This is a genomic window from Nonomuraea ceibae (genome assembly GCF_019396325.1).
In the GTDB taxonomy this organism is placed as follows: domain Bacteria; phylum Actinomycetota; class Actinomycetes; order Streptosporangiales; family Streptosporangiaceae; genus Nonomuraea; species Nonomuraea ceibae.
The window spans coordinates 1-57,671 of sequence record NZ_JAHKRO010000035.1 but is presented as its reverse complement, the minus strand read 5'-3'; the positions used below and the strand labels follow the sequence as shown (position 1 = coordinate 57,671).

At 72.9% G+C, this 57,671-nt stretch carries 48 protein-coding genes (1 of these 48 running past the window's edge); 26 read left to right on the top strand and 22 right to left on the bottom strand.

The window, feature by feature from the left end:
• The 3 genes from KME80_RS22410 to KME80_RS22400 form a co-directional block, all read left to right on the top strand.
• Window positions 1-429, top strand: partial view of an ABC transporter permease gene (locus KME80_RS22410; RefSeq protein WP_219508026.1) — the 3' portion only. Its footprint begins 339 nt before the window's first position; only the last 429 of its 768 coding nucleotides appear in the window; its start codon lies beyond the left edge, outside the window; its stop codon occupies window positions 427-429.
• Between the two features lie 47 nt (window positions 430-476).
• Window positions 477-1,445 carry a glycine betaine ABC transporter substrate-binding protein gene (locus KME80_RS22405; RefSeq protein ID WP_219508024.1) on the top strand — a complete coding sequence of 323 codons (969 nt, stop codon included), beginning with the start codon at window positions 477-479 and terminating at the stop codon, window positions 1,443-1,445.
• Window positions 1,446-1,632: 187 nt separating this feature from the next.
• Window positions 1,633-5,034, top strand: a complete 3,402-nt coding sequence (locus KME80_RS22400; protein WP_219508023.1) for a M28 family peptidase — start codon at window positions 1,633-1,635, stop codon at window positions 5,032-5,034.
• A gap of 61 nt (window positions 5,035-5,095) precedes the next feature.
• On the opposite strand, the gene KME80_RS22395 is transcribed toward KME80_RS22400, so the two are convergent.
• The 5 genes from KME80_RS22395 to KME80_RS22375 all read right to left on the bottom strand — a co-directional run bounded on the left by KME80_RS22395 (window position 5,096) and on the right by KME80_RS22375 (window position 11,674).
• On the bottom strand, window positions 5,096-7,927 hold the full coding sequence (locus tag KME80_RS22395) for an ATP-binding protein (protein WP_219508021.1): 2,832 nt from the start codon (window positions 7,925-7,927) through the stop codon (window positions 5,096-5,098).
• A gap of 120 nt (window positions 7,928-8,047) precedes the next feature.
• Complete coding sequence (locus KME80_RS22390; RefSeq protein ID WP_219508019.1) at window positions 8,048-8,476, bottom strand: hypothetical protein; 429 nt, start codon at window positions 8,474-8,476, stop codon at window positions 8,048-8,050.
• A gap of 17 nt (window positions 8,477-8,493) precedes the next feature.
• On the bottom strand, window positions 8,494-9,297 hold the full coding sequence (locus KME80_RS22385; RefSeq protein ID WP_219508017.1) for a glycerophosphodiester phosphodiesterase: 804 nt from the start codon (window positions 9,295-9,297) through the stop codon (window positions 8,494-8,496).
• A gap of 88 nt (window positions 9,298-9,385) precedes the next feature.
• On the bottom strand, window positions 9,386-10,525 hold the full coding sequence (locus KME80_RS22380) for a phospholipase D-like domain-containing protein (protein ID WP_219508015.1): 1,140 nt from the start codon (window positions 10,523-10,525) through the stop codon (window positions 9,386-9,388).
• Between the two features lie 132 nt (window positions 10,526-10,657).
• On the bottom strand, window positions 10,658-11,674 hold the full coding sequence (locus KME80_RS22375; RefSeq protein WP_308125882.1) for a hydroxyacid dehydrogenase: 1,017 nt from the start codon (window positions 11,672-11,674) through the stop codon (window positions 10,658-10,660).
• Window positions 11,675-11,798: 124 nt separating this feature from the next.
• On the opposite strand from KME80_RS22375, the gene KME80_RS22370 reads away from it, so the two are divergent.
• Genes KME80_RS22370 through KME80_RS22360 form a run of 3 tightly spaced genes read left to right on the top strand, consistent with a single transcriptional unit; the run spans window position 11,799 to window position 13,761 of the window.
• On the top strand, window positions 11,799-12,512 hold the full coding sequence (locus KME80_RS22370) for a polysaccharide deacetylase family protein (RefSeq protein ID WP_219508013.1): 714 nt from the start codon (window positions 11,799-11,801) through the stop codon (window positions 12,510-12,512).
• 36 nt (window positions 12,513-12,548) lie between these two features.
• Window positions 12,549-13,379 carry an NAD-dependent protein deacetylase gene (locus KME80_RS22365; RefSeq protein ID WP_219508011.1) on the top strand — a complete coding sequence of 277 codons (831 nt, stop codon included), beginning with the start codon at window positions 12,549-12,551 and terminating at the stop codon, window positions 13,377-13,379.
• Window positions 13,380-13,383: 4 nt separating this feature from the next.
• Window positions 13,384-13,761, top strand: coding sequence for a YchJ family protein (locus KME80_RS22360; RefSeq protein ID WP_219508009.1), 378 nt, complete (start codon window positions 13,384-13,386; stop codon window positions 13,759-13,761).
• A 4-nt stretch (window positions 13,762-13,765) separates the two neighbouring features.
• On the opposite strand, the gene KME80_RS22355 is transcribed toward KME80_RS22360, so the two are convergent.
• Window positions 13,766-14,098 carry a hypothetical protein gene (locus KME80_RS22355; protein WP_219508007.1) on the bottom strand — a complete coding sequence of 111 codons (333 nt, stop codon included), beginning with the start codon at window positions 14,096-14,098 and terminating at the stop codon, window positions 13,766-13,768.
• A 9-nt stretch (window positions 14,099-14,107) separates the two neighbouring features.
• Window positions 14,108-15,829: an AbeC-like domain-containing protein gene (locus KME80_RS22350; protein WP_219508005.1), complete on the bottom strand. Its 1,722-nt coding sequence runs from the start codon at window positions 15,827-15,829 to the stop codon at window positions 14,108-14,110.
• Between the two features lie 316 nt (window positions 15,830-16,145).
• Here KME80_RS22350 and KME80_RS22345 point away from each other — a divergent pair, with 316 nt between their 5' ends.
• On the top strand, window positions 16,146-17,615 hold the full coding sequence (locus KME80_RS22345; RefSeq protein WP_219508003.1) for a pectate lyase family protein: 1,470 nt from the start codon (window positions 16,146-16,148) through the stop codon (window positions 17,613-17,615).
• 61 nt (window positions 17,616-17,676) lie between these two features.
• On the opposite strand, the gene KME80_RS22340 is transcribed toward KME80_RS22345, so the two are convergent.
• The 3 genes from KME80_RS22340 to KME80_RS22330 form a co-directional block, all read right to left on the bottom strand.
• Window positions 17,677-18,180 carry a hypothetical protein gene (locus tag KME80_RS22340; RefSeq protein ID WP_219508002.1) on the bottom strand — a complete coding sequence of 168 codons (504 nt, stop codon included), beginning with the start codon at window positions 18,178-18,180 and terminating at the stop codon, window positions 17,677-17,679.
• A 253-nt stretch (window positions 18,181-18,433) separates the two neighbouring features.
• Entirely contained in the window at window positions 18,434-19,513 is a 1,080-nt protein-coding gene (locus tag KME80_RS22335) for a cellulose binding domain-containing protein (protein ID WP_219508001.1), read from the bottom strand.
• A gap of 607 nt (window positions 19,514-20,120) precedes the next feature.
• Window positions 20,121-21,017, bottom strand: a complete 897-nt coding sequence (locus KME80_RS22330) for a helix-turn-helix domain-containing protein (protein WP_219508000.1) — start codon at window positions 21,015-21,017, stop codon at window positions 20,121-20,123.
• A gap of 159 nt (window positions 21,018-21,176) precedes the next feature.
• On the opposite strand from KME80_RS22330, the gene KME80_RS22325 reads away from it, so the two are divergent.
• On the top strand, window positions 21,177-21,401 hold the full coding sequence (locus KME80_RS22325) for an antitoxin (RefSeq protein ID WP_219507999.1): 225 nt from the start codon (window positions 21,177-21,179) through the stop codon (window positions 21,399-21,401).
• Here the strand turns inward: KME80_RS22325 and KME80_RS22320 are convergent.
• Complete coding sequence (locus KME80_RS22320) at window positions 21,398-22,300, bottom strand: LLM class F420-dependent oxidoreductase (RefSeq protein ID WP_219507998.1); 903 nt, start codon at window positions 22,298-22,300, stop codon at window positions 21,398-21,400. The two genes, KME80_RS22325 and KME80_RS22320, sit on opposite strands and share 4 nt — an antisense overlap.
• A gap of 24 nt (window positions 22,301-22,324) precedes the next feature.
• Here KME80_RS22320 and KME80_RS22315 point away from each other — a divergent pair, with 24 nt between their 5' ends.
• On the top strand, window positions 22,325-22,552 hold the full coding sequence (locus KME80_RS22315; protein ID WP_219507997.1) for a hypothetical protein: 228 nt from the start codon (window positions 22,325-22,327) through the stop codon (window positions 22,550-22,552).
• A gap of 9 nt (window positions 22,553-22,561) precedes the next feature.
• Here KME80_RS22315 and KME80_RS50570 read toward each other — a convergent pair whose 3' ends face one another.
• The 10 genes from KME80_RS50570 to KME80_RS22270 all read right to left on the bottom strand — a co-directional run bounded on the left by KME80_RS50570 (window position 22,562) and on the right by KME80_RS22270 (window position 32,491).
• A complete protein-coding gene (locus KME80_RS50570) occupies window positions 22,562-23,365 on the bottom strand; it encodes a pentapeptide repeat-containing protein (RefSeq protein ID WP_246645433.1) in 804 nt (267 codons plus the stop codon).
• Between the two features lie 17 nt (window positions 23,366-23,382).
• Window positions 23,383-23,514, bottom strand: coding sequence for a hypothetical protein (locus KME80_RS51955; protein ID WP_281427117.1), 132 nt, complete (start codon window positions 23,512-23,514; stop codon window positions 23,383-23,385).
• A 24-nt stretch (window positions 23,515-23,538) separates the two neighbouring features.
• A complete protein-coding gene (locus KME80_RS22305) occupies window positions 23,539-24,429 on the bottom strand; it encodes a hypothetical protein (RefSeq protein ID WP_219507996.1) in 891 nt (296 codons plus the stop codon).
• A gap of 9 nt (window positions 24,430-24,438) precedes the next feature.
• Complete coding sequence (locus tag KME80_RS22300; RefSeq protein ID WP_219507995.1) at window positions 24,439-24,897, bottom strand: hypothetical protein; 459 nt, start codon at window positions 24,895-24,897, stop codon at window positions 24,439-24,441.
• A 66-nt stretch (window positions 24,898-24,963) separates the two neighbouring features.
• Window positions 24,964-25,104 (bottom strand): hypothetical protein, encoded by a 141-nt coding sequence (locus tag KME80_RS22295; RefSeq protein WP_219507994.1) that lies wholly within the window; start codon window positions 25,102-25,104, stop codon window positions 24,964-24,966.
• Window positions 25,105-25,182: 78 nt separating this feature from the next.
• Window positions 25,183-26,643, bottom strand: a complete 1,461-nt coding sequence (locus KME80_RS22290) for a serine/threonine-protein kinase (RefSeq protein WP_308125881.1) — start codon at window positions 26,641-26,643, stop codon at window positions 25,183-25,185.
• 166 nt (window positions 26,644-26,809) lie between these two features.
• Window positions 26,810-28,255 carry an argininosuccinate synthase gene (gene argG, locus KME80_RS22285; RefSeq protein ID WP_219507992.1) on the bottom strand — a complete coding sequence of 482 codons (1,446 nt, stop codon included), beginning with the start codon at window positions 28,253-28,255 and terminating at the stop codon, window positions 26,810-26,812.
• 48 nt (window positions 28,256-28,303) lie between these two features.
• The gene (locus KME80_RS22280; RefSeq protein WP_219507990.1) at window positions 28,304-28,822 is read right to left on the bottom strand and encodes a carboxymuconolactone decarboxylase family protein; all 519 of its coding nucleotides are present in this window, start codon (window positions 28,820-28,822) and stop codon (window positions 28,304-28,306) included.
• A gap of 90 nt (window positions 28,823-28,912) precedes the next feature.
• Window positions 28,913-32,005 carry an AfsR/SARP family transcriptional regulator gene (locus KME80_RS22275; RefSeq protein ID WP_219507988.1) on the bottom strand — a complete coding sequence of 1,031 codons (3,093 nt, stop codon included), beginning with the start codon at window positions 32,003-32,005 and terminating at the stop codon, window positions 28,913-28,915.
• Window positions 32,006-32,305: 300 nt separating this feature from the next.
• Window positions 32,306-32,491, bottom strand: coding sequence for a hypothetical protein (locus tag KME80_RS22270; protein WP_219507985.1), 186 nt, complete (start codon window positions 32,489-32,491; stop codon window positions 32,306-32,308).
• A gap of 431 nt (window positions 32,492-32,922) precedes the next feature.
• On the opposite strand from KME80_RS22270, the gene KME80_RS22265 reads away from it, so the two are divergent.
• The 12 genes from KME80_RS22265 to KME80_RS22210 all read left to right on the top strand — a co-directional run bounded on the left by KME80_RS22265 (window position 32,923) and on the right by KME80_RS22210 (window position 51,487).
• Window positions 32,923-33,261, top strand: coding sequence for a hydroxyisourate hydrolase (locus KME80_RS22265; RefSeq protein ID WP_219507983.1), 339 nt, complete (start codon window positions 32,923-32,925; stop codon window positions 33,259-33,261).
• Window positions 33,262-33,273: 12 nt separating this feature from the next.
• On the top strand, window positions 33,274-35,019 hold the full coding sequence (locus KME80_RS22260) for a 2-isopropylmalate synthase (protein ID WP_219507981.1): 1,746 nt from the start codon (window positions 33,274-33,276) through the stop codon (window positions 35,017-35,019).
• A 190-nt stretch (window positions 35,020-35,209) separates the two neighbouring features.
• Complete coding sequence (locus KME80_RS22255) at window positions 35,210-37,984, top strand: helix-turn-helix transcriptional regulator (protein ID WP_219507979.1); 2,775 nt, start codon at window positions 35,210-35,212, stop codon at window positions 37,982-37,984.
• Between the two features lie 53 nt (window positions 37,985-38,037).
• Entirely contained in the window at window positions 38,038-38,235 is a 198-nt protein-coding gene (locus tag KME80_RS22250) for an acyl-CoA carboxylase epsilon subunit (protein ID WP_219507978.1), read from the top strand.
• A gap of 145 nt (window positions 38,236-38,380) precedes the next feature.
• Complete coding sequence (locus KME80_RS22245; RefSeq protein ID WP_219507976.1) at window positions 38,381-39,370, top strand: DUF1702 family protein; 990 nt, start codon at window positions 38,381-38,383, stop codon at window positions 39,368-39,370.
• 101 nt (window positions 39,371-39,471) lie between these two features.
• On the top strand, window positions 39,472-40,449 hold the full coding sequence (locus KME80_RS22240; RefSeq protein WP_219507973.1) for a DUF1702 family protein: 978 nt from the start codon (window positions 39,472-39,474) through the stop codon (window positions 40,447-40,449).
• Complete coding sequence (locus tag KME80_RS22235) at window positions 40,446-42,380, top strand: CRTAC1 family protein (RefSeq protein ID WP_219507971.1); 1,935 nt, start codon at window positions 40,446-40,448, stop codon at window positions 42,378-42,380. The genes KME80_RS22240 and KME80_RS22235 overlap by 4 nt, the downstream gene beginning before the upstream one ends.
• 4 nt (window positions 42,381-42,384) lie before the next feature.
• On the top strand, window positions 42,385-43,389 hold the full coding sequence (locus KME80_RS22230) for an enediyne biosynthesis protein (protein ID WP_219507969.1): 1,005 nt from the start codon (window positions 42,385-42,387) through the stop codon (window positions 43,387-43,389).
• Window positions 43,386-49,127 (top strand): type I polyketide synthase, encoded by a 5,742-nt coding sequence (locus tag KME80_RS22225; protein ID WP_219507967.1) that lies wholly within the window; start codon window positions 43,386-43,388, stop codon window positions 49,125-49,127. Before KME80_RS22230 ends, KME80_RS22225 begins: the two co-directional genes overlap by 4 nt.
• Window positions 49,124-49,552, top strand: a complete 429-nt coding sequence (locus tag KME80_RS22220; protein ID WP_049565857.1) for an acyl-CoA thioesterase — start codon at window positions 49,124-49,126, stop codon at window positions 49,550-49,552. Before KME80_RS22225 ends, KME80_RS22220 begins: the two co-directional genes overlap by 4 nt.
• A 22-nt stretch (window positions 49,553-49,574) precedes the next feature.
• The gene (locus KME80_RS22215; RefSeq protein ID WP_219507965.1) at window positions 49,575-50,108 is read left to right on the top strand and encodes a flavin reductase family protein; all 534 of its coding nucleotides are present in this window, start codon (window positions 49,575-49,577) and stop codon (window positions 50,106-50,108) included.
• Window positions 50,105-51,487, top strand: a complete 1,383-nt coding sequence (locus KME80_RS22210; RefSeq protein ID WP_219507963.1) for a cytochrome P450 — start codon at window positions 50,105-50,107, stop codon at window positions 51,485-51,487. The genes KME80_RS22215 and KME80_RS22210 overlap by 4 nt, the downstream gene beginning before the upstream one ends.
• A 75-nt stretch (window positions 51,488-51,562) precedes the next feature.
• Here the strand turns inward: KME80_RS22210 and KME80_RS22205 are convergent, their stop codons facing one another.
• Window positions 51,563-52,327: a helix-turn-helix domain-containing protein gene (locus KME80_RS22205; protein WP_219507961.1), complete on the bottom strand. Its 765-nt coding sequence runs from the start codon at window positions 52,325-52,327 to the stop codon at window positions 51,563-51,565.
• A gap of 560 nt (window positions 52,328-52,887) precedes the next feature.
• Between KME80_RS22205 and KME80_RS22200 the strand changes: the two genes are divergently transcribed.
• The 5 genes from KME80_RS22200 to KME80_RS22180 are packed head-to-tail and all read left to right on the top strand — an operon-like array spanning window position 52,888 to window position 57,502.
• Entirely contained in the window at window positions 52,888-53,409 is a 522-nt protein-coding gene (locus KME80_RS22200) for a SigE family RNA polymerase sigma factor (protein ID WP_219507959.1), read from the top strand.
• A gap of 13 nt (window positions 53,410-53,422) precedes the next feature.
• A complete protein-coding gene (locus KME80_RS22195) occupies window positions 53,423-53,992 on the top strand; it encodes a DUF5987 family protein (protein ID WP_219507957.1) in 570 nt (189 codons plus the stop codon).
• A complete protein-coding gene (locus KME80_RS22190) occupies window positions 53,989-55,635 on the top strand; it encodes a GMC family oxidoreductase N-terminal domain-containing protein (RefSeq protein WP_219507956.1) in 1,647 nt (548 codons plus the stop codon). The genes KME80_RS22195 and KME80_RS22190 overlap by 4 nt, the downstream gene beginning before the upstream one ends.
• Window positions 55,636-55,637: 2 nt before the next feature.
• Window positions 55,638-56,702, top strand: a complete 1,065-nt coding sequence (locus KME80_RS22185) for a carboxymuconolactone decarboxylase family protein (RefSeq protein WP_308125880.1) — start codon at window positions 55,638-55,640, stop codon at window positions 56,700-56,702.
• Window positions 56,699-57,502: a TIGR03084 family metal-binding protein gene (locus KME80_RS22180; RefSeq protein ID WP_219507955.1), complete on the top strand. Its 804-nt coding sequence runs from the start codon at window positions 56,699-56,701 to the stop codon at window positions 57,500-57,502. Before KME80_RS22185 ends, KME80_RS22180 begins: the two co-directional genes overlap by 4 nt.
• Window positions 57,503-57,671 lie beyond the last annotated feature (169 nt).

Sequence of the window (57,671 nt, the reverse complement as noted above, 5' to 3'; positions counted from 1 at the left end):
CTGCTGGTGCTGGCCACGTTCGTGCTGGGCGTCGGCTTCCAGACCGCGCTGGTCGGGCTCGTCGTCTACGCGGTGCTGCCGGTGCTGCGCAACACCATGGTCGGGGTGCAGCAGATCGACCCGGCCCTCATCGAGGCGGCCCGCGGCATGGGCATGACCAAGGGGCAGATCCTGCGCCGGGTCGAGCTCAAGCTGGCCGTCCCCGCCATCCTCGCCGGGCTGCGCACCGCCCTGGTGCTCACGGTCGGCGTCGCCACGCTGGGCGCGTTCGTGGCCGCCGGCGGCCTGGGCGAGCTGATCATCAACGGGCTCAAGCTGAACCGCATGCCCGTGACCATCGTCGGCGCCGTGCTCACCGCGTGCATCGCGTTCTTCATCGACTGGCTCGGCGGGCTCGCCGAGAACCTGCTCAAGCCACGCGGCATCTGACCTGTCCGCCGATTTCGCCTGATTCACCAAGCAAGAGGTGTCTTTGCATGCTTTCCCGTCCCCTTCGCCAGACGTTCGCCCTGCTCGCCGCCGCAGCCCTGACCGTGACCGCCGCGGGCTGCGGCTCCACTGACGCCGTCGAGGCGTCCAGCGCGGGCGACGAACTGGAGGGCGCGACGTTCGTCGTCGGGTCCAAGGACTTCACCGAGAACATCATGCTCGGCAACATCGCCGTGCAACTGCTGAAGGCGCACGGCGCCGAGGTCGTCGACAAGGTCAACCTGGGCGGCACCGTCACCAACCGCAAGGCCCTCATGGCCGGCGAGATCGACCTGTACTGGGAGTACTCCGGCACCGGCTGGATCGAGCACCTGAAGAACACCACCCCGATCCAGGACCCGGCCGAGCAGTTCAAGGCCACCGCCGGTGCCGACCTGGAGAAGAATGGCGTCCGCTGGATCGGCCCCACCCCGCTGAACAACACCTACGCCCTGGCCATCCGCACCGAGAAGGCCCAGGAGCTCGGCGTCAAGACCGTCTCGGACGTGGCCGAGCTGGCCAGGACCAAGCCGGAGGAGGTCACGATCTGCATCGAGACCGAGTTCTCCACCCGCGACGACGGCCTGCCCGGCCTGTCCAAGGCGTACGACATGAAGATCCCCAAGGACCGGATCGCGCTGCTCGACACCGGCGTCGTCTACACCGAGACGGACAAGGGCGACACCTGCAACTTCGGCGAGGTCTTCACCACCGACGGGCGCATCGCCGCGCTCGGCCTGACGGTGCTGGAGGACGACAAGAAGTTCTTCCCCGTCTACAACGCCGCCGTCACGATCAAGGACGACCTCTACAAGAAGCACCCGGCGCTGGAGAAGGTGCTGCAGCCGGTGATCGCCAAGCTGGACGACGCCACGATGCAGAAGCTCAACGCCCGCGTGGACGTCGACGGCGAGCAGCCGAAGAAGGTCTCGGCCGACTGGCTGGAGCAGAACGGCTTCCTCGGCGCGGCCTCCTGACCAGCGCTGATCGAAACATCGGTATACGTACGGAGGCACATACGTATTTCCCCGCCTCCGGGTAACGCCTAGCGTCACACGACAAGGCGACACGCTCGCTTTCACCCCCCACTTCCCGGCAGGGCGACCGCATGTGCCCACAAGGCGCGGCTCTGCCATGGGAAGAATCCGAAAGGAGCCTCCCATCGTGAGACGCAAAGCTTTAGTGGCGGCGGCCGTGGGCATCACCACGGCCGCCTCGCTGACTTTGTCGGCATTGCCGGTCGAGGCCAAGCCGCCCGGCGCCCAGAAGGGCCTGGCGGCGGCGGCCGTGGCCGACCCCGAGTCCCGGGCCGCGGCCGTCGCGGACCAGGCCGTGCAGAGCGGGCTGGACAACCTGGTCAAGGGCCCCGACGAGGCCTACCGCCGGGTGGGCGTCACCGCCGGCGCCAACGAGATGTTCTACGTCGCCTACGAGCGCACGTACAAGGGCCTGCCGATGGTCGGCGGCGACGCCGTCGTCGTCACCGACGGGGCGGGCCGCGTCCGCGACACGGTCGCGGCGTCCGGTCCCACCGGCGCCGACGTGCCGACCAAGGCGACCGTCAGCGCGGCCGAGGCGCTCAAGACCGCCAGGACCAAGCTCTCCCGCGTCGACGACACCCGGGCCCCGCGCCTGGTCGTCCTCGCCTGGGGCGACAAGCCCAGGCTGACCTGGGAAGCCGTCGTCTCCGGCATCGCCGGCGGCAAGCCGAGCATCCAGCACGTGTTCGTCGACGCCGTCACCGGCGAGGTCGCCGACTCCTACGACGTGGTCCGCGCCGGCACGGGCAACGGCTACTACTACGGCCAGGTCACGATCGCCACCAGCGGCTCCGGCAGCTCGTACTCGATGACCGACACGAGCAGGCCCGGCATCCGGTGCGGCGGCCAGAACGGCTCCGCCTACACCGGCACCGACGACAGCTGGGGCAACGGCTCCGGCACCAACCTGGAGACCGCCTGCGTCGACGCCCTGTACGGGGTGCAGCGCCAGTGGGACATGCTGCGCGACTGGCTCGGCCGCAACGGCATCAACGGCAACGGCGGCGGCTTCCCCGCCCGCGTCGGGCTCAACGACGTCAACGCCTACTGGAACGGCAGCTACACCAACTTCGGCCACAACCAGGCCAACACCCGGCAGGCCACGCCGATCGACGTGGTGGCGCACGAGTTCGGCCACGCCATCTTCCAGACCACGCCCGGCGGCGCCGGGTCCGGCAACGAGAACGGCGGCCTGAACGAGGCGACGGGCGACATCTTCGGCGCACTCACCGAGCACTACGCCAACAACCCGAACGACCCGCCGGACTACCTGGTCGGCGAGGAGGTCGACCTGGTCGGCCAGGGCCCGATCCGCAACATGTACAACCCGGGCCTGCTCAACGACCCGAACTGCTACAGCAACCAGATCCCGAACACCGAGGTGCACGCGGCGGCCGGCCCGCTGAACCACTGGTTCTACCTGCTGGCCGAGGGCAGCAACCCGGGCGGCGGCAAGCCGTCCAGCCCGATCTGCTCCGGCGGCCCCTCGTCGGTGACCGGCATCGGCATCCAGGACGCCGGCAAGATCTTCATGAGCGCGCTGGGCCGCAAGACCTCCTCCTGGCGGTACGTGAACGTCCGCTCGGCGTCGGTCGCGGCGGCCGTCGAGCTGTTCGGCGCCAACAGCGCCGCCTGCAACACCACCAAGGCGGCGTGGAACGCGGTGAGCGTGCCGGCGCAGTCCGGCGAGCCCGCCTGCGGCACCCCGGGCAACGACTTCTCGATCGCGCTCAACCCCGCCGGCGGCAGCGCCGAGCCCGGTCAGCAGGCCACGACCGTGGTCAGCACGCAGACCACCTCGGGCAGCTCCCAGACGGTCAACCTGTCGGCCACCGGCCTGCCCAGCGGCACCACGGCCAGCTTCAACCCGGCGTCGGTGACCTCGGGCAACTCCTCCACCCTGACCCTGTCGGTCGGCTCCTCGACGGCGGAGGGCACGTACCCGATCACCGTGACCGGGAGCGGGTCGGCGACGCACACGGCGACGTTCACGCTGACGGTCGGCCCGGGCGGTCCCGTCGAGGTGCCGGACGTGAGCCTGGCCAACGTCAAGGCGCACATCACGCAGTTCCAGTCGATCGCGACCTCCAACGGCGGGAACCGCAGGTCGACCGGGCCCGGCTACACGGCGTCGGTGTCCTACGTCGAGGGCAAGCTGCGCGAGGCCGGCTACACCGTGGTCCGGCAGGCGTGCACCTCCGGCTGCACCAGCGGCTCCGGCCCCAACCTGATCGCCGACTGGCCGGGCGGTGACGACAACCAGGTCATCATGTCCGGCGCGCACCTCGACGGCGTGAGCGCGGGACCCGGCATCAACGACAACGCCTCGGGCTCCAGCGCCCTGCTGGAGGTCGCGCTGACGCTGGCCAGGGAGAACCCGCAGCTGGCCAAGCACGTCAGGTTCGGCTGGTGGACCGACGAGGAGCAGGGCCTGAACGGCTCGGAGTTCTACGTCTCGCGGCTCAGCGCGGCCGACCGGGCCAAGATCCAGGTCTACTACAACTACGACATGGTCGGCTCGCCCAACGGCGGCTACTTCATCAACAACATCACCACCGCCGGCGCGGCCCCGCTCAAGGAGTTCTACGACGGCCTGAACCTGCGGCCGGAGGAGAACGTCGAGGGCGCCAACCGCTCCGACGACGCCTCCTTCCGCAACGCCGGCATCGCCAGCTCCGGGGTCGCGGCGGGCGCCAGCGCCACCAAGACGGCGACGCAGGCCTCGAAGTGGGGCGGCCAGTCGGGACGCGCGTACGACTCCTGCTACCACGCCGCCTGCGACACCAGCGCCAACATCAACGACACGATCCTCGACCGGGCCTCCGACGCCGCCATGTACGCCGTCTGGAAGCAGGCGGTCGGCGGCGAGACCCCTGACCGGGACTTCTCGGTCTCGGCCAGCCCCGCCTCCGGCACCGTCCAGGCGGGCTCGGCGGCCACCACCACCATCGGCACGACGACCACGGCCGGCACCCCGCAGACCGTGAACCTGTCCGCCTCCGGCCTGCCGCAGGGCGCCACGGCCGGCTTCAACCCGGCCTCGGTGACCTCCGGCGGCTCCTCCACCCTGACGATCACCACCTCGGCCACCACGCCGGCCGGCGACTACAGCATCACCGTCACCGGCACCGGCGAGACGGCCACCCGGACGGTCCGCTACGCGCTGACCGTCGAGGGCGGCTCGGGCGGCCGGACCTTCACCAACGGCACCGACTACCGCATCTACGACTACAGCTACGTGCAGAGTCCCGTCTCGTCCACGGCGAGCGGCACCGCCGCCTCGCCGGTCAGGCTCTCCATCACGATCGACCACACGTGTGCCGAGGACCTGGACATCTACCTGCGCGGGCCCAACGGCACCTGGTACGCGGTCGACAGGTACGGCGGCACCTCCTGCACGCCGTACGGCACCCGGACGTTCTCCGTCCCGGTGAGTCAGCAGGCCGCGGGCACCTGGGTGCTCTGGGTCGAGGACGTCTACGCCGGTGACACCGGCTTCCTCGACTCCTGGAGCATCACCGTCTAGCGGTTCCGCCTTCGGGCCCCGGCCGGCACCCCCTCCCCGGCCGGGGCCTTCCCCTGTGCCCTCACGGGGGCGGGTCCACCTCGTTGCGGGTGCGCACGCCGAGTTTGTGCAGCACGCTGGCCACGTGCGTGTCGACGGTCCGGCGCGACAGGAACAGCACTTCGGCGATCTCCCGGTTGGTGCGGCCCGACGCGACCAGCCTGGCCACCTCCGCCTCCCGGGGCGACAGCACGCCGCCGCGCCCCCTGCGGCCCCGGCGCGGCGCGCTCGCGCCGATCTCCCGCAGCGCGTGCCGGCAGCGCGCCGCGTCGTGGGAGGCGCCGAGCACCGCGTAGCGCTCGGCCGCGTCGGCGATGATCTGCGCCGCCGCCTCCCGCGCCCCCAGCGCCAGCCGCGCCTCCGCCTCGGCCTCCGCCGCCCGCGCCGCCGCGTACGGGCGCGGCATCGTCTCGTACGCGGCCCGCGCCCCGGCGTGCAGCCTGGCCGCCTCCTCGAACAGGCCGCGCTCACCGGCCAGCCGGGCCCGCGCCGAGCCGAGAGCCGCCTGCGCCGACGGCGCGTCACGGCCCGCCACCCCGTCGGCGAACTCGGCCACCAGCGCCTCGGCGTCCGTCCGGCGGCCCGACCTGAGCAGCGCGGCCACCGCCGCCGGGACGAGCTGGTCGCCCCACACCCACACCCCCTTGCGGCGCAGCCGGGCCACCGCCCGGTCCGCCTCGCGCACTGCCCCCTCCAGCGCGTCACGGGCCAGGTGCAGCTCCACCAGCCCGCCCGAGGCCGCCGCCGCCACCGGCAGGAACGCCGAGTCCACGTCCTGCAGCCCGGCCGCGCCCAGGTGGCAGGCGGCCTCCTCCCACTCGCCGGTCGCCATCGCCAGCATGCCGAGGGCCAGCCGGGCGTCGGCCGCCAGCATCGGCACCTCCGACGTCATCTCCACCACGGCCGCCGCCCGCTCGCGCAGCCCCTCCCAGCGGCCGGTCAGCCAGTCGAGCCGGATCGACGACACGTCCACCAGCCACACCGGGTAGAGGGCGCCGCTCTCCTCGGCGACCCGCCTGCTCTCGCGGGCGAACCTGGCCGCCTCGCCGTAGTGGCCGAGCGCCACCGCGGCGTCGCACAGGTTCGCGTAGCCGCGCGCCACCTGCCGCCGCGCCGCCGCCGACCGGGCGCCCTCCGGCAGCGTCTCCGCCAGCTCGAACGCGTCCGGCGCGCCGACCAGCATCGCCATCGACACCTTGTTGGCGTGCACCGCCGTGCGCAGCTCCGGGTCGTCGGCCGAGCACAGCAGGCTCTCGGCCTGCGCCATCCACTTCTCGTGGCAGGCCAGCGGCTCACCGCCCCACGACGGCATCGCCAGCAGCGCCAGCCCGCGCGCCGCCACGCCCGGCCGGTCCTCCAGGTCGGCGAGCGCCGCCAGCACCTCCCTGCGGCCCTCCGCCACCGCGCCCGCCTGGTTCGACAGCAGCACGCCCAGGTTCAGCCTGGCCTCGCCGCGTACGTGCCGGGGCAGGAAGTCGTCCGACAGCAGGTGCCGCAGCAGCCGCACCGACCTGCGGTACGACAGGCCGATCGCGGCCACGCGGCTGAGCTGCAACGCCAGCGGGCCCCGGGCGTCGGGCGGCAGCGCCGGGTCGGCCAGCATGCCCTCCAGCACCTCGATGGCCAGCGGCACGTCGCCGACCGCCGCCGCGTGCTCCGAGGCGGCCCCGCCGTGCCGCCGCCAGGCCGCCAGCTCGCCCGCCCGCCGCGCGTGGTAGGCGAGCTGCACCAGCGGCGGCGGGTCCAGCCCGGCCAGCTCGGCCATCGCCCGGCCGTGGATCAGCCGCCGGTCCGGGCCCGGGATCGCGTCGTAGACCGCCTGCTGGGCCAGCGCGTGGCGGAACCCGTACAGCGCGTCGGGCCGCTCCAGCAGCACCCCGGCCCGCAGCGCCTCGCGCAGCCCGTGGGCGGCGGCGCCGGAGCCCGACACGGCGGCGATCAGCGACTCGTCGGCGGGCAGCCGCAGCACGGCGGCGGCCTGCACCGCGTGCAGGGCGGCGGGGGACAGGCCGGCCAGCCGCTCGGCCATCGCCTCCCGCAGCAGCACCGGCACCGCGATCCGGTCCAGCGCCTCCTCGTCGCCGGGCTCCTGGAGCGACCGCACGACCTCTTCGATCACGAACGGCACCCCGGCCGTCCGCTCGTGCAGCCGCGCCGCGAACCCGGCCGTCACGGGGGCGCCGCCCAGCAGCTCGCCGGCGAGCGCCCGTACGCCCGCCACGTCGAGCGACGTCAGCGAGATCACCTCGCTCGTCACGTCGGGCGGGTGCCGGTAGGCGTGCCCGAACGGCAGCCCCGGCACCGGCAGATCCTCCCGCCGGAACGTCACCACCAGCGCCAGCCCCTCGGGCGGCCGGCCGATGAGAAAGCGCAGCAGGTCACGGGTGCCGTCGTCGGCCCAGTGCAGGTCCTCCACGACCAGCACCACGGGCGCGGCCACGGCCAGCAGCGCGTGCACCCCGCGGAACAGCCGGTGCCGCTCGGCGCGCGGGTCGTCCAGCGGCGGCGGCGTCGGAGCCGGCGGCAGGTGCCCGGCCAGCTCGGGAAGGTAGCCGCCCACGGCCCCCGTCACCGGGTTGAGCCGGTCCCGGCCAGGCAGCGCGCCGCCGATCTGCCGCAGCGCGTCGAAGACCGGCCCGTACGGGAACGGCTCGCGGATCTGGTGACAGTGCCCGAGCAGCACGGTGTGGCGGTCCGGATCCAGCCGGTCGACGGCCGTCCGGACCAGCCGGGTCTTCCCGATGCCCGCCTCGCCCTGGACGAGGGCCACGGCGGGCGGACGGGTGATCGCGCCGATGAGCGCTCGCAGGTGCGCGTCGCGGCCCACCAGCGCGGGAGATGCCTCGCTCGTCATCGGCGTCTCCGAGCCAGTGCGGTTTTACTGCCTCTGCCGACACCTGTTATCCACCACTTGTTACCGAGTGGTCAACACTTGGTTGGGTTTCGGGGGTTATCGGTTACCTGCGGGAAGCCTTTACGGTGCCGCCTCGTGACCCGGCAGACCCGGCGTGCGCCTGCGCTGCTTCATCTCCGCCTCGTGGACGTGGCGGCGGCCCCCGGCCAGCCGATCGCGCACGTGCGCCTCCATCTCCTGGAAGGCCGCGTAGTACAGCGCGTCGTACTCCTCGACCACCTGGAACGTCCACCGGCCGTCGATCACGTTCAGCCCGATGAGCTCCCGCTCGACGCGGTCGGCCAGCTCCTGGTGCCCGGTCCGGCGTAGCAGCTCGACGGCCCGGTCGAGGCGGGCGTCGGCGCTGCCGGTGAGCTGGTGCCACGCGTACAGGTGGCCCCGCGCCCGGTGCGTCGTCTCCAGCGCCTCGCTCAGCGCGCCCAGTGCCTCGACCGTCTCGTCCGACATGCCCTCCGGGCGGAGGTGATCGGGATCCTGCTCTGTCGCCATGCCGTCCCGGCTACCCGTCAAAGGGCGTCGAGAACGTCGGGCCGGTTGGTGATGATGCCGTCCACGCCGTAGCCGACCAGCCGGCGCATGGCGGCCGCGTCGTCCACCGTCCAGGCGAACACCCGCATCCCGTGCCGCTGCACGAGCCGCACGTAGTCGCGGGTCAGGCCGCCGTACGGCGGGTTGACCTGGTCGGCGAACTCCGACAGCCCGTCCAGCTCGGCGGCAGGCGGGGTGCCGAGCAGCCCGATCGCGGCCTCCGGCATGACGTCGTGGAAGCGGCGCATCGAGCCGTGGTCGAACGACTGCACCACCAGCGGGCCCCGCCACGAGCGGCGCAGCTCCCCGGCCACCCGCGCCTCGATCCCCCGGTACAGGCGGGGCTCCTTGACCTCCACCAGCACGCCGAGCCCGCTGCCGCTCATCTCGCGCAGCGCCTCCCGCAGCGTGGGCACCGGCTCCCCGGCGAAGCGGCGCCCGGACCACGACCCGGCGTCCAGCTCGCGGATCTCGTCCAGGGTGAAGTCGCCCACCCGCCACGGCGCCCGGCCGGGGAAGACCCGCTCGGCGTCGGTGGTGCGGGCCAGCGTGGCGTCGTGCATGAGGACGGGCCGGCCGTCGCGGGTCAGCCGCACGTCCAGCTCGAACGCGTCGGCGCCCAGCTCGGCGGCCAGCCGGAAGGCCGCCAGCGTGTTCTCCGGCGCGTAGGCGGACGCGCCGCGATGGGCGACGTTGGCCACCGGGGCCGCCGAGGCCGCCGTCGCGGGGGTGAGGAACAGGGCCAGTACGGTCATGACGATCAAGCCGGCGAGTCGGAACATGGATCTCCTCGTACTCGGGAGCGGCCGATGAGCCGAATCTGACTGACCGTCATGACCAACTGTTGAGAGCCACGTGACTCCCAGGTGGCTAGGACGCGGCGGCGGCGCGCATCCTGTCGAAGTTCGCCACGAACTGGGCGTGAATCGCCTTGTTGTTGAGCCGCAGCAGGGTGTCGTCGTTGCGGCGCAGCGACGTCTGGTTGTAGTTGTGGCTGCCCGTGTAGACCCAGCCGTCGACCAGCAGGTACTTGGAGTGGATGCGGCCGGGCAGCGCGCTGCCGGAGCTCAGCGTGCGCAGCTCGATCCTCGGCTCGGCGCGCAGCGCCGCCTCCACCTCCGCGTCCAGCACGCCCGCGACGACCTGCACCGTGCACCCCTCGCGGGCCAGCTCGGCCAGCCGTTCGGCGATCGCGACCCGGTAGCCGTCCCACTCCGACATGCCGACGCGGATCGGGGCGCCGTCGCGGCAGGAGACCCCGTCCAGCGCCTCCACGATCGGGTCGCCCTCGGCGCTGGGGAAGAAGTGCGCCCGCACCGAGCCGCCCGCCGCCCCCGTCCGCACGACCCGGTCGTAGTCGAGGCTCTTCCGCTCGGCGGCCAGGTCGGCGAAGTAGGAGGCGTACGCCTCGTGCAGCCGCCGGTTGCCCGCCAGCACGACGGCGTTGTTCCAGTACGTGGTCGAGTTCAGGTTCGTCAGGTTGGCCGACGACTGCACGACCACGTCGGACGCGCCTCCCGTACGGGAGAACAGGTAGAACTTGTTGTGCTGCCCCTTGTCCCCGACGCAGGCGGCGGTGCCGCCCGACATCGGCCCGGAGCACACGTGCGCGAACGAGGCGGCCGAGGTGTCCGTGCCCAGGACGGCGGCGAGCCGCTCGGCCACCGCCTTGCCGCGCGCGTCGCCGTCCAGCACCACCTGCACCCGCACGCCCCGCTCGTGCGCCTTGAGCAGCTCGGCGGCGAACTCGCTGCCGGCCGTGCCCGACATGACGAAGTGCGCGATCCTGATGCCGGCCCCGGCGGGGGTCTGGCGGACCAGGTCGCAGAGCCTGCTCACGATGGCGACCGGGTCGCCGCCCACCGGCTCGCTGAACACCGCCCCGGAGGTCACCGGCGTGCGCGGCGCGCCGGCGCACGACGACGACGTGCCGGCTGCGGCGGGGGCGGCGACGGCCCCGGAGCCCAGCAGGGCCCCGATCGCCAGGGTGGACAGGATCGCGCTACGCATGGTGCCACTACTTCCTTCGACGAACTGCTGCGCGGCGATCCTGGCCGGTCGCGGCGACGGCAGCCTGAAGGCGAGGTCAACGCCCGGCGAACGTCAAGGGGGCGACGGCGCCGCGCGAGCCGGTCCCGGGGGTCAGGCGCTCACCGCGATGTCGTCGGCGGTGACGGCCGCGCGCGGCGGCCGCCCGGACAGGTAGCGTTCGAGCTCGTCGAGCGCGCTCTCGCTCATCCGCCGGGTCTCGGACCCGAGGGACCCGGCGACGTGCGGGGTGATCATGACGTTGGGCAGGTCGTACAGCGGCGAATCGGCCGGCAGCGGCTCCGGCTCCGTGACGTCGAGGATCGCGTGGAGCCGCCCGGAGCCGCACTCGCGCTCCAGGGCGGCGGTGTCGAGGACGGAGCCGCGTGCGGTGTTGATGACCGTCGCGCCGTCCCGGAGCAGGGCCAGCTCCGCCGCGCCGATCAGGTGGCGGGTGGCCGGCAGCGCGGGGACGTGCAGGGTGAGCACGTCGCTGCCGCGCAGCAGCTCGGGCAGCGGGACCAGCCGGCCGCCCGCGGCCGCCACCTCGCCGGCGTCCGCGTACGGGTCGGCCACCAGCACGTCGACCTCCAGGGCGCGCAGCCGCTCGGCGACCCGGCGGCCGGTGCGCGAGAAGCCGACGATGCCGACCGTGCGCTCGCGGTTGGACAGCTCGCCGCGCCGCTCCAGGTAGGACCAGTCGTCGCGGTGCCTGCGCGCGTCCTGGGCGAGGAACGGGGCCTTCTTGCCCGCGAAGATGACCGCCGCGAACGTGAACTCGGCGACCGCGATCGCGTTCACGTCGGCGGCGTTGGTGACGAGGATGCCGCGCCGCCACACCTCGTCGGTGACGAACGGGCGCACCGTGCCCGCGCAGTGGAAGACCGCGCGCAGCTCGGGGGCGTCGGCCAGCACCTCGGCGGTCAGCGGCGGGCAGCCCCACGAGGTGATCAGCACCTCGGTCCGGCGCAGCAGGCCGCGCACCCGCTCGTCGCCGAAACCGGTGACCGGGAGCGGCTCGGCGACCTCGGCGAGGGCGCGCAACCGGCGTAGCTGCGGCTCCTGGAACTGCACGCGGAAGTGCGCGGGGTCCATGACCAGCAGGGCCCGTGGCCGTCGTCCTTCTGTCACTCGAGTCCCTTCGGCGTCCGTGGGCAAGCGCTTACCGGGGTGGTGTCCGATCATGTCCATCGGGAAGCCCACTCTTCCACATAACCGATCAAAGCGGTCAGCCCCTGATTACACTGCTGCACTCATGAACGCATCCCGGACCCGCAGGGCGCTTGCGGTCGCCGTCGCGCTGCTGGTGCTCGTCGCCGTGAGCGGCTACCTGGTCATGAACGCGCGGACGTTCCAGCTGGCCGGACGCCTCGTGGACCGGGTCGAGACGGGCGAGAAGGTCGTGGCGCTGACGTTCGACGACGGGCCCGACGAGCACACCCAGGAGATCATCGACGTGCTCGCCGCCGAGAAGGCGTGCGCCACCTTCTTCGTCGTCGGGTCGCAGCTGCGCGCGTGGCCGCAGCACGGGAAGGCGCTCGTCACGGCCGGGCACCAGCTCGGCAACCACACGTTCACGCACCGGCGGATGGTGTTCGTGCCGCCCTCGACGGTCGAGGCGGAGATCGAGCCGACCGACGCGCTCATCCGGCAGGCGGGGGAGCGGGGCGACATCCCGTTCCGGCCGCCGACCGGCAAGAAGCTGCTCACGCTGCCGCTCTACCTGGCCGGGCACGACCGCGTCACCGTCATGTGGGACGTGGAGCCCGACTCCGGCGCCACCCCTGCCGCCGCCGAGATCGTCACCCTGGTCCGCGAGCAGGTCAGGCCGGGCTCGATCATCCTGCTCCACCCCTGGTACGGGAGCGGGCGCGAGACCCGCGCGGCCATCGCCGGCGTGGTGAGAGGGCTGCGCGCCGACGGCTACCGGTTCGTCACGGTCGCCGAACTGCTCGCCGATCCCCGGTGACGCGGCCGGTTTGACGCTTTCGGGCACCATGGAAGGGTGAGCGAGAGCGCGAGAAGGTCGCTGGCGGAGCTGGTCGGCGGCGGCGGGGTGGTGGTGCTCAGCGGGGCGGGCCTGTCCACCGAGTCGGGCATCCCCGACTACCGGGGCCCGACGGGCCGCGCCCGCAAGGCCGACCCGATGACCTACCAGCAGTTCGTCGGCAGCGAGGCGGCCCGCCGCCGCTACTGGGCGCGCAGCCACGTCGGCTGGCGGCAGATCGAGGGCGCCCGCCCCAACGACGGCCACCGGGCGGTCGCCGAGCTCGAACGGCGCGGCCTGGTCGCGGGCGTCGTCACCCAGAACGTCGACGGCCTGCACCAGGCCGCCGGCGCCCGCCGGGTGATCGAGCTGCACGGCGGCCTGGACCGGGTGGTCTGCCTCTCGTGCCGCGAACGCACCCCGCGCCTCGACCTCGACGCCCGCCTGCGCGCCGCCAACCCCGGCTGGGACGCCGAGGGCCGCATCAACCCCGACGGCGACGCCGAGCTGACCGCCGAGCAGGAGCAGAGCTTCCGCCTGGTGCCCTGCCTGGCCTGCGGCGGCGTCCTCAAGCCCGACGTGATCTTCTTCGGCGAGAACGTGCCCCGGGTCCGCGTGGACGAGTGCTCGGCCCTCGTGGCCGCCGCCCGCGCCCTGCTCGTGCTCGGCTCGTCCCTGAAGGTGCGCTCGGGCCTGCGCTTCGTCACCAAGGCCGCGGAGCTCGGCATCCCCATCGCCATCGTCAACCAGGGCCCGACCGGCGGCGACGCCGACGCCCTGCTCACCCTCGACGCCCCGCTCGGCCCCACGCTCACCGACCTGACCGGCAGGCTCGTCCCGGCACAATAGGGGGATGGGATGTCACTGCGGGCTGGCCGCCCCCTACCGCGACTGCTGCGGACGCCTCCACCGGGGGGAGGGCGCGGCGCCCACCGCGGAGTCGCTGATGCGGTCGCGGTTCAGCGCGTTCGCCGTGGGCGACGAGGGCTACCTGCTGCGCACCTGGCATCCGGCGACCCGGCCGGCCGGCGTGGGGCTCGACCGGCGGGTGCGGTGGACCGGGCTGGAGATCCTGGAGACCACCGGCGGGAGCGTCGTGCACACCGAGGGCACCGTGCGGTTCCGGGCCCACTACCGGGAGCGGGGCCGGGCGGGCACGATGGAGGAGCACAGCAGGTTCGTCCGGGTGGACGGCCGGTGGGTGTACGAGGGCGCGCTCGACAGCCGGTGACCGATCAGGCGAACAGCGCCTGGATCTGCGCCACGACCTCGACGATGGCCGTCACCTCGGCGGCCCGCACCGAGAGCCGCCGCAGCGCGTCGAGGACGCGGCCCCGGTCCGGCTCGGCCTCCGCCAGCTCCTGCCGGACGTCGGCGGCGTCGCGGCGGGCCCTGGCGGGCTCGGCCAGCTCCGCCTCGTGCTCGGCCAGCAGCCGGTCGAGCCGGTCCAGCAGCAGGCTCGCCTCGCCCGAGCCGCCGTGGTTGACGGTGGCGCGGGCGTTCGGGCCCATCGCGATCGGGCCGTTGACCGTGCCGCCGTCGATGCGGATGCCGTACTGGTCTGCCATGACCGCCTCTCAGCCCCGGGTGTGGTGGTGGGACGACGCCGACGCCTGCATGCCCATCGCGATGGGGCCGTTGACGACGCTGTCGCGCACCGACATGTTCATCATGACGTTGGCCGCCTGCATCCGGTACGTGCCGGTCTCGATCTCCTTGTCCTCCAGGTAGTCGAGCACGGCCTCGGTCAGCCGGTGCTCGATCAGCTTGACGTACTTGGCGGTGTCGAGCAGCTGGAGGTAGGTCTGCATCCCGTGGCTCGCGCCGAGCTCGCGCACGCTCAGCCGGGCCCCGTACGGGTAGACGACGTGGCGGGACGGATCGAGCGTGACGAACTGCTGGCGGACGGCCCGTACGGCGGTGCGCGTCAGCCGCACGGGCGCGGCCAGGACGTCGCGCAGCAGGAGCAGCTTCAGCGCCCGCACCGACTCCCACGCGATCCGCCAGCCCGGCATGTCCGGCAGCCGGTCGACCACGTGGTACGCCTCTTTGGCCGGCGGCAGCGCGGTCACCACGAACTGGGTGTAGAGCATGCGCCCCTCGACCGCCAGGTAGATGAACGCCGAGGTGACGGCCTCCTGGTCCTCCGCCGGGGCGACCAGGCGGCCCGCCGTGTCGCGGATCTCCTGGCCCTCGTGCGCGATCGTGACGCGCTGGTAGTAGCGGACGCCGCCCTGCGGGTGGCGGCTGATGGCGGCGATCTCCTCGGGCGTGGCGTGGTGGCGGGGCCGCCCGTCCTGGCCGATCAGCGGGTGGGCGCCCGGCCAGTCGGTGACCCTGTAGATGCCGCGGGCCACCACGTGGTCGCCGATGTCGAGCCGCCGGATGCCCTCGTTGGGGCGCAGCACCTGGTCGCGCATCTCGGTGAGCCGGGTGCGGACGAAGGCGTGCAGCTCGGCCGGGTCGATGTCGACGGGCCGCTCGCGGCGCTCGGTGCCCCGGCCGGTCTCGGTGACGGTGCGCGCCCGGTCCAGCTCGACGGCGATGGACCAGCTCCGTTCGATGCCGCCGGCGCCCATGAACGCGTCCTCGTTGGCGTACATGGTGACGTTGCCCGTCTGGGCGCGGGCGACGTAGGCGAGGCGGTCGGCGGTCCTGGGCTGGTCGGGGCCGGGCTCGGGCGGGGGAGCGCCGGGCTTGAGCGTGCCGGCGAGCGTCGTGTAGACGATGATCCGGTAGAGGATCGCGACGCCGAGCGTGGCCAGCGGCACCAGGAGCAGGCCGGCGTTCTGGAGGAACGCGTACACGAGCACCGCGCCCGCCGTCACGAAGGAGCCGAAGCCCGTGGCGGCCAGCAGCAGCGCGTAGACGACGAACAGGATCACGTAGCCGCCGAAGGCCCAGAACCACAGCAGCCCGCGCACCAGCATCGGCCCGCGCCGCACCCGTTCCAGCGTGAGCAGCACGAGCGGCAACAGGAACGACAGCCAGCTGATGACGCTCATCGGCGTCAGCGCGAGCCCGAGGAGCAGGATGGCGGTGATCAGCCCGTCGCGGACGACGAGCAGGGAGCGGGAGCGGCGCGCGTGATGGATGATCGGCAGCAGATCGCATCCCCCATAGGACGGCGGAACCGCCCTGAACGGGTCGTCAAGCAATTCGTTCAGCACTTTGTCCCGGAAATCGCTGTCCAGGTACGCGCCGCCGCACAGGTAGCGGGTGGTGTTGCTCATCCGGGGGGCGCTCATCGCCGTGGGGGGTGTGAGCTGGGGTTCCGCCGGGGCGTGGCTCAGGTCCATGGGGCTCTCCCTGTGAATGTACGAGCGCGAGGACCATATAGGCGGACAGCCCTTTCCCGGATGAGTTGTTATCGAATAGCCGCGCACCGAAACCCCGAATCCCACTTTATGGCGATAAATCCCCCTTAAGGGGTTAAGTTGCGTCACACGCTTATTCCAGGATGAAACTTTCACGGCCGGTTGACGCTAGGAAAGCGCTTACCTACATTAATGCTGTCGCGCATACGTATGCCATTCAGATATGTGAACGAGTACTCGCTGGGGGACAGGAGGGCGGGCCGGACCTGGCCCGCCCGAGGCCGGCAAGGAGCTCAGCATGCGACAGATCAGCAACGGCAGGACGAGCGCCGCCACGGCGGCGGCACTGGCGGCGGCGCTGGCGGTGGCCGGGACTGCGGTGGTGGCCATCGCCGCCACCTCGGCGGCGGCAGCGGCGCCCGCGCCCGGCGCGTACACCGTCGTCAACAACGGCAGCGGCCTGTGCCTGACCGTGCCGGGCGGCAGCTCGTCCGACGGCGTCCAGTTCACGCAGACCGGCTGCGGCGGCGCGGCGCAGACCTGGAACCTCGTCGCCGACGGCGGCGGCTTCCAGCTCAAATCCGCCCACAGCGGCAGGTGCGCCGGCGTCGAGGACGCCAGTACCTCCGCGGGCAAGGCCGTCCAGCAGGAGAGCTGCACGGGCGCGGCCTCCCAGCGGTGGAACGTCACCGAGGCCGGCGCCGCCTACCGGATCGTCAACGCCAACGGCGGCAAGTGCCTCAACATCAGGGACAACTCGACCGCCTCCGGCGCGCTCGTGCAGACCAACTCGTGCGACTCGGTGGCGACCAAGCAATGGCGGCTCGTCCCCGCAGGCTCCACCCCGACGGACCCGCCCACCGACCCGCCGACGGACCCGCCCACAGACCCGCCCACCGATCCGCCGGGCAACGCGGACGGGCTGGTCGGCTGGGCCACCCAGGGCGGCGGCACCACGGGCGGCGGCGGCGCCTCGCCCGTCACCGTCTCCAGCGCCTCCGCGCTGGCCAGTGCCCTCTCGGGGACGAACGCGGCGGTGGTCCGGGTGTCCGGCACCATCTCCTGCTCCGGCATGATCCGCGTCGGCTCCAACAAGTCGCTGCTGGGCAACTCCGGCGCGACGATCAGCGGCTGCGGCCTCAACGTCTCCGAGGCGTCCAACGTCGTCATCCGCAACCTGAACTTCCGAGGCTGGGGCGACGACGCGATCAACGTCCAGTACTCGACCCGGGTGTGGATCGACCACAACTCCTTCAGCGACGGCTACGACGGTGCCGTGGACGTCAAACGGGCCAGCGACTACGTCACGATCTCCTGGAACCGCGTCTTCGACCACGACAAGTCGATGCTGCTCGGCCACAGCGACGGCAACGGCTCCGAGGACAGCGGGCGCCTGCGGGTGACGTACCACCACAACTGGTTCGACGGCAGCAACCAGCGGCACCCGCGCGTGCGCTTCGGCAACCCGGTGCACGTCTACAACAACCTGTACTCGAACGTCGGCGGCTACGGCGTGGCCTCCACCGAGGGCGCCGGAGTGCTGGTCGAGGGCAACTACTTCGAGAACACCGAGGACCCGTTCCACCTCGGTGAGGGCAGCTCCGACCCGGGCAGCCTGGTCGCCAGGAACAACCACTTCGTCAACTCCGGCACGGGCCAGACCGGCGGCAGCGTCCGTTCCATCCCGTACGCGTACACGCTCGACCCGGCCTCCAGCGTCAAGTCGATCGTGAGCGCGGGCGCCGGGGCGGGCAGGATCTCCGTCTGACCGGATCTTCCGCACCGGACACGTAGCGCGGCGCCCGCCACGGGCGCCGCGCTGCGGCTGTTCACGGGCCGCCCGCCACGGGCGCCAGCCCGATGCCGAACGTCAGCACGAGCCGGCCGGGCGGCGCGTGCCCGCCGGGAAGCGCGAACAGCACGAGCACCATCCCCTCCGGCAGCCGCCCGCCGAGCCCGTCGCACAGCTCCCGGAGCTCGCGGATCGCCCCGCCCAGCATCGGACGGCCGCCGTCGGCGTCGAGGACGAGCCAGCCCAGCGGGAGGACAGGCCACGCGGGCCTGGCCCCGGCGCAGGACGCGCCCTGGGCGGCCTCCAGGGTGTGGCCGCCCAGGCCGGGGAAGTAGCCGAGCCCCGCCGCGTCACCCGGGCACGGCCGGGGCGCCGGCGGCTCGGCGCGCTGCCGCAGCACGCCGAGCGTGGTGAGGACGAGCGAGAACCCGCCGATGATCCCGGCCGCCTCGGCGGCGGCGGCCAGGCCGCGCAGGGTGATCGTGGCGGTCAGGTAGACGAGCGCGCCGGCGGCCAGGAGCGTGGTGACGATCTTCCTCACGCGGGTGCTTCTCCCGTTGTCCGGCATGGGACGGTGCCTCGGCTTCTCTTGGTCGGGCCGCTCGTCAGAGCTCGTTGTTCTCCGTTCTGACGAACGTGTGCCGGAGTCCGCCGAGGCCGTCCAGTCACGATTGGGCAACGTTGAAAATTGAACGACCGGTATTTCCGCTATTTCGTTATTTATTGGCGGCAGAAATTCGCCGTCCGCGTCAACCGGTCGCGCACGTCACGGACGGCGGCGTGTTCGCGCCCGTTCACGAGGCGACGAAACCGAACGTCGCCAACCCGCCGCGCGGGATCGCGCCGTTCCAGGACGCGTTCCGCACCATCACGGCCGCGCCGTCGGCGCTCAGCTCGCCGTTCCAGAGCTGGCTGATGCGCTGCCCGTCGGCGAACGTCCAGCGCACCGTCCACCCGTTCAGCGCCGTGACGCCCGTGTTCGAGACGGTCACCTCGCCCTGGAAGCCGCCCTGCCACTGGCCCGCGTTCCGGAACACGGCCGAGCAGCCCGCGGGCGGGAACGTGGACGTCACCGTCGGGGTCGCGGTCGGGCTCACCGTCGGGGTCGCGGTCGGGCTCACGGTGGGGGTCGCGGTCGGGCTCACGGTGGGGCTCGCTGTCGGCGTGCCCGACAGCGCCTCCACCAGCGCCGGATACCACCGGTCGGAGATCTTCCGGTCGCCCGCCGCGTTCGGGTGCACCCCGTCGTAGGTGTCACCGCCGGTGCCGAAGCCCGTCCACTGGTCCACGACCACCACCGGCGACTGCGCCGTACTGGTCGCCGCCGCCCACGCCGGGATCGCGTCGTTGAGCGCCACCGCCCGCGCGCCGCACTCCGCGCAGGTCGCCGGCGCCATCGGGATGATCTGCGCGACGAGGATCCGCATGGCCGGATTGCTCGCCCGCATCTGCCCCACCAGCTTGGTGTAGGCGGCCAGGATCGTCGCCGCAGGCACGTTGCTCCACACGTCGTTGGTGCCGAAGTGCATGAGCACCACGTCCGGGGAGCTCGCGGCCAGCCAGCCCACGAGCTGGTTCTGGTTCGCCACCGTGGTCACCAGCGCGCCGCCGTGCCCCTCGTTGTCACCGTCGTACGGGACCCCGCACCCCTGGGCGGGCAGCGTGCCGACGAAGTCCACGTTCGTGTGCCCGGCCTCCTGCAACCTGTTCCACAGCAGCGCCCGCCAGCAGCCCGGCGACCCCGTGATCGAGTCGCCCAGCGGCATGACCCGCACGGGCGCCGCGCTCGCCGGCGTGGCCATCGCGAACACCGCCCCCGCGGTCAGCACCAGCATCGCCGCCATGCTCGCCAGCCAAGCCCGGGTCCCCGCCATCCGACCGCTCCCGTCCGTCGCCTGCGCAGATCGTAAGAAACCCCCCGTCCGTCCGGAACCCACCCCACCCCGGCCCCGCCTCCGACCTGCACTGCCGCGCCCGAACACCCTGTAACTTTCACCAGCCCGCCGAAGCCCGCCCTCTCGGGGAGCTGACCCCTCCCGGACGGCCGGCTCGTACGGGAGGGGCCACCCCGGGCAACGGGCCGTCGCCGCCAGGGAAGGCGGCGACCCCTCCGGAAGGGGCAGCCCTGTGGGGGGCCCTGGCGTCTCGGGTGGGGCAGCTCCCTCCGGTGGGGGCAGCCCTGCGGGGGGCAGCCCCCCAATGGGACAGCCCTGCGGGGGTCAGCCCCCACCAATGGGACGGCCCCGCCTGGGGCCAGCCGCAGGGAGGGCCTCCCGTTGCGGGTGGTTCCGTGGTGGGAAGCCCAGTGGCGGACGCTGAAGGGCCAGCCCCCTGAGGGCATCAGCCCCCGGGAGAGCGGCAAGCTGCTGAGGGGCGGGCCTGCCGGGTGGGGGTTCCTCTGGAGGGGTCAGTGCCGCCAGGTGGTGGGGGTGTTGAACGCCTCGCCGGGGACCGGAAGCCGTACGAGGACGGGGTGGAGGCTCAGGTCGTGAGCGGCGCCCCGTGGCGGAAGTCGCGGGGGGAAGCGCCGTACGCGCGGCGGAAGGCCCGGCTGAAGTCGGCGGCGTGCGAGAACCCCCACCGGGCGGCGATGCCGTGGATGGGGACGTGGCGCAGCGCCGGGTCGGCCAGGTCGCGGCGGGCGCGTTCGAGGCGCTGGGACCTGATCCAGGCGGCGACCGTGGTGCCCTGCTCCTGGAAGAGGCGGTGCAGGTAGCTGACGGAGATGTGGTGGGCGGCGGCCAGGGCGCCGGGGGACAGGTCGGGCTCGCCGAGGCGCCGCAGGACGGACGCCTGGATGCGCAGGGTGAGCGCCTGGCGGTGTGCGTGCGGGGCGGGCCCGCCGTCGCCTTCGAGCGTGGAGGCGAGCAGCGCCGACACGAGGTCGAGCAGCGCCATCCCGATGCGCGGCCGGTCGGCGGGCGTGCAGGAGGCGGCGGTGTCGGCGACGTCCGTGACGAAGCCGGCCAGGAGGGCGCCGAGCCCGTCGCGGGCGGGGATGCGGCGGCCGAGCACGCGGTCGACGTGCTCGTCCGGCAGCGGGATGAGCGCTTTGGGGATGGTGACGGCGGCGGTCTGGAAGGTGCCGGTCCCGGGAGCGGCCTCGAAGCGGGCCGTGGTGATGCGGGTGACGTCGTGCACGAGCAGGTCGCCGGCGCCGGTGGTGAGCCGCCGGTCGTCCCAGGCGGCGTGCATCGTGCCGCGTAACGGGAGCAGGAGCTGGTAGGCGCCGTGGGCGGAGGAGTCGGCGACCCGCGTCAGCCGCAGGGGCGTGAACGCCTTCTTCTCCACCCGCAGCGCGCCCAGCTCGACCTCGCTGCCCACGGCCTCGAAGCCGGGGTCGCCGTCGGGCCTCCTGGTCAGCATTCCGTCGAGCACGTCGCCCCCCGATCAGGTCGCCTGCCGCTGTACTCCGTACGGTAGCCAATCGATCTTGACGTCGCGTTCGCCGCCGCCCCCCCGGGTAGGGGAGCGGGGTCGCGTTCGCCGCCGCCCACGCCGGGTAGGGGAGCGGGCGAGACGAAGGGGGAGGCTTTCATGAGCGGCATCGGAGACTGGGTCAGGAAGGCCGAGAACCTGGCCAGGAAGCACTCCAAGCACGTCGACAAGGCGGTCGACAAGGCCGAGGAGATGGCCAAGAAGCGCACCGGGCACAAGTACGACGAGCAGATCGGCAGGGGCGTGGACGAGGTCCAGCGCCGCTACGGCGGGGGCGGGACGGCCGAGCCGCAGCGGCCGGCCAGGCCGGAGGACCGGCCCTAGACCTGCCCGGGGGCGTTCGCGGGGCGGCCCGGCGTGGTGACGGTCGCCGGCCCGATGCCGGCGACCTGCCGCGCCACCTCGCCCAGCAGCGCCAGCCCGGCCTCGTCGGCGGCGTCCGGCAGGGCGGCGATCACGTGCTCGATGCCCTGCTCGGCCAGTTCGCCGCACCGCTGCACGGTCTCGTCCACGCTCGCGTCGCCGGGCACGCGCAGGTGGAGGGTCTTCTCGATCTCCTCGTACGGCCTGCCCGCGCGTTCGCAGTGGGCGCGCAGCACGGCCAGCTTGTGCGGCACGTCCGCGCCGTACAGGAAGTTGCAGGCGTCGGCGTACTCGGCGACGAGCCGCAGCGTCTTGCGCTCGCCGCTGCCCCCGATGAGGATGCGCGGCCGCGCCGCCGGTGCGTTGACCGGCCGCTCCAGCCGGTAGTGGCGCCCCTCGAACGGCTCCTGGTCACCGGCGAACATCCGGCGCGCGATCCGCAGCGTCTCCTCCAGCCGCTCGAGCCGCTCGGCCACCGGCGGGAACGGCAGCCCGAGCCCGCGCGCCTCCTCCTCGAACCAGCCCGCCCCGATGCCGAGCACCGCCCGCCCGCCGGACAGCGCGTCCAGCGTGCTGACCTGCTTCACCAGGAATCCCGGTGCCCGGTACGGGGCCCCGGTGACGAGCGCGCCCAGCGTGACGCGGCGGGTCAGCGCGGCGGCGTAGGAGAGCGCGCCGTACGCCTCCAGCATCGGCTCGCCGACGCCGCCGAAGTTGGGGATCTGGAACAGGTGGTCCATCACCCACAGGCTGTGCAGTCCCGCCTCGTCCGCGCCGCGCGCCACGTCGGCGAACCGGCCGGCGATCGCGGCGTCACCGCCGGGCCAGGTGAAACGAGGGCAGGTCAGACCGAGTCTCATCGCGGGGTTCCTCCGGTTCCGGGCATGAAAAAACCCTCCCACCTGGGTCCTGGACCCGAGGCCGAGAGGGCGTCGTCCTCCTATTCTCTCACGCCCCGCGTCGCACCTGGCCGGAGCCCGGAGGACGAGCTGGACGGCGACTACGAGGTCGAGGTCACCTACTCCGGCAACTCCTCGCAGTACGGCCCGACGAACTTCATCATGTCCGTCGAGGCCGTCGGCGGCGCGCAACCGGTGGACGGCTCCCAGTAGCGGCTCCCGCTAGCCCGTGCCGCACCGCCTCCCGGTGCCCTCCCGGGGCCAGGAGGCGGCCCGTTTCAGCTGGGACTCGTCGGCGACCACGTCCGTGACGTCCGCGTTCGTGGCGTCCGCGCCGCGCAGGTCCACCCGGCGCAGCTCGGCGCCGTACAGGCAGGCCTCGCGCAGGTCGGCGCCACGCAGGTCGGCGTCGTTCAGGCGCGCCCGGTCGAGGTTCGCCCCACGGAAGGACGCCCCCGGGGCGCGCACCCCGCTGAGGTCCACGCCGTGCAGGTCCAGGCCGTCCAGGACGGCGCCGGCGAGCTGGGCGCCGCGCAGGTTGACGCCTTCGAGATCGCCCGCCGTCAGCGTGCGGCCCCGCAGGTCCGGCGGGGACGACCCGGCCGTGGAGTCGGCCGTCACGCCGGGTCCCGCCGAGGCAGGCGAGAAGAACGGGACGCCGCGCTGGTAGCCGAGCCAGGCGAGCGCGATGAGGACCACCGCCAGCCCGGTCACCGCCAGGCGATGGCCGGGTTGCAGCACCTCGTCGCCCACGTACAGCACGAGGACCGCCACGACCACCACCCCGCTGAGGAAGGTCCCGAGGGACCCCCACAGCATCCCGACGGCGACCATGATCCCCAGCGTGACGAGCGGCCACACCCACAGCCACCGGTCGCGCGCGCGTAACTCCCGCCCGGCCGGCACGGGGGCGACCGGCACGGGGGCCGCCGGCGCCGCGTAGTCGGCGACGGTCACCGGCGCGGCCACGGGAAGCTGGCCGTCGCCGGGCGCCTGGGGCGGATGGGGCGTCGTCGGGTCGCTCATCGGGGCACCTTGGTCGTTCACTCTTCGTCCGCGGGGGAGGGCGCCGCCTCCTGCGGCGGGAGCTGCTCCTGCGGCTGCTGCGCGGGCGGCACGTACGCCAGGAACGGCGGCCGCCCGTCGGCGGGCGGGGCCGCCTGGAGCACCTGCATGAGGATCTCGTTGCGGGCGCTCTCCTACGCGATGTCCTCGGGGTGGGCCAGGCGCAGCCGGTCGTAGAAGGCGAACCGGTTCATGTCGATGAGCGTGGCGATGGCCGTGCCGTACTCGGCCGCCAGCGCCACAGCCCCACGATAGGACGCGTACGCGATGCCGTACGGGACCAGCGCCAGCAGGAGCCAGGCGCCCTCCCGCCACATGAACGGGACCGTGACGACGGCGGCGAGCAGCCCGAGGACGGCCGTCCGCACGGCCAGCTCCATCTGGGTCCGCTGGTTGTTGAGGTAGGTGAGCTCCTCGGGCTGCGCGGTCATGGCCATGCGGGGAAGGGCCACCAGCGGGTCGATGCCGTACATCGAGCCCGCCCGCCGTTCGTGGCGGCGCAGCATGTTGCCGAGCCGGGTCGGCAGGATCTCCTCCGGCCGGTCCGGGTAGCCGGCTCTCAGGCGGCGCATCTCCGCGTTGAGCGCGTCGGCGCGCAGGGCCTCGACGGTCGTGTCAGGCGCGGACGGCTTGAGCTCGTCGTCCAGCCGGGCCAGGTACCAGGCGCTGGCGCCCATCCGGTCCTGGATCGTCAGGCAGCGGCGGCGATGGTGCAGGGTGCGGGACAGGGCCAGCGGTCGCAGGAGCGGGCCGTTCCAGTAGCCCTCCATGAACTGGACGAGCATGAACTGCAGCGGGTTGGCCGCCAGCGCGCCCGCCACCGTGAAGATCGTCAGCAGGACGGCGTCCGTCAGCTTGAGGCCGTCGAACACCTTCGACCAGTCGAGGCGGCCGTCCCAGGCGCCGCTTCGCATCAGCAGGTAGAGGTAGGTGGCGAACAGCGCGGACGGGATCACGCTGACCACCGTGAAGTAGCGGCCGATCCGCGTGATGCCACCGGACGCGCCCGTGATCAGGTTCGCCATCACCGACCCTCAGGAGGTTCTGAAATTCCGGTCGCAGTACACACATGTCATGACATCGCCGGTGGGCACGTTGAGCAAGCCGCATCCCGGCCAGGGGCACCTTAGCAGGGGGAAGTCGTGCCGGTTCGGGCAGTGGCACAGCCCGTCGTCCCCCAGCCTGCTGCCACCGGAGCAGCGCGGGCACGCGTGCCCCAGGATCCGGCCGTCCACGTCGCAGCGCCAGCCGTCGCGCCCGCCGTTGACCATGTAGTGGGTGTTGCGGGAGCTGAGCCGGCAGCGCGCCACCAGGAAGCGCCTGCCGCACGAGACGCAGGTGTGCCTCGGCGGCCGGGCCTGCTGCGGCGCGCCGCAGCGCCGGTGCGGGCAGCGCACGCCGCCGCCGGCCGATCCGCCCTGGCCCGGGGGCGTGATGGGCGGATGCGATTGGGTCAGCGACAGCATCACCCACAGGCGTACCGGCAGCCGCATAGGCCGATGATGAGGGATGGACCGGCTCCCGCCAAGACCGGCGCCCGGATCTTCCCGGCCGTCCTGTCAGCGGGCCGGGCTCCTGGTCCGGACCGCGGCGTCGAGGCCGGCGGCCAGGCGGGACCGGCCCGTGGCGCGCAGGGCGGCCGAGAGCGTGGCCGCGGCCCGTTCGAGGTGGCGGGGGAGCGTGAGGTGGTTCTCCAGCACCGGCAGGATGCGGCTGACCCGGTCCGCCAGCCGGTCGGCGTGGCGCGGCTCGACGTGCGGCAGGACGTCGGCGGCGGGTCAGCGCCGCTTCTCGACGGCCGCCACGACGTAGGCGGCGGCCCGGTCGAGGTCGGCGAACCCGGGGCGGGCGCCGGTGAGCTTGATGCCGACGGCGACGTTCGTCATGCGGAAGGAGACCTCCGAGGTGTACTGCTTGCGCATGAAGGAGAACGGGCTGCGCTGGGTGAAGCTGAACGCCTCGTCGCCGATGTCCGGGCCGGCGCGGACCTTGGTGCCGGGGGTGCGCCTCGGCTCCTGCTTCATGTTCTTGACCTGCAGGTCGTGGAAGTTCTCCGCGCCCCAGACGCTCGGCGTCAGGTACGCCATCACGACCATGGTGGCGTTGTCCGGGCCGGTCCAGCGGCAGTGATACTCGCTGAAGAACTGCTCCTTGGCCGGTCCGCCGAACACCTTGCGTGCCTGGGCGGCGGTCAGCAGGTCGCACGCCTCGAAGGCGTTCGTGAACAGCTTCGCCGTGCCGGAGGCGGACGGCAGCGCCGTCACGGGCGAGAACGGCCGGATCACGGGAGCGGTGTACGGGAACACCTTCGGCAGCACGACGGCCACCGCCGCGGCCGTCAGCCCGACGGCCAGCAGCGCGCCCAGCACGATCGGCGCGCGGCGGCGGCGCAGCCGGCCGGGCGCGGTGCGGTCGTCGTCCAGGACGCCGGCCTCGCGGGCGACCCCTTCCATCGCGGCCGCCGCCTGGGCGGGGGAGCAGCGGCGGGCCGGGTCCTTGTCCAGGAGGGCGGCGAGCACGGGCGCCATCGGGCCGGCCCGCCGGACCGGGGCGGGCTCCTGCGTCAGCGCCGCCGCGATCGCGGCCGCCGGGCTGGCGCGGGCGAACGGGGCGACGCCCTCCACGGCGGTGAACAGCGTCGCGCCCAGCGACCACAGGTCGGAGTGCGGGCCGTCGGGCTCGCCGCGCAGCCGCTCGGGCGCGATGTAGCCGGGCGAGCCGGACAGCATGCCGCCCTGGGTGATCGCCTCGTTCCCGGCGACGGTGGCGATGCCGAAGTCGGTCAGCAGCACCCGGCCGTCGTCGGTGAGCAGCACGTTGGCGGGCTTGACGTCGCGGTGCAGCACGCCCGAGGCGTGCGCGGCGCCGAGCGCGTCGAGCATCCGCAGGCCGATCGCGGCGACGCGGCCGGGCGGCAGCGGCCCGCGCTCGCGGACCACCTGTTCCAGGGAGCGTCCCCGGACGAACTCCATGACGATCCACGGCAGCCCGCCGTCGAGGACGACGTCGTGGACGGTGACGATCGACGGGTGGGAGCGCAGCCGGGCGGCGGCCCGCGCCTCGCGCAGCGTGCGCTCGGTCAGCTCGGCCCGCTCGCCCTCGCCGAGGCCGGGCGGCAGCCGGATCTCCTTGACGGCGACCTCCTGCTGGAGGAGCTCGTCCTCGGCCCGCCAGACGGTGCCCATGCCGCCCTGCCCGATCGGGGCAAGCAGCCGATAGCGGCCGGCGAGCGGCGTCACCACGGCCGACGCGGCCGGCCCCGGACTCCTGCGCTCGCGCTCGCCCCTGCCATCCGTGCCTCCAGCCGATCTCTGGCTCCTGCGGACAGGCACGATATTAGGGGCGAGCGGGACAGATGCGCGGGCTTTCGATCAATCGGACCCGACACCCGGTCAGACGGGGTTGTCAGTCGGTGCCGAACTCCATCGCGGCGTTGTCGAGCAGCTCGTCGTCGGGCACCTCGCCGCGGGAGGCGATCACTTCGGCGCCGCCCTCGGGCATCTCGCCGATCAGCTCGGTCGGGGCCGGCTGCGCGGCGCCGATCAGCGCCTGCTGCGGGCTGCCGACCATGCCGAGCCCGGCGTACTGCTCCAGCTTGGCGCGGGAGTCGGCGATGTCGAGGTTGCGCATGGTGAGCTGGCCGATGCGGTCGGACGGGCCGAACGCGGAGTCCTCGGTGCGCTCCATCGACAGCTTGTCGGGATGGTAGCTGAACGCCGGGCCGGACGTGTCGAGGATCGAGTAGTCCTCGCCGCGCCGCAGCCGCAGCGTCACCTCGCCGGTGACGGCCGTGCCGACCCACCGCTGCAGCGACTCGCGCAGCATCAGCGCCTGCGGGTCGAGCCAGCGGCCCTCGTACAGGAGCCTGCCCAGGCGGCGGCCCTCGTTGTGGTAGCTGGCGAGGGTGTCCTCGTTGTGGATGGCGTTGACCAGGCGCTCGTAGCAGATGTGCAGCAGCGCCATGCCCGGCGCCTCGTAGACGCCGCGGCTCTTGGCCTCGATGATCCGGTTCTCGATCTGGTCGGACATGCCGATGCCGTGGCGGCCGCCGATGGCGTTGGCCTCCAGCACCAGGTCGACGGCGGTGGGGAACTCCTTGCCGTTGATCGTCACCGGGCGGCCGCGGTCGAAGCCGATCGTGACGTCCTCGGTGGCGATCTCGACGTCCGGGTCCCAGAACCGCACGCCCATGATCGGGTCGACCAGCTCGATGCCGGCGTCGAGGTGCTCCAGCGCCTTGGCCTCGTGGGTGGCGCCCCAGATGTTGGCGTCGGTGGAGTAGGCCTTCTCGGAGCTGTCACGGTAGGGCAGGCCGTGCGCGAGCAGCCACTCCGACATCTCCTTGCGGCCGCCGAGCTCGCTGACGAAGTCGGCGTCGAGCCACGGCTTGTAGATGCGCAGGGCCGGGTTGGCGAGCAGGCCGTAGCGGTAGAACCGCTCGATGTCGTTGCCCTTGAAGGTGGAGCCGTCTCCCCAGATCTGCACGCCGTCCTCCAGCATGGCGCGCACCAGCAGGGTGCCGGTGACGGCCCGCCCGAGCGGGGTGGTGTTGAAGTAGGCGCGCCCGCCGGAGCGGATGTGGAACGCGCCGCAGGTCAGCGCGGCGAGCCCCTCTTCCACGAGGGCGGCGCGGCCGTCGACGAGCCGGGTGACCTCCGCGCCGTAGGCCGTCGCGCGGCCGGGCACCGAGGCGATGTCGGGCTCGTCGTACTGGCCGATGTCGGCGGTGTACGTGCAGGGGACGGCGCCCTTCTCGCGCATCCACGCGACCGCTACGGACGTGTCGAGGCCGCCGGAGAAGGCGATCCCGACACGTTCACCGACAGGCAGGGAGGTGAGTACCTTGGACACGAGGTGAAGTATATACATACTTCTGCATGACCATGCAATGCGCCTCCCCTATGTGGCCGGCTCCAGCCCCGTGAGCAGGTTGAACGTGCCCGTGAGCTGGTTGAGTGCGACCAGGGCCGGCAGCTCGGCGATGATCCGGTCGCTCCAGCCGTGCGCCCGCAGCCCGGCCACGTCGGCGTCGGTGATCGACGAGGGCTCGGCCAGCAGGCGGACCGCGAGCTCGATCAGCGCCGTCTCGCGGGCGTCGGTGGAGGCGCCCTGACGGGCCAGCGCGATGTCGCTCTCGCTCAGTCCGGCCGCCCGCGCCGCCTCCGCGTGCGCCTGGAGGCAGTACGCGCAGCCGATCCACTCCTGGACGGCCAGTGAGACCTTCTCGCTGAGCGCGCGGGGCAGCTTCACGCGCTTCATGGCCCGCGAGAAGTCCAGGTAGCCCTGGAGCGCGGCGGGGGAGTGGGCCATGGTGGCGACCATGTCGCCCACGCCGCCTCTCCTGCTGACGATGTCCTCGAGCAGTTCCCGGGACTTGCCGGGGGCCTCGGCGGGCTCCAGGGGGGTCAGGCGTCGCATGCGTCCTCCTCGATCTCGATACCGTACCCCCCTAAGGTATATGACGGGTCGGAAAATTCCCGCCGGACAGGCCCGGCGGGAATGGGCCGGTCAGGGCAGCGGCTCGCTCATCGGGTCGGTGTAGGGCGAGCGGGGTTCGAAGGCCGCCGACGCCAGCGGGTCGCGCAGCGACTCGCCCGCCCGGTCGCCGACCTGATCCATCAGCTCGCGCACCCGCGCCTGCGCGGTCGCCGCCGCATCCGCGTCGACGACCTTGCTCAGCATGAGCAGCGTGCGCGCCTCCAGCAGCGGCGTGCGCATCTGGCGGAACAGTGCCGCCGCCCGTTGCAGGCAGCCGGCCGCGTCGGCCTGGTCGCCCGCCGCCAGCGCCAGCTCGCCGAGGCCGCCCAGCGCGTGCGCCTCCGCGAGGCGGTGGCGGGAACTGCTGGCCACCGTGAGCGCCTTGCGCAGCAGCGGCTCGGCCTCTTGCAGCTTGCCCTGCCGCAGCCGGGCCACGCCCAGCCCGTGCAGGGCGAACGCCTCCCCGATGGTGTCGCCGATCTCCTGCACGACCGCCAGCGACTCCTCGAACGCCCCCGCCGCGATGGCCACCTCGCGCGCCCGCAGGTGCACGTGGCCCATCCGGTGCAGCACCTGGGCGGTCACCCGGCGGTTGCCGCCGCCCTTGCTGCGCACCAGGGCCTCGGCCAGCAGCATCTTGGCCCCGTCGATGTCGTCGCAGTCGGCCTTGATCTGCGCCAGGTTGTGCAGCGTGTGCGCGGCGCCGATCTGGTCGCCGATGGCCGAGAACATCCGCAGGGCGTGCTGGAGGTGGCCCATCGCCGCCTCCATGCGGCCGTTCATCCGCTCCAGCACGGCGATGTTGCGGGTCGTCTTGGCGATCTGCAGCTCCGCCCCGACCTCCTCGAACAGCGTCAGCGCCGCCTCGAAGTCGCGCGCGGCGTCGTCGAAGCGCTGCTCGGTCAGCGACAGCGAGCCCCTGGCGTACAGCATCTCGGCCTGGCCGCGCCGGTCGCCTCCCGCACGGGCCGCCTCCAGGGCGATCTCGTGCGTCTCGCGCCAGTCGTCCAGGTAGACGCGCAGCTCGAAGAAGGTCTCGGCGTTCATCGCCAGCCGCCAGCACAGCTCCACCAGCCCGGCCTGGGCCGCCTGCCTGATGCCGGCGAGCAGCACGTGACGTTCGCGCTCGAACCAGGCGATCGGCTTGGCGACCAGCCGTTCGATCAGCTCCTCCGGCAGCGGCGAGGGGATCTCGTGCGCCGGGTGCGGGCCGGGCGAGGGGCCGTACTCGCGGCGGCGGGCCGCCTGCGTCAGGTGGAGCAGCGCGCTGAGCACCCGGGCCAGCGCCTCCGAGCGCATGTCCGGCGTCTCCTCGGCGGCCAGCCGCTCGCGCGCGTAGACGCGGATGAGGTCGTGGAAGCGGTACTGCACGCCGACGTGCCGCCCGGTGCCCAGCACCTCGACGAGCTGGGCGTCGGCCAGGTCGTCGAGCAGGTCCTGCACGTCGGCGAGCGGCTGGTCGAGCAGCGCGGCCCCGGTCCAGGCGGAGAAGACGTGCGCGTCGAGGATCGCCAGCCGCCGGAACAGGCGGCGCGCCTGCTCGCTGATGCCCTCGTAGGTCAGCGACAGGCTGGCCCGGATGCCCATGTCGCCGTGCATGAGCTCGTCCAGCCTGCGGGCCTCGTCCCGCAGCCGTTCCACCAGCTGCTCGACACCCCAGTACGGGCGCGCGGCCATGCGGGCGCCGGCGATGCGCAGCGCGAGCGGCAGGTAGCCGCACAGCTCGGCCAGCGCGGCGGCGGCCTCGGGCTCGGCCCACACCCGGTCGGCCCCGGCGATCCTGGACAGCATGTCGACCGACTGGGCGGCGTCGAACAGGCTGACGTCCACCTGGGTCGCCCCGGCCAGCGCGCCGAGCCGGCTGCGGCTGGTGACGATGACGGCCGAGGCGGGGTTGCCCGGCAGCAGCGGCAGCACCTGGCTCTCGGAGGCGGCGTCGTCGAGCACGATGAGCATGCGCCGGTCGGCCAGGAGCATGCGGTACATCTCGGCCCGCTCCTCCAGCGTCTCCGGCAGCGCGGTGCCCGACACGCCGAGCGCGCGCAGGAAGCGTTCGAGCACCTGCATGGGGCTGGCCGGGCGGGAGACGCCGCCGTGCAGGTCGGCGTAGAGCTGGCCGTCGGGGAAGTGCTCGGCCACGCTGTGCGCGGTGTGCACGGCGACCGTGGTCTTGCCGATCCCGGCCCGGCCGGCGATGGCGACGATGGGCACGGCAAAGCGGGCCGCGCCGTCGGGCGGCTCCGTCAGCCTCTTCTTGATCTCGTCGAGCTGGCTCTGGCGCCCGATGAAGTCCGCGATGCCGGCGGGCAGCATGCCCGGCACGGAGGAGGGGCCGGGACGCGGCTCGACGGTGACGAGCGTGGGCGGCGCGGGCGCTTCGAGGCTTTCGTCGGCTGTGAGGATGGCCGATTCGAGCTGTTGTAATCGCTCGTTGGGCTCGATCCCCAGCTCCTCGATCATCATGCGGCGGGCGTCGCGGTAGACCTGGAGCGACTCAGCCTGCCGTCCCGACCGATAGAGGGCGGTCATGAGCTGGGCGATGAAGCGCTCGCGCAACGGGTGGACGCTGACCAGGCCGGTGAGCTCGCCGACCAGCTCGTGGTGGCGGCCGAGCTCCAGCTCCAGCTGGATGCAGTCCTCGTTGGCGGTGATGCGCTGCTCGGTGAGCTGACCGGCGATGGCCTGCAGCAGCCGGCTCTCGATGCCGTCGAGCGCGGGGCCGCGCCACAGCCCGAGCGCCTCGCGGTAGTGGCGGATGGCCTCTTCGGGGTTGCGATCGTCGCGGAGCTTGCGCGCCCTGGCCACCAGGGTCTCGAAGACGCGGGCGTCGATCTCGCCGGGCTCGGCCAGGAGCGCGTATCCCTGCGGCTTGGTCACGATCATGTCGGGCCGGCCGTGCGCGGCGAACACGCGGCGCAGGGCCGAGATGCAGATCTGCACCTGGGCGCGGGAGGTCGCGGGCGGCTCGTCGTCGTAGATGGCTTCCATCAGCCGGGTCATGGCGACGGGCCGATCTGCGTTCAGAAGCAGCGCGGCCAGGATGATTTGCTGGCGCGTGCCGCCCAGTTCGAGATTTCTCCCGTCGGCGGTGGCTTCGAGTGCCCCCAGTAGTCGAAACTCCACGCACATCTCCTTGATGAAGCCGCCGCCCTCTTCGGCAACCGTCCAGGCCCCCCGGCCGGACAAGGTGCAGGGCGGAATTTGGCTGACACCATATTTGAGATTATGGCCCCAAGGTTGCCTGGTGGGGTGCTGGCTATATTACAAGATCGGCAGGCATTTATCGCGATGGTCGCGTCTGTGAAGTTCGGCCGATTTGTGCGTTACACTACAGTGCTGGGCCACTTGTGGCCACAGGGTAATCCCCATTAAACCGCGAAACGGCCGAGACCCTGAGGTCGTCGGCCGCTCGCTCCGGGATGCTCAGCCCCAGGGGTCGCCGGGGCCGTCGGCCGCGATGCCCCAGGGGTCGCCGGGACCGTTGGACACGATGCCCCACGGGTCGCCGGGGCCCTGCTCGGTGGCGGACGCGGCCGCCGCGTATGCCGGCACGGTCGAACCCAGGGCCAGGAAAGCGGCTGCGGCCGCCGCGAGAACGATGATCGACATGCGGATCCTGGCGGCGCTTGTGGCGATGGTCCGGCCCATGGTGCGTACCTCCGTCTGGATGTCGCGGCGCTCTCCCCGCCGCTCGGCCCAAACGCTCGCACCGGCCACCATCGACCCCATATCGGCGCGCTTCCGGCGCGCCATTCGAGCAGGTCGACGGCCATTCCCCGGAGCGCTTCCGCGGAAAACCCCGCAATCGGCGATAAGGCGTTCGCCGGCCCGCCGCGGGCCCCGATAAGTGCCCGATAGCGCGGCGGGGATCCGGCGATAGCGCGACGAAGGCGCGGCGATAGCGGCCGCCGCAACCCTTGTCGCGAGCCCGGGTGGCGCGAGCACGCGGCGGGTCACTCGGGTGGCCAACAGGCCCGGGGGGCGACCACCTGGGCGCGGACGAACCGCGGCAGACGGAACTCCTGAACAGGTGGCGTTTGATGGGGATTGACGTGCAGGCGCTGGACAGCGTCTACGGGCGGCCGGCCGCCAGCGTGGACGTGCGTCTGGACCGCGCCGACAACGGTCACTGGGTGATCGACGCCCAGTCGGTGACCGATCACGAAGGGCGCGTCAAGGAGTGGCGGGAGCACCGGCTCGACCGCGGCCTGTACAGAATCGTCTTCGGAAGTGATCGCTACTTCGTGAGCCTCGGGCTCACCGCCGCTTATCCGGAGATCGTCGTCGTGTTCCGCATGACGGACGAGGCGTGCACCTATCAAATTAACGTTCTGCTCTCGCCGCACTCTTATTCCGCCTATTTCGGCTCGTTCAACTGAGTAGGGCGCGCGATGAACACCAATCGGTATGACGCATTTCCGCTGATCCCGCTCCACGACCGGACGTGGCCCACGGCCGCGATCACCGCCGCGCCGCGCTGGCTGTCGACAGACCTGCGCGACGGCAACCAGGCGCTCGCCAGGCCGATGGGCCCCGAGCGCAAGCTGGCCATGTTCGAGCTCCTGGTGAGCATGGGCTACCGGGAGATCGAGGTCGGCTTCCCGTCGGCAAGCCAGGACGACCACGACTTCGTCCGCCTCCTCGTCGAGGAGGACCGCATCCCCGACGACGTGCGCATCACCGCGTTCGTGCCCGCCCGCGAGGACCTGGTGGAGCGGACCGTGGAGAGCCTGCGCGGGGCCGCCAGGGCGACCCTGCACCTCTACAACGCCACCTCGCCGGCCATCCGGAACCTGGTGTTCGGCATGGACCGCGAGCAGTGCCGCGAGCTGGCCGTGCACGGCACCCGCCTGGTCATGGCCTACGCCGACAAGCTCATCCCCGGCTGCGACCTGGCCTTCCAGTACTCGCCCGAGCACTTCAACGACACCGAGCCGGACTTCTCCCTGGAGGTCTGCGAGGCGGTCATGGACGTGTGGGAGCCCGGCCCGGACCGGCCGATCATCCTCAACTTCCCCACGACCGTCGAGCGCTCGACCCCGAACGTCTTCGCCGACCAGATCGAGTGGATGCACCGCAACCTGTCCAGGCGCGAGCACATCTGCCTGTCGGTGCACACCCACAACGACCGCGGCACCGGCGTGGCGGCGGCCGAGCTGGCCCTGATGGCGGGGGCCGAGCGGATCGAGGGCTGCCTGTTCGGCAACGGCGAGCGGGCCGGCAACGTGTGCCTGGTGACGCTCGGCATGAACCTCTACACCCAGGGCATCGACCCCGGCATCGACTTCTCCGACCTGGACCGGGTCCGCCGGGTCGTGGAGAGCTGCACCGGCATCCCGGTGCCCGCGCGGCACCCGTACGGCGGTGACCTGGTCTACACGGCGTTCTCCGGCGCCCACCAGGACGCGATCAAGAAGGGGTTCGACGCGCTGGAACGGGAGTCGGCGCGGACCGGGCTCGCGCCGTCGGAGCTGCCGTGGAGCATGCCGTACCTGCCGGTCGACCCCAGGGACGTGGGCCGGACGTACGAGGCCGTCGTGCGCATCAACAGCCAGTCGGGCAAGGGCGGGCTGGCCTACGTGATGAGCGCCAGGCACGGGCTCACGCTGCCCAGGCCGCTGCAGATCGACTTCGCGCAGGTCGTGCAGGCGCTGGCGGAGGCCGAGGGCGGCGAGATCCCGCCCGAGCGCGTCCGGGAGGTCTTCGAGGCCACGTACGCGGTCGCGCAGGCGCCTCCGGCGGTGGAGGGCGCCACGGTCGAGCTCTACCTCGACGGCCCCGCGTACGGCGGTGCGGCCTGGGCCGGGACGCTCCGCACGCTGCGCGCGGCCCTGGCCGACAAGGGCTTCGACGTGCGCGCCGTCCACCACATGGGCGGCCCGGCGGGCGAGCGCGAGGAGGTGGCCGTCTACGCGCGGTTCGGCGACGGCGACCGGGCGGTGTGGGGCGCCGGCATCCGCGGCGACGTCGAGGCGGCCGTGCTCGCCGCCGTCGGGTCGGCCGTGGCGCGGTCCTGGCCCGCCGTGCCCGCGCCGGCCGTGCCCGCGCCGCCCGCTCCGCGCCCCCCGGCGGACCCCGAATGCCGACGTCAGCGGCCCGTTCCGGCCCGGGCACGGCGGTTGATAGCCGGACGATAAGGAAGCGATGGGCCCCCGGCATAGCGTTCGGACCAGGCAGCGAATCCGAGGTGAGGATCATGAGGCGCACCCAGGTGCGGAAGCGCAGGCCGCGCACCCGTGACGACGGCCACCGCTACTGGCTCGACCTGCGGACACCGTCAGGACGGGTCCTGCCGATCTGACCGCGGCGATTCGAGGGGAGACGGCCATGGGACTGATCGAACGACACGAGGAGCTGGCTGCTCTGGAGTCGCTCCTCGCCAACGCGGTGCTGAGCCGGGGCCGGATCGCCCTGGTCAGCGGCCCCGTCGCGACAGGCAAGAGCACGCTGCTGCGCTCCCTGGCCGAGCAGGCCATCGAGCTCGGCGCGCTGGCCGTCTCGGCGACCGGCTCGCTCATGGAGCGCGACCTGCCGCTCGGCGTGCTGCGCCAGCTCATCCAGGACGCGCCCCTCCCCGAGGCCGACCACGCCCGCGCGATGGCCCTCATCGAGGAGGGCAGCCGGGCCGCGACCGTGGCCGGGCCCGAGGCCGACCAGCTCGTCGACGCCCAGGTGGTGCACGCGCTCTGCACGGTCCTGCTGGACCTGTCGGAGCGGTGCCCGCTGGTGATCGCCGTCGACGACGTGCACCACGCCGACCGCACCTCGCTGCTCTGCCTGGCCTACCTCGCCAGGCGGGCCAGGAGCGCCAGGATCGTGGCCGTGTTCGCGCACTCGGACCGGATGCGCTGCGCCGACGCGTACTTCGAGACCGACCTGCTGCGCCAGCCGCACTGCCGCAGGCTCCAGCTCTCGCCGCTGTCGCGCGAGGGCGTCGAGGAGCTGATGGCGGCCGAGCTCGGCACGGAGGCGACCGAGCGCTTCGCCAAGGAGTGGTACACGCTCAGCGGCGGCAACCCGCTGCTGGCCGGCGCGCTGGCCGAGGACTACCGCGAGTACCTGCGCTCGGTGGGCGAGCCGCCTCCGGAGCCGGTCGTGGGCGATCAGTTCGGCCAGGCGGTGCTGTCGTGCCTGCAGCGCGGGCACCCGCAGACGATGCGGGTGGCGCGCGGGCTCGCCGTGCTGGGCGAGACCGACGGGCTCGACCGGCTGCTCGGCATCGCGCCGATCGACATCAGCAGGGAGCTGCTCTCGCTCGGCGCGGCCGGGCTGGTCTCCGGCCGCGACTTCCGCCACCAGTCGGTCTGCCGCGCCGTCCTGGCGGGCATCGACCAGCAGGAGCGCATGGACCTGCACCGACGGGCCGCCGAGGTGGCGCACGACGCGGGCATGACGCCCTGCGTGGTCGCCGACCACCTGCTGCAGGCGGCCCGGGTGGAGGCGCCCTGGGTGCTGCCCACGCTGGAGGAGGCCGCCAGGAACGCGCTGCGCGCCGGCCAGGTCGAGTCGGCCGTCGCCTACCTGCGGCTGGCCTGGCGCGAGTGCGACGACGAGCAGCGCCGGTTGAAGATCATGACGATGCTGGTGCGGGCCGAGTGGCGGATCAACCCGGCCGCGCCCGCCGGTCACCTGGCCGAGCTGGCCGAGGCGGTCAACCGGGGCAGCCTGCGCGGCGGCGACGTGGTCGTGCTGGCCCGCGCGCTGCTGTGGCACGGCCGCTTCGACGACGCCCGCGACGTGCTGGAGCAGCTCGGCGAGGAGGGCGACGCCGCCGACCACGAGACGATGGCCGAGATGGTCGTCGCCCAGCTCTGGCTGCGCGTCACCCACCCGCCGCTGCTGACCGGCCTGCCGCGCCCGGCGGGCCGCCGCGCGCTGGCGGGCCTGGTGTCGGTGGCCGTCAACCGGCGGGTGGAGGCCACGCTGGCGCTCGCCGAGGTGCTCACGCGGGGCCCCCGCGAGGAGAGCATGAACGCGGTGGAGCGCATCCTGGAGGACTCCCACCTCGACGAGATGTCGATGGACACCGTGGAGAACGCGCTGCTCGCCCTCACCTACGCGGGCCGCTGCGACCGCGCGGTGCCGTGGTGCGAGCGGTTCAGCGCCGAGGCGATGTCCAGGCAGGCGCCCAGCCGCCAGGCCAGGCTCGCAGCGATCCGCGCCGAGATCGCGATCCGGCAGGGCGACATGCCCGCCGCCGCGCACCACGCCCGCATCGCGCTCGACACCATCCCGATGAGCAGCTGGGGCGTCGCCATCGGCGGGCCGCTGAGCAGCCTGATCATCGCGCTGACGGCGATGGGCAGGTACGACGCGGTCCGCGAGTACCTGGACCGGCCGGTGCCCGAGACGATGTTCCAGACCCGCTACGGCCTGCACTACCTGTACGCGCGCGGGCGCTACAGCCTGGCCAACGAGTACTTCGCGCTGGCGCTGCGCGACTTCCAGCGCTGCGGCGAGCTCATGGTCACCTGGAACCTGGACACGCCGGGCCTGATCCCGTGGCGTGCCGACGCGGGGGAGGCGTGCCTGCGGATGGGGCACGTCGAGGAGGCCAGGGAGCTCATCGAGACCCAGCTGAGCATGTGCGGCGCCGAGCTGCGCCGGGGCCGGGGGATCGCGCTGCGGTTGCAGGCGGCCGTCTCCGAGCCGGCCCGCCGTCCGGCCCTGCTGCGGCAGGCGACCGAGTACCTGCAGATGGCCGGCGACCGCTACGAGCTGACCCGGGCGCTGTTCGACCTGGTGGAGGCGTACGACTCGCTGGGCGAGTACCGGCGCGCCCGGACGATCGCGGGCCGGGCGCAGGCGGCGGCGCGCGAGTGCCGGGCCGAGCCGATGATCGACGCGCTGAGCCGCGCCGACGACCCGAGCGTGGTGCCGGCGCCGCTGCCGAGCGAGCTGATCGGCGTGCTGAGCGACGCCGAGCGGCGGGTGGCCGCGCTGGCCGCGGCCGGCTACGCCAACCGGGAGATCGCGGCGCGCCTCTACATCACGCTCAGCACGGTCGAGCAGCACCTCACCCGCACCTACCGCAAGCTGAACATCAGGAGGAGGGTGGACCTTCCGCTGGTCGTCGAGTTCGACAGCCAGGTGGAGCACTGACGGAGTTGCGCGCGCCCGCCGCCCGGCCACACGGTCGGAGGCGGAGGTGCGTGATGGAGCCGATCGCCGAACTGATCACCGTCCGGGGGAACGCGACCCCGGAGGAGCTGGAGGCCGTCGTCCTGGCCGTCACCCGGCTGGTGGCGCGGGCCAGGGCCAGGTCCGAGGAGGAACGGGCCTGGTCGGACCCGGCCGCGCTGGTGCGCCGGCCGGTCGCGGGGAGCTGGCGGCTCAGCGGCTGGGCCGGCTGACCTCTCCCATCCGCATTCGTGCTATTCGTGGCGATTTGGGCTACCACCGCAATCTGCGAAAAGCCCCCTCCCGCCGCCGAACGCATCCTGTTGAGGTGCCCGGCCCTACGGCCGGTCGAGTCGGTAGGCGAGGAGAGGTTCCACGATGTCGACATTTTTCGGTTCGCTCCGCAGGCTCGTGCTCGCCCCGTCCCTGGCCGAGGTGACGTTCGCCGGACGCGGCTTCCCCGGCCCGCCCACCGCCGACACCGAGCGGCTGGAGGCGATCCCGCAGGCCGTCGTCTGCGGCTTCGAATGGGGCATCGACGCGCGTGACCAGTGGGAGGTGCAGCGCAGGCTCGACCTGGTCGCCGCCGACCACCGCGGCTTCGCCTACGAGGGCGCGACCATGGCCTTCACCGTGCTCGACGCCATGGGCGGCGGGCGGCGGCAGCGCACCCGGGACCTGCTGCTCGGCCCGGGGCAGCCGCACATCTTCCTCGCCTACATCGGCATCGGCTTCGCCATGGCCCGGCTGCCCAGGCCGCTGTGGAAGAAGGTGCTGCCCGACCTTTCCGGCTCGCCCTACCACCCGGTGATGAGTTGGCTCGCGGTCGACGGCTACGGCTTCGACCTGGCTTACTTCCACACCCGGCGGTACGTCGACGAGCAGCGGGTGCCCGCCCCGTACCCGTGGCGCGGCGAGCCCGGCTACTTCCCCCGGGCGGTCGACCAGGGCGTGGGCCGCGCCCTGTGGTTCATCCACGGCGGGCGGGCGCCCGACGTCGCCGCCGCCGTGCGGCGCTTCGCCACCGCCCGGCAGGCCGACCTGTGGAGCGGCGTCGGCCTGGCCGCCACGTTCGCGGGCGGCAGTGCGGGCGGCGCGCTGGCCGCGCTGCGCGAGGAGGCCGGCGAGCACCGCGACGAGCTCGCCCAGGGCTCGGTGTTCGCGCTCAAGGCCCGCCACTACTCCGGCCACGTCCCCGCGCACAGCGAGGCCGCCGGGAACGTGCTCACCGGCCTGTCCGTCGACGCCGCCGTCGCGCTCGCCGACGACACCGCGGTCGGGCCCGGCCGTCCCGGCGGCGTCCCGGATTACGAGCAGTGGCGCCGCAACGTACGCGCGCATTTCGCGGTTGAAAACGCCGCACGATGATCCCGCATTAACGCGGTAAGCACGACCGGAGTTGCCCGAAGATTCCACGTCATGTGTCAATGAGAAGACAGTACCTGCTGGTTGAGCGGTGAAGGGTTGTTATGGCCGGCCTGCTTCGATCGCTGAGAAAGCGAATACTTACCCCCAGTGTCACGGAGACCAAACTCGCCGTCCGCGGTTTCCATGTAAAAAACGAGGCGGCCCGCGAATTATTGGAGAAAGTTGGCGAGATATTCCTCACCGGTTTCGCGTACGCCGCCGAGTCGCGCACTCCCGCTGAGGCGGAGGACCGGCTGGAGCAGATCCCCGACCGGTTCCGCGGCTTCGCCTACGAGGGCGCCGGGATGGGACTCGCCGTGCTGGACTGCGCCTCCCTCGCCAACCTGCGCAGGGTGAAGGGCACGCTCGCCGGGCGCGGCGACCGCCACAACTACATGATCTACGTCGGGATCGGCTGGGCCATGGCCCGGCTGCCCCGCTTCCTGTGGCCGGACCCCGCCCAGCTCGACCCGCTGCTGCTGTGGCTCGTGCACGACGGCTACGGCTTCCACCAGGCGTACTTCCACACCGACAAGTACGTGCGCCGGCAGGTGCGCGAGACGCGCTTCCCCTGGCCCGCCGGGCACGAGGCGTACGCGGCCCGCGCCGTCGACCAGGGCATCGGCCGCGCCCTGTGGTTCGTCGGCGGCACCGACGTCGAACAGGTGACGTCGCTCATCGAGAGCTTCCCCGAGGAGCGCCGCCCCGACCTGTACGCGGGCACCGGCCTGGCCGCCACCTACGCGGGCGGCGCCACCGGCGACGAGCTGTGGGAGCTGCGCGACCGGGCCGGCCCCTACCGAGGCCAGCTCGCCCAGGGCAGCGCCTTCGCCGCCGAGGCCAGGATCCGGGCCGGGCTCCTCGGCCCGCACACCCGCCAGGCCACCGCCATCCTCTGCGGCACCACGGCCGAGCAGGCCGCCGAGATCTGCATCCAGTCCATGCCCGCACCGTCCCTGCCGGGGGAGCTGCCCGCCTTCGAGATCTGGCGGCAGCGGATAGCCGGCGAATTCGTCTCCCTTGGAGGTGTCACCCCGTGACCACGGTAGCCACCTGGCTGCGCCGGCAACAGGCCGGAGTCGTCGCCCTCGTGGTGATGGCCGCCCTGTTCGTCATCGGCAGCCCGTCCTTCGCCTCCGACGAGGAGAAGGCGGAGCTGGCCGGCGCGTACGCGTTCAAGCCGCTGAGCATCGCCCTGCCGTCGGACCTGCCGCAGCAGACCATCCGCGCGGTGAACCAGCGCTACACGCACATCGACGCCTGGATCTCCTCCGTCGGGGCCGGGATCGCCATGAACGACCTCGACATGGACGGCCTGTCGAACGACCTGTGCGTCACCGACCCCCGCATCGACCGGGTCGTGGTGACCCCCACGCCGGGCGCGCGCTCGGACCGCTACAAGCCGTTCGCGCTGTCCACCGGCACGCTGCCGATGAACGACGCGATCGCCCCCATGGGCTGCATCGCCGGTGACTTCAACGAGGACGGCCGCACCGACGTCCTGACGTACTACTGGGGCCGCACCCCGATCGTCCACCTGGCCAGGACCGGGGCCACGACGCTGTCCGCGGACGCGTTCACGGCCGCCGAGCTGGTGCCCGGCGCCGGCGGCGCCACCTACACCGGGCCGCAGTGGAACAGCAACACCGCCACCACCGCCGACTTCGACGGCGACGGCCACCTCGACATCTTCATCGGCAACTACTTCCCCCACGGCCCCGTCCTCGACGACAAGGTCAACGGCGGCGTCGAGATGAACGACTCGATGTCCGGCGCGGTCAACGGCGGCGAGAACTACTTCTTCCGCTGGACCGGCGTCACCGCGGGCGCCCCGTCCTTCGACCGGCTCGACAACGTGCTGGACAAGGACGTCTCCAAGGGCTGGGAGCTCGGCGCCAGCACCGCCGACCTGGACGGCGACCTGCTTCCCGAGCTGTTCCTCAACAACGACTTCGGCCCTGACCGGCTGCTGTACAACCGGTCCACGCCCGGCAAGATCTCCTTCTCGCTGGCCGAGGGCTCCCGCACGCCGTGGGTGCCCAAGTCCAAGTCGCTCGGCCACGACTCCTTCAAGGGCATGGGCTCCGACTTCGGCGACCTCGACGGCGACGGCCTCTACGACACCTTCGTCAGCAACATCACCACCTCGTTCGGCATCCAGGAGAGCAACTTCGCCTTCTACAACACGGCGAAGGACCGGGCCGGCGTACGCGCCCAGCTCGCCGACGGCGTGGCGCCCTTCGAGGACCGCAGCGCCCAGGACCGGACCGCGTGGACCGGCTGGGGCTGGGACGTCAAGATCGACGACTTCAACAACGGCGGCGACCCCGCCATCGTCCAGGCGACCGGCTTCGTCAAGGGCTGGGTGAACCGGTGGGCGCAGCTCCAGGAGCTGGCCACCGCGAACGACGCCGTCGTGCGCAACCCGCACTCCTGGCCCGTGGTCAGGGAGGGCGCCGACATCGCCGGCAGCCAGACGCTCGCCTTCTTCGCCAAGAAGGGCGACGGCACGTACGCCGACATCTCCCGCCAGCTCGGCCTGGCGGTGCCGGTGCCGACGCGCGGCATCGCGACCGGCGACGCCGACGGCGACGGGCTGCTCGACCTCGCGGTCGCCCGCCAGTGGGACGCGCCGATCTTCTACCACAACCAGAGCGCGCCGGCCGGATCGGCCATCACGCTCCAGCTCACCCACGAGAACGCCACCGGCGCGCAGGGCTCCCCGGCCATCGGCGCCGAGGCCACGGCGACGGTCGGCGACCGCACCGTGATCGGGCGCGTCGACGGCGGCAGCGGCCACTCCGGCCGGCGCAGCCACGAGGTGCACCTGGGGCTCGGCGAGCACGTGACCGGGCCGGTGAAGGTCCACCTGCGCTGGCGCGACCGCACGGGACAGGTGCGCGAGCAGGATCTTCAGCTCAGCCCGGGCAGGCACGCCATCCAGCTCGGCTCGCAAGCGAAGGAGAAGTGACGTCATGGCCGCTGACAAGACCGCGCCGGCGGCGCAGCCCGAGAAGAAGGCCGGCGGCCCGCCGCGCCACGACCCGAAGGTCATCACCGCGCTGCGCAGGTTCGCCCTCTCGATCACGATCTTCAACATCCTCGGCTACACCGTCCTGGGCTTCGAGCAGCCGTGGACGTGGCCGCTGATCGCCATGGCGACCGGCTACACCATCGAGATCGCCCTGGAGTGGATCGGCGCCCGCGCCGAGGGCCGCCCGGCCCGCTTCCGCGGCAACGGCTTCCGCGGCCTGGTGGAGTTCCTCTACCCGGCCCACATCACCAGCATCGCGCTCAACATGCTGATCTACGTCAACGACCAGGTGCTGGTCATGATGTTCGGCATCGCGGTCGCGGTCGGCGCCAAGTGGGTGCTCAGGGCGCCGGTGCGCGGACGGCTGCGCCACTTCATGAACCCGTCCAACTTCGGCATCGCCGTGATCCTGGTGCTCCTGCCCTGGGCGAGCATCGCGCCGCCGTACCACTTCACCGAGCACGTGACCAACCCGATCGACTGGATCGTGCCCCTGATCATCATCACCGCGGGCACGATGCTGAACGCCAAGCTCACCAACCGCATGTGGCTGATCGGCGCCTGGGTGAGCGTGTTCGCCCTCCAGGCGATCGTGCGCGGGCTCATCGTGGACGACGTCTCCATCCTCGGCGGCCTGTCGATGATGACCGGCGTCGCGTTCGTGCTGTTCACCAACTACATGATCACCGACCCGGGGACGAGCCCGTCCAAGCCGCTCTCCCAGGTCGCCTTCGGCGCCGGCGTGGCCCTCACCTACGGCCTGCTCACCGGCATGAACATCCCGTACGGGATCTTCTTCGCCACCGCGATCGTGTGCGTCGTCCGCGGCGGCTTCCTGTGGTCGCTGCGCGCGGTCGAGCTGGCCCGCGAGCGCGACGCCGCCCGGGTCACCGCGGCGGCGGCCGCGGCCATCGCCACCGCCGAGAAAGAGGTCGCGCGGGCATGAGCAGGATCGCGATCGTCGGTCTCGCCTGCCGATACCCCGACGCGGACTCCCCCCGCGCCCTGTGGGAGAACGCCATCGCCGGCCGCAGAGCCTTCAGGCGGCTGCCTGACGAGCGGATGCGGCACGACGACTACTGGGATCCCGATCCCGCCACGCCCGACCGCTTCTACGCCAAGACCGCCGCCGTCATCGAGGGCTACGCCTTCGACCGGGTCGCCCACCGGATCGCCGGCAGCACCTACCGCTCGGCCGACCTCACCCACTGGCTCGCCCTCGACATGGCGGGCCGGGCCCTGGCCGACGCCGGGTTCCCCGGCGCCGAGGGCCTGCCGAAGGAGCGCACCGGCGTCGTCGTGGGCAACACGCTCACCGGCGAGTTCAGCCGCGCCAACGCGCTGCGGCTGCGCTGGCCGTACGTGCGGCGCACGCTCGCGGCGGCGCTGCGCGAGCAGGGCTGGGACGACGACAAGCTGGCCGGCTTCCTCGGCGCCTACGAGGCGGCCTTCAAGAGCCCGTTCCCGCCGGTGGACGAGGACACGCTCGCGGGCGCCCTGGCCAACACCATCGCGGGGCGGATCTGCAACCACTTCGACCTCAACGGCGGCGGCTACATCGTCGACGGCGCCTGCTCCTCGTCGCTGCTGTCGGTGGTGACCGCGAGCAAGGCGCTGGCCGACCGCGACCTCGACGTGGCGATCGCCGGCGGCGTGGACCTGTCCATCGACCCGTTCGAGGTGATCGGCTTCGCCAAGACGGGGGCGCTGGCCAAGAGCGACTTCCGGCTGTACGACCGGCACTCCAACGGCTTCTGGCCGGGCGAGGGCTGCGGCATCGTCGTGCTGATGCGCGAGGAGGACGCGGTCGCCGCCGGGCACCGCGTCTACGCCACGATCGCCGGCTGGGGCATCTCCTCCGACGGCCGGGGCAGCATGACCCGGCCCGAGGTGAGCGGCTACCAGCTCGCGCTGCGGCGGGCGTACGAGAAGGCCGGGTTCGGCATCGACACGGTGCCGCTGTTCGAGGGCCACGGGACCGGCACGGCGGTCGGCGACGCGACGGAGCTGACCGCGCTGTCGCGGGCCAGGGCCGAGGCCGGGGCGAGCGGCGGGCCCGCCGCCGTCGGCTCGATCAAGGGCATGATCGGCCACGCCAAGGCGGCGGCCGGGGTGGCCGGGCTGATCAAGGCCGTCATGGCCGTGCACGAGCAGGTGCTGCCGCCCACGCTCGGCTGCGTCGACCCGCACGAGGTGCTGACCGGCGAGGAGGCGCAACTGCGGGCGCTGCGCGTGGCCGAGCCGTGGCCCGCCGACGCCCCGCTGCGGGCCGGCGTCAGCGCCATGGGCTTCGGCGGCATCAACTCGCACGTGGTGATCGAGAACCAGGCCCCCAGGCGGAGGCTGGGCCGCCGCACCAAGCTGCTGGCCTCCTCGCTGCAGGACGCCGAGCTGCTGCTGTTCGACGGCGGCACGCCCGAGCAGCTGCGTGAGCGGGTGGCGCGGATGCACGACTACGTGCCCGCCGTGTCCTACGCCGAGCTCACCGACCTGGCCGCGACGCTCGAAGGCGAGCTGCGCGGCCTGCCCTACCGGGCCGCCGTGGTCGCCGCCACCCCCGACGAGGCCGAACGGCAGCTCGCGCGGGTGCTGGAGGCGATCGACTCCGGCGAGCGCAGGCTGCTCACCCCCGACGGCAAGGCCTTCTACGGCCACGCCGCCGGGACCGCCAGGGTCGGCTACCTCTTCCCCGGTCAGGGGTCGGGGCGCGGCACCGGCGGCGGCGCGCTGCGCAGGCGGTTCGCCGACGTGGACGAGCTGTACACCGAGGCCGGGCTGCCGGCCGGCGGCGACGTGGTCGCCACGGCCGTGGCCCAGCCGCGCATCGTCACCGGCTCGATGGCCGGGCTTCGGGCGCTGTCCCTGCTCGGCGTCGAGGCGGAGGTCGCCGTCGGCCACAGCCTGGGCGAGCTGTCGGCCCTGCACTGGGCCGGCGCCATGGACGAGCAGGCGCTGCTGCGGCTGGCCACCGGCCGGGGCCGGGCCATGACCGAGAACAGCGAGTCGGGCACCATGGCCGGCGTGCGCGCCGACCCGGCGACCGTGACCGCCCTGATCGGCGACCTGCCGGTGGTCATCGCGGGCTACAACGGCCCGAACCAGACCGTCGTCGCGGGCCCCGTCGAGGCGATCGAGGAGGTCGGCCGGGCCGCCGTGACCGCCGGGGTGAGCTGGACCAGGCTGAAGGTCTCGCACGCCTTCCACTCGCCGCTGGTCGCGCCCGCCGCCGAGGCCCTGACGCCCTACCTGGAGCGGGAGCGGTTCGGCAGGATCGGCCGCCGGGTGGTCTCCACCGTCACCGGGACCGCGCTCGCGCCGGACGGCGACATCCCCGCGCTGCTGCGGGAGCAGATCACCGCCCCGGTGCGCTTCACCCAGGCGCTCGAACAGGCCGCCGACGGCCTCGACCTGCTGATCGAGGTCGGCCCCGGCCGCGTGCTCAGCGGGCTGGCCGCCGCCGTCACCGACGTGCCGGCCCTCGCGCTCGACACCGACGACGAGTCGCTGACCGGGCTGCTGCGGGTGCTCGGCGCCGCGTACGTGACGGGCGTGCCCGTCGCGCACGAGGAGCTGTTCCACGGGCGGCTCACCCGGCCGATGGAGGTCGGCCGCGAGCTGTCGTTCCTCATGAGCCCGACCGAGCAGGCGCCGAAGATCACGGTCGCGCAGGCGAGCGGGCAGCCGGCCGAACCGGCCGCTCCGGCCACCGCGTCCACCGCGTCGGCCGCGTCCGCCGGCCAGGGCGAGCCCGGCGAGTCCACCACGGACCTGCTGCGCCGCCTGGCCGCCGCCCGCGCGGAGCTGCCCCTGGAGATGGTCACCGAGGACAGCAAACCGCTCGACGAGCTGCACCTCAGCTCCGTCACCGTCATGCACATCATCGACCAGGCCACCCAGCAGCTCGGCCTGCCCGCCGGGCAGACCCCGGCCAACCTCGCCACCGCCAGCCTGCGCGAGCTGGGCGAGGAGCTGGACAAGCTGGCGGCCGAGCCGGGCAGGCGGACGGTGACCGGGGTGACGGGCGCCGCCCCGTGGGTCCGGTCGTTCGCCGTCGACCTCGACGAGCTGCCGCTGCCCGCCAGGGCCGCCGCCGAGGCCGGCGGCTCCTGGCAGGTGTACGGAGGCACGGGCCCGGCCGCCTCGCCCGTCGCCCAGCCGCTGCGCGAGGCGCTCGAACGCGGGAAGGTCGGATCCGGTGTACTGGTGTGCCTACCTCCGCAGTGCTCGCCCGACGACGTCGAACAGGCGTTGCTCGGCGCGCAGGCGGCCCTCGCGGGCGGACCCGGCACCCGGTTCGTGCTCGTCCAGCACGGACGGGGCGCGGCGGGCCTGGCCAAGACGCTCCACCTGGAGTCCACCGGGCTCCGCACCACCATCGTGCACGTACCGGCGATCCCCGAAGCGGCAGCCTGGGTAGCCGCCGAGGTGGCCGCCACCGACGTCTACGCCGAGGCGTACTACGACGACGACGGCGCGCGCCGGGTGCCGACCATGCGCGCGCTGCCCGTACGCCCCGCCCGCACCGAGCACCCGCTGGACGCCTCCGACGTCCTGCTGGTCACCGGCGGCGGCAAGGGCATCACGGCGGAGTGCGCGCTGGCGGTGGCAGGAGACGCCGGGGCCGCGCTGGCCGTGCTGGGCCGCTCCGACCCGGCGGCCGACGAGGAGCTGGCCGCCAACCTGCGGCGGATGGCCGACGCCGGGCTGAACGTCCACTACGCCAGGGCCGACGTCACCGACGCCGCCCAGGTGCGCGACGCGGTCGCCGAGGTCGAGCGGGCGCTCGGCCCGGTGACGGCGGTGCTGCACGGCGCCGGCCGCAACGAGCCCGAGTCGCTGGCCACGCTCGGCATGGACGCCGTGCGCCGCACCTTCGCCCCGAAGGTCGACGGCCTGCGCCACGTGCTCGACGCGGTCGACGGCGACCGGCTGCGGCTGCTGGTCGCCTTCGGCAGCATCATCGGCCGGGCCGGGCTGCCCGGCGAGGCGCACTACGCGACGGCCAACGAGTGGCTGGCCGAGCTGACGCGCGAGTTCGCCGAGCGGCACCCGGGCTGCCGGACCCTGTGCATGGAGTGGTCGGTCTGGTCCGACGTCGGCATGGGCGAGCGGCTGTCGGTCGTCGACCGGCTGACCCGGCAGGGCGTCACCCCGATCCCGGCCGCCGACGGCGTGGAGATCATGCGGCGGCTCGTCGCCGACCCGGACGCCCCCCGCGTCGTGGTCGTCAGCGGGCGCACCGAGGGCATCCACACCGTCCGCTACGACCGGCCGGAGCTGCCCCTGCTGCGGTTCGTCGGCAAGCCGCTGATCCGCTACCACGGCGTGGAGCTCGTCACCGAGCTGGAGCTCACCGACGGCACCGACCTCTACCTGGCCGACCACCACCTGGACGGCAACCTGCTGTTCCCGGCGGTGTTCGGGATGGAGGCCATGGCCCAGGCCGCGCTGGCCACCACCGGGCGGGAGGTCACGCCGGTCATCGAGCGGGCGGAGTTCCTGCGCCCGATCGTGGTGCCGCCCGGCGGCAGCACCACGCTGCGCGTCGCCGCCGCCGTCACCGGCGACGACGACACGCTGGCCGTGAGCATCCGCAGCGGCGACACCGGCTACGAGGTCGACCACTTCCGGGCGGTGCTCACGCTGACCGGTGACGCCGCCCCCGCCGGGCCGCCCGAGCAGGCCGGCGACGGCCTCGCGGCGGTCGCGCTGGACCCCGCCGCCGAGATGTACGGCGACGTGCTGTTCCAGGGCAAGCGGTTCCAGCGGCTGGCCCGCTACCACCGGGCCGAGGCGCGCGCCGTCGAGGCCGACGTGGCGGTGGTCGACGACGGCGACTGGTTCGCCGCCTACCTGCCGGGCGAGCTGCTGCTGGGCGACCCCGGCATGCGCGACGCCCTCATGCACGGCAACCAGGTGTGCGTCCCCGACGCCACCCTGCTGCCGACCGGCGTCGACCGGATCCACCCGGGCGGCCCGGCGCTGGCCGCGCACGACCGGCTGCGCTACTGCGCGACCGAGCGCGGCAGGGACGGCGACGCCTACGTCTACGACATCGCCGTACGCGCGCCGGACGGGCAGGTCGTGGAGCGGTGGGAGGGCCTGCGGCTGCAGGCCGTGCGCAAGAAGGACGGCCGGGGGCCGTGGGTGGCGCCGCTGCTCGGGCCCTACCTGGAGCGGACCCTGGAGGACCTGACCGGCGTCCGGCTGGCCGCCTGCGTCGAGCCGGGCGGGCAGGACGCGGGCGAGCGCGGCGCGCTGGCCGGGTCCCGCATCGCCGGCCGCGGCGCCGGCGACCCCGTCACGGCCCACATGGACGGCCTCACGCTGTCCGTGGCGGGCCCCGGGACCGTCGCCTGCGCGATCGCGCCCGTACAGCAGACCGGCGGGCAGACCAGTGGGCAGGCCGGTGGGCAGGCCGGCGGGGCGGCGCTGGCCGAGCGCGTGGCGGCGGAGACCGGGGAGCGGCCGGACACGGCGGCGGCCCGGGTCGCGGCCGCCGAACGCTGCCTGCGGGCCGCCGGGCTCGGCGGCGCCGAACTCATCATCACCCCGGCGGAACGTGACGCGTGGGTGGTCTTCGCCACGGCGGAGCTGCGCGTCGCCACACTCGTGACGGCCGTGCGGGACCTGCCCGACCCCGTCGTCGTCGCGGTACTCACCGAAGGGCGGACCCAGCCATGAGCAAGTACTTCGAGTACGTCCACACGGTCGGCTTCGAGGAGACCAACCTCGTGGGCAACGTCTACTACGTCAACTACCTGCGCTGGCAGGGCCGGTGCCGGGAGATGTTCCTGAAGGAGCGGGCGCCCGACGTGCTCGCCGACCTCCAGGACGATCTCAAGCTCTTCACGCTCAAGGTCGACTGCGAGTTCTTCGCGGAGATCACCGCCTTCGACGAGCTGTCCATCCGCATGCGGCTCACCGAGCTCACCCAGACCCAGGTGGAGTTCGGCTTCGACTACATGCGGCTGAACCAGGACGGGAGCGAGACGCTCATCGCCCGCGGCAGGCAGCGGGTGGCCTGCATGCGCGGGCCCAACACCAGGACGGCACCCGCCAGGGTCCCCGAGGCACTGGTGAGAGCCCTCGAACCGTACGCGTCCTAGGACGGATTCCAGGAGGTCTGGCGTGCAACTCCACCCATCAACCACACCGCTGACGGACACCAAGGCGCTGCGACGCGCGTTCGGCACCTTCGCCACAGGCGTCACCGTGGTGACGACCGGGGGAGACGTGCCGCACGCCATGACGGCCAACTCCTTCACCTCGGTATCGCTCGACCCGCCGCTCGTCCTGGTCTGCATCGACAAGAACGCGGTGATGCACCAGTGCCTCACCATGACCGGGACGTTCGGCGTGTCGGTGCTGGCCGCGCACCAGGAGGACGCGGCGCGGCACTTCTCCAACCGCTACCGGGCCCTCGGCGCCGCCCAGTTCGAGGAGGTCGAGGTCGTCAAGGGCATGTTCACCGGGGTGCCGCTCGTCGAGGGCGCCATCGCCCGCTTCGAGTGCGAGCTGTGGAGCCGGCACGACGCCGGCGACCACACCATCTTCGTGGGCAAGGTCCTGGCCATGTGCCAGGACTCCGGCAGCGAGGGCCTGCTGGTCTACCGGGGCCAGTTCAGGGAGATCACCTCCGAGCTGCGCGAGGTGACGGCGTGACCGCCGTACGCACCCGTGGGTCGGCCACGGCGGTCCAGGCGGTCCCGGCGACGCCGCCGGGACCGCCCCGCCTGGCCGCCCCGGCCCTGTTCAAGCGGCTCGTCACCGACCGGCTCGGGCTGCTGTCCACGGCCGCGGAGCGGTACGGCGACGCCGTCCGGATGACGATCGGGCCCAAGTCCATCTACCTGTTCAACCACCCCGACCACGCCAAGCACGTGCTGGCCGACAACAGCGGCAACTACCACAAGGGCATCGGCCTGTCGGAGGCCCGCCGCGTCATCGGCGACGGGCTGCTGACCAGCGAGGGCGAGCGGTGGAAGCGGCAGCGCCGCACCATCCAGCCGATGTTCCAGAACAAGCGCCTGGCCCAGCAGGACGCGGTCATCGGCGAGGAGGCCGGGCGGCTGGTCGCCCGGCTGCGGGCCCGGGCGGGCGGCGGGCCGGTCGACGTGGCCAGGGAGATGACCGGGCTCGCGCTCGGCGTGCTCGGCCGCACGCTGCTCGACGCCGATCTCGGCGCGCACGCCTCGATCGGCCACTCCTTCGAGGGCGTCCAGGACCAGGCCATGTTCGAGATGGTGACGCTGTCGATGGTGCCGCTGTGGCTGCCGCTGCCGTTGCACCTGCGCTTCCGGCGTTCCCGCCGCGACCTGTACCGGGCCGTCGACCTGCTGGTGGCCGAGCGGATCAACCGGCCGACCGACGGCGGCGACCTGCTGTCGCGGCTGATCGCCTCCGCCCGGGAGGAGGGCGATCCGCGCGCGGTCCGCCGCCGGCTGCGCGAGGAGATCGTCACCGTGCTGCTGGCCGGGCACGAGACGACCGCGAGCACGCTGTCGTGGGCCTTCCACCTGATCGACCGGCACCCCGAGGTGCGCGAGCGGCTGCGCGAGGAGGCGGTCTCCGTGCTCGGCGACCGGCCGCCGACGTACGAGGACCTGCACCGGCTGCGCTACACCGCGATGGTGCTGGAGGAGGTCATGCGCCTGTACCCGCCGGTGTGGGCGCTGACCCGGGTCGCCCAGCGCGACGACGTGGTGGGCGGCTACCGGGTGCCCGCCGGGGCGGACGTGCTGATCAGCCCGTACACGCTGCACCGGCATCCGGCCTACTGGGACGAGCCCGCGCGCTTCGACCCTGGCAGGTTCGACCCGGCGGCGCCGTCGTCGCGGCCCCGCTACGCCTACATCCCGTTCGGCGCCGGGCCGAGGTTCTGCGTCGGCAACCACCTGGGCATGATGGAGGCCACGTTCGTGCTGGCCATGGTGGCCCGCGAGCTCAGGCTGACCGGGGTGCCGGGGTTCCGCGCGGTGCCGGAGGCGATGCTGTCGCTGCGGGTGCGCGGCGGGCTGCCGATGACGGTGAGCCTCGCCTGACCGACCGGAACGATCCGCGGGCCGGTGAGCTCCTCACCGCTCGCGGATCGTCTGTGTCGGCCGTCCTTACGCAGATCAGCCGGTGGCGCCGCCGGCCGAGGTCACCAGGTCGCGCAGGGCGAGCAGGACCGGCGGGTCGAGCGGGCGCATCGGCTGGAGCCGGACGTCGGCGCGCCTCGGCCCGCTGCCGGCGGCCACCGTGATCGGCCCGGAGCGCGCGATGCACAGCGTGCCGTCGCCGGCGGGTGGCAGGTGGATGGCGTCCTCGCGGCCCGCGGCCACGGACTGCGCGATCAGGTGCCAGCGGCCCTCGGGCACGTTCTCCAGCACGTAGGGGCCGGGGCCGTCGGTCACGGTGAAGCTGACCGGGCGGCCTTCGAGGATCTGGTCGGGGAACAGGCCGGCGAAGACCGGCTGGCCGGCCAGCGGCGAGGTGACGACGCCGGTCAGCGTCGTCGTCGCGCCGGGCGGCGGGCTCTCCCCGCCGCCGGCCAGCGTCCGGGCGGTGATGCCCAGGTGCTGGCGGTACTTGCTGGGTGGCAGGCCCACGCTGTGCGTGAAGCGCGAGCTGAAGGTGCCCACGCTCGAATAGCCCACCTGGTGGCTGATGTTGGTGATGCTCAGCGAGGTCGTCGCGAGAAGCCGCTTGGCCTCGCGTAACCGCACCGCCGACAGGAACCTGCCGGGCGAGAGCCCCGTGACCCGCTGGAAGACGCGGGAGAAGTGGAACTTGCTGAACATCGCCGTGCGGGCCATGTCGTCGATCGTGAGCTGCTCCCCGAGGTTCTCCTGCATGCTCTCGATCACCCGCATGACCGCTCGTTCGATCACGTCGTCCATTTGTCCTCCCGGGTTGAGGAGGGGTTCGGGCAATCCCGGATGAAATCGCCCCCGAATGGCGGCCGAATTCTTCTCCCGGATTGCGGCGATTCCTCGATCACCCTGGTCGGTGCGCATTCTCGGCATTAGAGACCGAATGGATTTCGGCTGCCTACTGCTACACGCGGCGACGCGCGGGGAAAGCTGCATCGGACGGCGATTCATCCGAAAGAAATTTTGGGTGACCGGCCGGTCGCACTGAGTGTCGGCGGCGCCGGGGCGGTGGTCAGCGGTCTGCTCATTGCGCGAGCATACGTTCGGGCCGGTCGGCGTAGGGGCCGTGCGCAGGGGAAATAGGGGTGCCGGCGCCGCGAATAGGGGTGCCGCCCATTTATCGCCGGCTGCTTCCGGCCGGCAGTGTGACTCAAATCTAAATCAGGGGTTGCCGCACGGCAAATAGGGATGGCCTGCGGATAAGGGCATACCGGCCGCCGGTAGGGGTTGTGACGTTCCTATGGGCAGGACAAATTCGGGGCAAAGAGTTCGAATGCGACAACGCCGATGTGGGATGAGTGTGAACAATGGCCGCAGCGCGAGAGGACGGGGATTTCGCGCGATTCGTCCGGCGGAGCCGACCGGCTCTCCGGCGCACCGCCTACCAGCTCTCCAAGGACTGGTACGAGGCCGACGACCTGGTCCAGCGCACGCTGATCGCGCTGCACAAGCACTGGGACACGCTCGACGGCCACGACAGGATCGGCGCCTACGCGCGGCGCGTCATGCGACGGCTGTTCCTCAGCGACCGCAGGACCATGCGCTGGACACGCGAGGTCCTCATCGGCGCGGTGCCCGACACCCCCACCACCTCCGACCCGTACCTCCTGGTGAGCGAGCGCCTGGCACTGATGGACGCCCTCGCCGGGCTCGGCCCGCGCCAGCGGGCCACCCTCCTGCTGCGCTTCTGGGAGGACCGCAGCGTCGAGGACACCGCGCGCGTCCTGGGCAACGAGTCCTCCACCGTGCGCAGCCAGACCACCCGCGCGCTGAACGCCCTGCGAGTGGCGCTCGACGGCGCCTCTGATCAAGACCCGAACCGCCTCTAGACAGGGAACGCCCATGGCCTCACGGAAACCGGACGACCACCAGGACAGGACGACGACGCTGGAGGCGTTCGCCGACACGATCATCCCGGGCGAGAAGCGGTACGCCGGCGACCTGGCCGTCGCGGGCGTCAGCCGGGGAGGCGGCGCCGTCCAGGCCGGCGCCATCGAACTGCTCGAATGGGACGCCACCGGCCTGACCGGCGGGCTCGACGACTTCGCCGCCGCGCTCAACCGCCACGCCGCCGCCTACGCCGCCGAGCACGGCCTGGCCGCCGAGGACGGCGTCCCGCCGTTCGTGTCGCTCCCGTACGACGACCGCGCCGCCGTCGTGCGATGGCTCACCGCGCCCGGCCACCCCGAGAAGGCCCTGTGGGTCAGCCTCGCCCTCTTCTGCAACATGGCCTACGACTCGGCCGCGCACCTGAGCACCGCCGAAGCCCTGGCCGCCGGGCACCCCGGGCTCACCGCCATGGGCATCACCCGGCCCGACCCCGACGGCCTGTGGAGGTTCCGCGCCTGGTCCTACGGCAGGCCGCTGGCCGACGTCCACCCCGCAACCACGCCCTCCGGGAGCCCCGCATGAACAGCGTCGAACGCACCGACGTGCTCGTCGTCGGAACCGGGTTCGGTGGCGCCATCGCCGCCTACCACCTCGCCGCGGGCGGCGCCAAGGTCGTCATGCTCGAACGCGGCCCCTGGCTGACCAGCGGTGACTTCGAGCACGACTACAAGCTCGGCTCCTCCTACACGCGCATCTTCGACTTCGTCGTCGGCGACGGCATGAGCGTGCTCGGCGGCAACTGCGTCGGCGGCGGCAGCGTCGTCTACTTCGCCGCCATGCCCCGCGCCCCCCGCTTCGTCTTCGAACGCCGCGGCAGCATCCGCCGCCGCATGTGGCCGCGCGCCATCGACCGCGACAGCCTCGACCCCTGGTACGACCGCGTCGAGGAGTCCATCCCGATCACCCAGCAGGGCTGGGACGACGTCTCGTACGCGGGCGGGCTGTGGGCCGCCGCCTGCCGCCACTCCGGCCGTACCGCCAACCCGGTGCCCGCCGCCGTCGACACCTCCACCTGCGTCAACTGCAACTGGATGATGGCCGGCTGCCGCTTCGACGCCAAACAGTCGCTGCTGCTCAACTACCTGCCTGCCGCCCTCGCCCACGGCGCCGAGATCCGGCCGCTGCACGAGGTGCAGAGCATCTCCAGGACCGACGACGGCGGCTACCGCGTCCACTACGCGCACGTCCACGACGAGGACTACCGCCTGACCGAAGGCGCCGGGACCATCGACGCCAAGATCGTCATCCTCGCCGCCGGAGCCGCCGCCACCCCCGTCATCCTCCAGCGCAGCGAACCCGCGCTCGGCCCCATGCCGCACGGCGTCGGCCGCTACTTCTCCGGCAACGGCGAACGCCTGAACACCGCCGTGCTCAACGAGGACCGCGTCCGCGACGTCCTCGGCCTGGAGCGCGGCGACGGCCTCGGCTACGCCGCCAACCAGATCGGCAAGGGCCCCACCGTCGCCAACTGGGACCGGCTCGACGCCTCGCTGCCCGAATACTCCCGGTACTCGCTGGAGCAGCTCTACTTCCCGCCCGGCCTCGGCACCATCCTCGCCCTGGCCGAGGACGGCTCCTGGTTCGGCCCGCGCAAGAAGGAGATGCTCGAACGCTGGCAGTCCTGGCTGATCATCTTCCAGATGATCGAGGACGACAACGAAGGCGTCTTCGGGCCGCCGCCCCAGCGCGGCAACTCCGACCGGCTCTCCCAGCAGATGCTCGGCGTCGGCCGCCTCACCTACAAGCCGACCGCCAACACGGTCGCCGCCTGGGCCATGGCCGACGCCGAATGCAAGGAGATCCTCGAACGCGACGGCCTCGCCACCGTCACCCCGTGGACCAACGACCTCGTCGGCGCCTACACCGTGCACCCCCTCGCCTCCTGCCGCATCGGCGACGACCCGCACACCTCCGCGCTCGACGACCGCCACGAGGTACGCGGCCACCCCGGCATCTTCGTCACCGACGGCTCCGCCGTGCCCGGCGCCCTCACCGTCAACCCCGCCATGACCATCTCCGCCCTCGCCGAACGGGCGATCCCCGGCATCGTCGCCGCCGCCCGCGAACGCGGCGTCGACGTCACCTACGGCGCCCCCGCCCCCGACGGCTCCACCAGCGGCCGGCGCGGCGCCGCCCACCTGGTCCCCGACCTGATGCGGAGATAGCCGTGGGCGCACTCCTCAGCAGGATGACCGCGCCCGGCACCCTCGCCCAGGTCCGCCACGTCACCCCGGTACGGCCCGGCGCCGCCCGCGGCCTCGTCGCAGGGGTGTACGCCCAGGTCGAACGCGACTTCGGCATGCTCGCCCCGCCCGTGATCCTGCACTCGCCCGCGCCGGAGACGATGGCGGCCTGCTGGCTGCTCCTGCGCGAATCGCTGCTCGCCTCCGGCACGGTCAGCCGCGTGCTCAAGGAGGTGGTCGCCACCGAGGTGTCGGCCGCCAACACCTGCCCGTACTGCGTGGACGTGCACCGCGCCACCCTGCACGCCATCTCACGCCACGAGGACCCCGGCACCCGGCGCACCGCCTCCTGGGCCCGCGCCTGCGGCCTCAAACAGACCGCGGAACGGCACGAACCGCCGCTCCTCGTCGGCCACAGCCGCGAACTCCTCGCCGTCGCCGTCACCTTCCACTACCTCAACCGCATGGTCAACGTCTTCCTCGGCGACTCACCCCTGCCCCCCGAGCTGCCCCGAGGCGCCCGAGGAGCCGCGCTGCGCCTGTTCGGCGCCGTCATGCGGCCCGCCGCCCGCCGCTCCCGCCGCAAGGGCGACTCCCTCACCCTGCTCCCCGCCGCCCCCGTGCCCGCCGACCTCGCCTGGACCAGAGGCACCCGGCACATCGAAGGCGCCTTCGCCCGAGCCGCCGCCGCCGTCGAGACGGCCGGCGCCCGGCGGCTCCCCGAACCCGTACGCGACCTCGTCACCACCCACGTCACCACCTGGGAAGGCCACCCGCCCGGCCTCGGCCGGAGCTGGGCCGACGAGGCCGCCGCCACCCTCCCCCCGGCGCAGCGGCCCGCCGCCCGCCTCGCCCTCCTCACCGCCCTCGCCTCCTACCAGGTGGACGCCGGCGTCGTCGCCGCCTACCGCGCCGGCGACCCCGACCCGCAGGCGCTCGTCGAGACCACCGCCTGGGCCGCGCTCACCGCCGCCCGCCGCGTCGCCGCCTGGCAGCCCCTCCAGCGAGACCCGATCAACACCGCAACCGACGAGAGGACACTCCCATGACCGAGCTCGAGGTCGTGCTCGACGACCTGACCGCGGACGGCGAACAACTCGACCGCCTGGTGTCCGGCCTCGACCCGGACCAGTGGAACCTGCCCACCCCCGCGCCCGGCTGGACCATCCACAACCAGGTCGCCCACCTGGCCTTCATCTTCCGCCTGGCCACCGCCGCCGCCACCGACGCCGCCCGGTTCGAGGCCATGACCGCCGGAGCGCAGCAGAACTTCGACGGCGCCGTCAACGCCGCGCTCAAGGACTACGACGACGACACCCCCGACACCCTCCTCGCCCGCTGGCGGGCCGAACGCGCCGCCGTCGTCAAGGGCCTTGCCGCCGTACCGCCAGGCAACACCGTGCCCTGGCTCGTCAACCCGCTCCCGCCCATCGTCCTGGCCTGCGCCGGCATCATGGAGCAGTTCGCGCACGGGCAGGACATCGCCGACGCCCTCGGCGTCACCCTCGAACGCACCGACCGGCTCCGGCACCTCGTCGTCTTCGCCGTCCTCACCCAGGACTTCGGCTACCTCTCCCGCGGCCTCACCCCGCCCGGCGTCCAGTTCCGCTTCGAGATCACCGGGCCGTCGGGCGAACTGTGGGCCTACGGGCCCGAGGACGCCGAGAACCGCATCGCGGGGCCGGCCACGGACTTCTGCCTCCTCGTCACCCGCCGCCGCCACCGCGACGACGTCGCCGTCACGGCCACGGGCGCCGAGGCCGACCGCTGGCTCGACATCGCCCAGTGCTACCGCGGCCCCGCCGGCGCCGGCCGCCAACCGGGCCAGTTCCTCCCGGTATCCCACTGACCCTCCCCCCCAGGCCCCCGCCCACCCGATCCGGACGGGGGCACCCGGGGCCTCCACCCACCCCCGGGCCTTCACCCACCCCGGGGCCTCCACCCACCCCGGGGCGTATGGCGGCCCGGGGCCTCCACCCCGCCCCGGGCCTCCATACGCCCCCCGCCCGGCGGCCGCG

What these genes read in the sequence shown, in the direction of transcription:
- KME80_RS22405 (WP_219508024.1), top strand. Translation starts at nt 477, where the DNA reads ATGCTTTCCCGTCCCCTTCGCCAGACGTTCGCCCTGCTCGCCGCCGCA.
- KME80_RS22395 (WP_219508021.1), bottom strand. Translation starts at nt 7,927, where the DNA reads ATGACGAGCGAGGCATCTCCCGCGCTGGTGGGCCGCGACGCGCACCTG.
- KME80_RS22390 (WP_219508019.1), bottom strand. Translation starts at nt 8,476, where the DNA reads ATGGCGACAGAGCAGGATCCCGATCACCTCCGCCCGGAGGGCATGTCG.
- KME80_RS22385 (WP_219508017.1), bottom strand. Translation starts at nt 9,297, where the DNA reads ATGTTCCGACTCGCCGGCTTGATCGTCATGACCGTACTGGCCCTGTTC.
- KME80_RS22380 (WP_219508015.1), bottom strand. Translation starts at nt 10,525, where the DNA reads ATGCGTAGCGCGATCCTGTCCACCCTGGCGATCGGGGCCCTGCTGGGC.
- KME80_RS22370 (WP_219508013.1), top strand. Translation starts at nt 11,799, where the DNA reads ATGAACGCATCCCGGACCCGCAGGGCGCTTGCGGTCGCCGTCGCGCTG.
- KME80_RS22360 (WP_219508009.1), top strand. Translation starts at nt 13,384, where the DNA reads ATGGGATGTCACTGCGGGCTGGCCGCCCCCTACCGCGACTGCTGCGGA.
- KME80_RS22355 (WP_219508007.1), bottom strand. Translation starts at nt 14,098, where the DNA reads ATGGCAGACCAGTACGGCATCCGCATCGACGGCGGCACGGTCAACGGC.
- KME80_RS22350 (WP_219508005.1), bottom strand. Translation starts at nt 15,829, where the DNA reads ATGGACCTGAGCCACGCCCCGGCGGAACCCCAGCTCACACCCCCCACG.
- KME80_RS22345 (WP_219508003.1), top strand. Translation starts at nt 16,146, where the DNA reads ATGCGACAGATCAGCAACGGCAGGACGAGCGCCGCCACGGCGGCGGCA.
- KME80_RS22335 (WP_219508001.1), bottom strand. Translation starts at nt 19,513, where the DNA reads ATGGCGGGGACCCGGGCTTGGCTGGCGAGCATGGCGGCGATGCTGGTG.
- KME80_RS22325 (WP_219507999.1), top strand. Translation starts at nt 21,177, where the DNA reads ATGAGCGGCATCGGAGACTGGGTCAGGAAGGCCGAGAACCTGGCCAGG.
- KME80_RS22320 (WP_219507998.1), bottom strand. Translation starts at nt 22,300, where the DNA reads ATGAGACTCGGTCTGACCTGCCCTCGTTTCACCTGGCCCGGCGGTGAC.
- KME80_RS22315 (WP_219507997.1), top strand. Translation starts at nt 22,325, where the DNA reads ATGAAAAAACCCTCCCACCTGGGTCCTGGACCCGAGGCCGAGAGGGCG.
- KME80_RS50570 (WP_246645433.1), bottom strand. Translation starts at nt 23,365, where the DNA reads ATGAGCGACCCGACGACGCCCCATCCGCCCCAGGCGCCCGGCGACGGC.
- KME80_RS51955 (WP_281427117.1), bottom strand. Translation starts at nt 23,514, where the DNA reads ATGCAGGTGCTCCAGGCGGCCCCGCCCGCCGACGGGCGGCCGCCGTTC.
- KME80_RS22305 (WP_219507996.1), bottom strand. Translation starts at nt 24,429, where the DNA reads ATGGCGAACCTGATCACGGGCGCGTCCGGTGGCATCACGCGGATCGGC.
- KME80_RS22300 (WP_219507995.1), bottom strand. Translation starts at nt 24,897, where the DNA reads ATGCGGCTGCCGGTACGCCTGTGGGTGATGCTGTCGCTGACCCAATCG.
- KME80_RS22280 (WP_219507990.1), bottom strand. Translation starts at nt 28,822, where the DNA reads ATGCGACGCCTGACCCCCCTGGAGCCCGCCGAGGCCCCCGGCAAGTCC.
- KME80_RS22270 (WP_219507985.1), bottom strand. Translation starts at nt 32,491, where the DNA reads ATGTCGATCATCGTTCTCGCGGCGGCCGCAGCCGCTTTCCTGGCCCTG.
- KME80_RS22265 (WP_219507983.1), top strand. Translation starts at nt 32,923, where the DNA reads ATGGGGATTGACGTGCAGGCGCTGGACAGCGTCTACGGGCGGCCGGCC.
- KME80_RS22260 (WP_219507981.1), top strand. Translation starts at nt 33,274, where the DNA reads ATGAACACCAATCGGTATGACGCATTTCCGCTGATCCCGCTCCACGAC.
- KME80_RS22255 (WP_219507979.1), top strand. Translation starts at nt 35,210, where the DNA reads ATGGGACTGATCGAACGACACGAGGAGCTGGCTGCTCTGGAGTCGCTC.
- KME80_RS22250 (WP_219507978.1), top strand. Translation starts at nt 38,038, where the DNA reads ATGGAGCCGATCGCCGAACTGATCACCGTCCGGGGGAACGCGACCCCG.
- KME80_RS22245 (WP_219507976.1), top strand. Translation starts at nt 38,381, where the DNA reads ATGTCGACATTTTTCGGTTCGCTCCGCAGGCTCGTGCTCGCCCCGTCC.
- KME80_RS22240 (WP_219507973.1), top strand. Translation starts at nt 39,472, where the DNA reads ATGGCCGGCCTGCTTCGATCGCTGAGAAAGCGAATACTTACCCCCAGT.
- KME80_RS22230 (WP_219507969.1), top strand. Translation starts at nt 42,385, where the DNA reads ATGGCCGCTGACAAGACCGCGCCGGCGGCGCAGCCCGAGAAGAAGGCC.
- KME80_RS22225 (WP_219507967.1), top strand. Translation starts at nt 43,386, where the DNA reads ATGAGCAGGATCGCGATCGTCGGTCTCGCCTGCCGATACCCCGACGCG.
- KME80_RS22220 (WP_049565857.1), top strand. Translation starts at nt 49,124, where the DNA reads ATGAGCAAGTACTTCGAGTACGTCCACACGGTCGGCTTCGAGGAGACC.
- KME80_RS22205 (WP_219507961.1), bottom strand. Translation starts at nt 52,327, where the DNA reads ATGGACGACGTGATCGAACGAGCGGTCATGCGGGTGATCGAGAGCATG.
- KME80_RS22200 (WP_219507959.1), top strand. Translation starts at nt 52,888, where the DNA reads ATGGCCGCAGCGCGAGAGGACGGGGATTTCGCGCGATTCGTCCGGCGG.
- KME80_RS22195 (WP_219507957.1), top strand. Translation starts at nt 53,423, where the DNA reads ATGGCCTCACGGAAACCGGACGACCACCAGGACAGGACGACGACGCTG.
- KME80_RS22190 (WP_219507956.1), top strand. Translation starts at nt 53,989, where the DNA reads ATGAACAGCGTCGAACGCACCGACGTGCTCGTCGTCGGAACCGGGTTC.
- KME80_RS22180 (WP_219507955.1), top strand. Translation starts at nt 56,699, where the DNA reads ATGACCGAGCTCGAGGTCGTGCTCGACGACCTGACCGCGGACGGCGAA.